Genomic DNA, 53,584 nt, shown 5'->3' with positions numbered 1-53,584 from the left:
ATTATTATTCTATACAAAATTATTTTTAATACATTATTCTAATTTATTATTATTGATTATTTTATTCATATATTCTTCTTACATTAAATCTTTACTATCTCTAATTCTCTAATATAACACTGATTTAAAAGAAAAAATACAATTCTCTTATTTTTTTAGGCATAAAAAAAGCCAAGCTAAAAAACTTGGCTTTTTTCTTTTGGAATTGACAAATATGGGTACAAACCTACAAATGGGTTTTTTTCCCTATGCGATTTAAAAATAGCTTAAATTAAGTTTCATTTAAATCGCATGTCGCATTTTGTACCTTTATGTAAATCTCTTAGATTTTAGACAGTATTTTATCGTTTTGAATAAAGTATCTTAGTGCTGTGAGTGAAATTGGTTTTTCAAGGAAAGAATTAACAATCTTTAGAATATTAGTTTGTGCGAGTTTGAGTTCAAGATATTTTTTAATTTCATCTTTAAATGGGTCCAAAACTCTTGTTTTATTTTTTGCACCTTTTGGTCTTCCTAAACATTGTCCAGATGCTCTTGCTGCTACTAAGCCTTGTTTGGTTCGCTCACTGATAATCTCCCTTTCGGTTTGTGCAAAATATCCATAAATTGCTAAAAGAAGTTTTGATAATGATTCATTCTGGTTTGTTGAAAGTTCTGGTTGATTTGTAAAAATAAGTTTTATACCTGCGGTATTAAACTTTTCAATCAAATTTAAAATCTCAATCATATTTCTACCAAGACGAGAGAGTTCAGTACAAATAAGAGTATCATCTTTTTTCATTTTCATAAACAATTCATCAATCAATCTAGCTTTTTGATCTCTTTTTGATGAAATCTCAATTTCAATAAATTCATCAACTAAAATTTTATGTGATTGTGCAAATTCTAGGATTTTATGTTTTTGATTTGCTGTTGATTGTTGCTCTGTGCTGACTCGAATATATCCGATTATCATGAAAAATCCTTTTTACTATAAATATGTATATTCTTAATTATTATATTAATAAATAAACTAAAATACAATGACTATAATATATTATAATTTAATATATTATATCGTTCATTAAATTAATAAAAAAGAGGTACTTATGTCACTTATTCAGATACTCAACTATTCTCAAAAGAAAGAATTCGAAACTCCACCACTACTTGAGTATGAAATTCGTCAAGAGATTTTTTCAGTATCACCAATAATCAAACAACAAATCGAATCGATTGAGATTGATTCAAATAAAGTACGATTTATTGCTATGTATGGATATTTCAAAGTGACTCAAACATTTTATAATCCAAATTTATTTCATCTTGATGATCTCAATTACATTTGTAAAAGATACCACATAAATTTTGATCCAAATCACATATTCTCAAAAAACACAATGGCACTTTATAAAAAGATAATTCGATATCAACTTGGATATAAACCTGTTGATAGTACCCTTAAAGATTTACTTTTAAAAACAGCAATCAATCTTATTACACAAATACCATCACCAAAAGCACTTTTTTATACATTGATAGAATTAGCAATTGAACATCGCTATGAAGTACCATCATATACACTTTTGTCAAAAATTATTACAGATGCAATGAATAAACAAAGGGGAGATATCTTTGGTAAACTCAAATTATTTTCCCATAATGAGGAATTGCAAGCTTTACAAAGAGTGTTGGAAGTTGATGAAACACTTCCAGGAAGATACATACTTTCAAAATTTAAAAAATTATCTCACTCTTTGAAACCTTCAAAAATAAAAGAGGAGGTAAAACTATTTGAAACTATCAAAAACTATCATAACTCCATCTTAGATATTACACAAAAAATTGGACTTGAAGAGAATACTGCTAAACATTATGCTCAATGGGTTGAAAAAAGTGATATGCATCAAATATTACGAAAAGAGAAACATAAACAACAATTTGATCTCATCTGTTTTATGGTCCATCACACAAAGGTGCGAAATGACCAATTGTGTGATATTTTACTTCAATCAGTTCAAAGTGCAAAACTTTCAGCAATGCGTGAACACCAAAATACATATTTCTTAGAAAGAGCATCTCGATCCAAAGCATCATTAGAGATCACTAGTTTACTCAAAGATAATTTTATCCCCAAACTCTATTCAATTCAAAACACATTAAAATTAAAAATTTCATCAGATAAAAAACTAGAACTTATTAGCAAAGAGATTGAAACAATGCTTGCAGCTAAAGAGGAGAAAAAAACTTTTTTAGATTCACACGAAGAGCTAGAAGATCATATCGGTTACCATGCGATCCTAGAGAAACGCTCAAGAAAACTTCAAAATAGAGTTGCTCAAATTGTAAAAGTATTAGAGTTTGATGAAAATGAATCAGATAAATCACTTTTAAAAGCAATCACTCATTTTAAAAATACAAATGGAGTAGCAACAGCCCAATTACCAATTGAATTTTTAAATGATATAGAGAAAAATGGATTACTTCAAAATAATGTAGATGAGCCATTTCGAATATCTCTTTACAAAGTATTTTTATTTATAGCCATTGCTGATGGGATAAAATCTGGAGCACTTAACCTCAAATATTCATACAGATATCGTGCTTTTAATGCTTATTTACTCGATGCAAAACTATATGAAGCCAACAAAGAAGAGTATCTGAAACACTATAATATAGAGTTTTTACAAGATTCTAATAAATTAATGCAAGATCAACAAGCGGACCTCGGAAATGCTTATAAAACTACCAACGAGAATATTATAAATGGAATCAACATATATTTCCATAGTCGTCCAGATGGCTCATTTGTGGTTCACACACCAAAAGTTGAAAAGCTTGAGGATGAAGATACTATTGGTCCATATTTACCAAAAGAGAAGTTTATACCACTTATTGATGTGCTTCGTCATATAGATCAATTAGTATCATTTAATAAAAAATTCTTGCATCATAGTAAGAATCTTCATCATCGTTTACCAAAACACAATGCTTTATATGCTGCAATTATTGGGTATGGCTGCAATATCAGTATTCCAAAAATGGGAAAAATCTCTAAAGGGATAACTGTTCATGATATTGATCATATTAAAACTTGGTATCTCTCTGCTGATATGTTGCAAGAAGCTAATGATATGGTTTTACTCTTTACTCAAAATTTAGAGGTTCCAAAATTATTTCATGCTAATAGCCAAATAAATCATACTGCAAGCGATGGACAAAAATTCAATCTTAGTGTTGATTCACTCAATTCTGGGTATTCATTTAAATACTTTGGACTTGGAAGAGGAGTAAGTAGATATAGTTTTGTAGATGAAGCTCATAGAATTACATATACAACAGTAATCAATGCAAATGAAAGGGAAGCAGCTTATGTTATAGATGGATTGATGCACAATGATGTTATAAAAAGTGATATCCATTCTACTGATACATTTGGATATAGCGAGATAATTTTTGGATTAACTCATCTATTGGGACTAATGTTTGCACCAAGAATAAAAAATTTTAAAGAGCAACAACTCTATGCATTTGAAGCAAAAAAGACTTATCGTGATAAAGGGTATATCGTTTTACCAGTAAAACAGATCAATATACAAATTATTGAAGAACAATGGGATCAAATTTTACGGCTCGTCATAACAATCAAAGAGCGACGGGTAAGTGCATCGCAACTTTTAAAAAGACTCACATCATACTCTCGTAAACATAAATTGTATCAAGCATTAAGAGAATTTGGGCGAATTATCAAAACAAGATTTCTACTTAATTATATTGATGATGTAGTGTTTCGACAACAAATCGAAAAACAACTCAATAAAATAGAAAATGTCAATAGATTTTCAAAAGCGATCTTCTTTGGTAATAGTGGAGAATATTTTTATGCTAATAAAGAGGAGCAAGATATTGCAAGCAATTCGCTGACTCTAATTCAAAACTCTATTATTTGCTGGAACTATCTTTACTTTTCAAATCTCTTAGTAAAAGAGAAAGATTTAGAGCAACAACAAAAACTCACTAAAGCTCTTAAAAATGGTTCAATAGTACATTGGCAACATATCAATTTTTATGGAGAATATGATTTTACAGATAAACCAATAGAGGATGAATTTGATATGGATGCTATAAAAGCATTATCCTTGCCAATAACAGATTCAGAAAACTAAAAATGGTTTCTAGGGCTACCTATCAATAATTTAAGGAAATTATAAACTACATAGGGAAAAAAACCCATTTGTAGGTTTGTGCCCAAATATGAGATTATTTACCTTCTAAAATCTCAATTGAAACTATTTTATCACCTTGAGTGATACTATCTAAAGTTTTAAAACTATCTTTATCTGTTACTTCAATTCCACCAAAAACAGTATGATGTCTATCTAAGTGTGGACAAGGAACAAAACAAATGAAAAATTGGCTTCCACCTGTATTTCTTCCTGCATGAGCCATAGATAAACTACCTCTATTGTGAACTTGCTTTGGAGCATCGATTTCACATTTTATAGCCCAGTCTGGACCTCCCATACCAGTTCCATCTGGACAACCACCTTGAGCCATAAATCCTGGGATTACTCTATGAAAATTTAAACCATTGTAAAATCCATCATTTGCAAGTGTTGCAAAATTTGCAACTGTATTTGGAGTTTCTTCATTAAAAAGTTTTATCCAAATTATTCCTTTATCAGTTGTTATTTTTGCATAAGCAAATTTTGATAATTCTTCCTTTGTATAGTTATATTCTTTTAGTTCTTTTTTAAATCCAAACATTATTTTCCTTTTTTAATTTTTTTGTATTATATCAACTTTCGGTGATAAGTAGTTTAATTTTATAAGGTTTTGTACAATTTCTTTAAACACGGGTGCTGCTGATTGAGCTGCATAATAGTAATACCAATTTGGTCCAGTTGAAATTGGATTTATTACGGTTACACCAATAGTATAAGAATTTCCTTTTTCATCATTTACAAAACCAAAAAAAGATGAAATATATTTTTTTAAATAACCACTTCCTCCAGCTATTTGTGCAGTACCTGTTTTTCCCCCGATTTCTAATCCAGGAACTTTAGCTGATCGTCCTGTTCCTTCATCAACAGTTTTTATTAACATTCTTTTCATTTCATCAGCTGTTTTTTTAGAAATTACTGGTTCTAATGGTTTATCATAAGGTGAAGCATATTTATTTTGATCACCATCTCGACTCAAATAAGATACAATTTTAGGTGTTACCATTGCACCATCATTATTAAATACAGAATATGCTTTTATAAGTTGTATAAAAGTAGCTGTCATACCTTGTCCAAATGATACAGTCGCTTTATAAATATTATCTCTTTTTTCTTTATCTCCTACAGAAAATTGCCAAAGTTTTGGCATAACACCTTTTTTTTCATAAGGTAAATCAATTCCAGTTTTTCTTGTAAAACCAAATTTTTTCATTCCTTCAAAAAATTCAGGTCCTGTTAATCTTTGTGCAATTTGTAGCGTTCCAATATTTGAAGAAAAAATTACTATATCATCTAAACTCAAAGTATGTTTTGAAAATTTATGGTCATCTTTAATAAAAAATTTTCCAATAGGATAAGCACCTTTTGCTGAGTTAAAATTATATGCAGAAAAAGTTTCATTTGATTTAACTAATCCTTTATCCATAACTAAAGCAATTGATAATGGCTTTACAATTGAACCTGGTTCAAATTGATATTCAACAGCATTTACATTCAAAGAACCTATATCTTCTTGTCTGATTTTTTCAGGATTAAATCTATTAGAAGATGCTAATGATAAAATCTTTCCTGTACGACTTTCCATAATTGTAACCATTATTTCATCAGCACTCAATCGTTTTTTATGATTATCCAATGTTGTTTCATTATTTTTTTGAAGTTTTAATGGTATGTTTAGTTTTAAAGCATATCCATCTTCTCTTTTTGTCATTACAGAAGTTCTATTAAAAGATATATACGATAAAACATCTCTATATCCTTGCAAAATACCATCTTTCCCATCATTTAAATATTTATTGTAAGAGTTTTCTAAACCTTTTATTCCATTAACTTTTGTTTTTCCAGCATCTGATTCAAATTTTGAGATATATCCAACAACTGGAGTTAAAGTATCGTTATATGAAAAAGTTCTTTTTTCACCACTTTCACTAATTGTAAGGCTTCTTACAATTCTAGAACCATTTACTTGTCTTGCAGTAAAAACATCAAGTTGTCTTAATTTGAAATCTAATTCTTTTAAATTCTTTGCAGATCTTGAATCTATACTGTAAGATAAAACCAAATTACCAGGAGTTTTTTCTCCTTCTTCTAATTTAGTTTTTAAAGTTTTATAATCTATTCCACTATATATAGAAAAAAGAGTTAAAAACAATTCCTTTTTATCTGGATCAAGGTGTCTTGTATCTATTGATGCTCTATACAATTTTTTAGAAGATGCAATTTTGAAGTTGTCTTCACTTATGATATCTCCACGAACAGCTAATTCATTTTTTTCACCTTTTAAAGAAGGTAAATGCCGTTTTTCATTCATTGTTCTAAAAATAGAGAACATTAAAATTAATAAAGCTAAAAAAATTAGAGTAAATAGTATGACGATTTTTTTTGTTTTATTCTTTTTTTCGATTTCGTTTGAAGACATATTTATCCATATTATTGTATAATGAGATATGAATTTTATCAAAAAAAAGATTAAACCTATCGAAAATAACCCAAATTTAAAAGATGCAGATTATGTATTGTTTATATTGGTGTCAGTATTAATTATAATTAGTATAATTTTTTCATATTCTTTGACTATTTACACTGTTGAATTTTTTGGTTATGACCAATATCATTTCTTTTTAAGACAATCTTTAGTTGGAATAGTTTCTATATTTATAATGTGGTTTTTAGCAAAAACTGATCCAGATAGAATTATAGGAAAAATATCGTGGATTCTTCTAATAACATTTTCTTTGCTTATGATTGCAATGCCCTTTTTGCCTGGAGCTTTAGTTACTGCTTCTGGTGGTGCAAATAGATGGATTAGGCTTCCTGGAATTTCTTTATCACCTGTTGAATTTTTTAAAATAGGGTTTATTTATTTTTTATCTTGGTCTTTTCATAGAAAAGTTATTCATCAACCTAAAAAAGGTTTATTAGATGAAGCTTTACTTCTATCTCCATATTTTTTAGTATTTTTTGGAGTTGTATTTATTATTGCTTTTTTACAAAAAGATTTAGGTCAAGTTGTACTTTTAGGAGTAATATTAGTTGTACTTTTAATATTTGCAAATAGATCTTTCAAAATATTTTTAGCACTAGGAACTATTGCTTTAGTTGGTTTAGTTGGTTTGATTATTGCTGCTCCTCATAGAATAAAAAGGATTCACTCTTGGTGGGCTATGGTTCAAGATGGTATTTTATCAGTGCTTCCAGCTTGGGCTGAAGTTCTGAGAATAGATGATTTACCTGAACCATATCAAGTTTCTCACTCTTTAAATGCAATTCATAATGGAGGAATTTTTGGGCAAGGTGTTGCTTTAGGAAATTTAAAATTAGGCTTTTTATCAGAAGTTCATACAGACTTTGTTTTAGCAGGAATGATTGAAGAGATAGGATTAATAGGACTTATTTTTGTAGTTGGAATACTTTTTTGTGTTGTATGGAGAATCTTTAAAATAAGTAGAAGAGTAGAAAATCCAATATATCATCTTTTTAGTTTAGGAATTGCTTTGATGATTATAATTGCATTTTTGATTAACTCTTATGGAATTTCTGGAATGATTCCTATTAAAGGAATTGCCGTTCCATTTTTATCTTATGGTGGTTCTTCTATGCTTGCAATGGCACTTGCTGTTGGTTTGGTTCTATCTATAAGTAGACTGGCAAAAGATGAAATAGTAAAAAGAAATCCTCAAAATAAAAATGTAAATAATACTATGAATGTGAATAAGGTAAAGGTTAGATGAAAGAAACAGTTGTTATAACAGGTGGTGGTACAGGTGGACATCTTAAAGTTGCAGATGCTTTTATAGAAGAATTTTATAGAAGAGATATTGATATAATATTTATAGGTTCATCAAATGGACAAGATAAAGCTTGGTTTGAAAATGATGATAGAATAAAAGAAAAATATTTTTTAGATACTAAAGGAGTTGTAAATAAAAGAGGTTTAAATAAAGTTTTTTCTTTATTTAATATTTTATCAAAAACTTTTTTTTGTTTAAAAATCTATAAAAAATATAATGTAAAAAAAGTTATTTCTGTTGGTGGTTTTTCTGCTGCTGCTGCATCTTTTGCTACTATTTTAAAAAAAGATTGCAAGTTTTATATACATGAACAAAATTCAAAAATGGGAAAATTAAATGAAATAACTTCAAAATTTGCAACAGAAGTTTTTTCTTCTTTTGATGAGAACTCTTTAGTAAAAGATTATCCAGTTTCAAATGAATTTTTTAATAATGCAAGAGTTAGAGAGAGTATCAAAACTGTTGCTTTCTTTGGAGGTTCACAAGGAGCAATTTGTATAAATGATTTTGCTTTAAAAGTTGCACCAAGATTAAATGATATGGGAATAAATATTATTCATCAAACAGGGAAAAATGATTTTGAAAGAGTAAAAAAAGAGTATGAAAAATTAGATATAAAAGCTGATGTGTTTGATTTTTCTAAAGAGATACCTTTAAAAATGGCAAAAGCAGATTTTGCAGTTAGTAGAGCAGGTGCTTCAACTTTATGGGAATTATGTGCAAATTGTTTACCAACTTTTTTTATACCTTTTAAATATGCTGCTGGTGATCATCAATATTTTAATGCAAAAGCTTTGAAAGATAAAAATTTATGTTTTTTACAAAGAGAAGAAGAACTTGATGAAAAATATTTTTTTGAGGCAATAAATTCAAATATAAATAAAATGAGCATTGATTTAAAAGATTCTATTAAACCAGATGCTATTTTATTGATTGTAAATAAAATTTTAGAAGATTAAAAGAATTAAAATTCCAAAAATAATTCTATAAATTCCAAAAGCTACGAATGTAAATCTTTCTAAGAATTTTAAGAATAATTTTATAACAATAAGAGCAACAAAAAATGAAACTACAAATCCAATAGCTAAATTTAATAAATTTGCTCCTACTAATAACTCTTCATGATGTTTAAGTAAATCATAACCAGTTGTTGCACACATAACAGGGACTGCTAAAAGAAAAGAAAATTCTGCACTAGCCTTTCTATTTAAGCCAGCTATCATAGCACCAATGATACTAGCTCCTGCTCTTGAAGTTCCAGGAATTAAAGCAAATATTTGCATAACACCTATAAAAACAGCTTGTTTATATGAAACTTTTTCAACATCTAAAGTATGAGTTTTGTTTTCATCATAAAATTTTTCAATTATTAAAAATACAATACCTCCAATAATAAACATCCAAGCAATTATTTCAATTGAAAATAAGTTTTTTATTTGAGATGAAAATAAAAAGCCAACAATACCTATTGGTAAAAAAGCAACTACTATTTTTTTCCATAATTCAATGTGAGAGAAAGTAAATTTTGACGGATATACAAAAACTAAAGCCATAATCGCAGCAAATTGAATGATAATTTCAAAAGCTTTATTTACATTATTTTGTTCAAGCCCTAAAATTTCACTTAAAACTATTAAATGCCCTGTTGAAGAAATAGGCAAAAACTCTGTGAATCCCTCTATAATTCCTAATAATATGGAATCAAATATTGTCATCATAATCCTTTTTTTTGTGCAAGCTTTAAAAATAGTTTTAAAGCCCTTTTTTCTTTTAATCCTAAATCATAATCTATTTTTTTCAAATAATCAAGGATATTTTGTTTTGAAACACCACTTCTTTTTGAATAGTGTTCTAAAATGTATTGAGGAATTTTTATATGAGATTTCTTAAATTTCTTTGTTAAATTTTTTAATTGTGTTTCGTGCTTATTGTAGCATAAAACTGCAAATACAAAAGGTAAATTATATTTTTTTTGCCAAGCTTTTGCTAAATCTATTTTTAATGTATTTGGGTAATCATGATAAAATTTTAGTGCTTTATCTCCAATAATAACTTCTCCTTGCAAATCAAGAATTTTTGCTAAAGCATTTGAAGTTTTTGATTGATAATCTTCTTTATCATCTCCTGGAATTAATAAAACAGATAATACTTCATCACGCGCTATTATTCCTAAATCTAAAAATTTTTCATTTCTTGATTCAATTGAAGAGATAAATGCACTATGTACTTTTCTATTTTTAAATTTATTTGTAATTAGAGATGGATAAGATTTTTTATATTCAATAATTGCTTTTTGTTGATTTGATTTTATATTTTTTTTCACATATATATGAAAAGGTAATAAATTTATAAATTCTATTTTGGCAAATAACATAAAAATAGTCCTTAAGGTCTTAAAATCTTTTTGATATAATAATACAAATATAATAAGAAGGTATTAAAAGACCTAATTAATAAAGATAAAAATGAGGTTTAAATTGAGAGTAGATTTACACAATCATACTCTTTTATGTAATCATGCAACAGGAACAGTTAATGAATATATAGAAAGAGCAATAGAACTTGGTATTGATGAATATGGATTTGCATGTCATGCTCCTATGAATTATGATTTCAAGTATAGAATGAATATAGATCAAAAAGTGATTTATGAAAAATGGATAAACGAAGCTAAAGAATACTATAAAAATAGAATTAAAATTTTATTAGCTTATGAAGTTGATTATCTTGATGGATATATTTTAGATGAAGTTATAAATTCTAAAGTTGATTATTTAATAGGTTCAGTTCATTTTTTAAAAAATAAAAATGATTTGTGGGGATTTGATAATCCTGAATTTATAGGTATTTATCAGTCAAAAGATATTGATTCTATTTGGATTGAATATTTTGATGCAATAAAGGCTATGGCTAAAACATCTTTATTTGATATTGTTGGACATTTTGATTTAATAAAAGTATTTAAGTTTTTACCTAAAAAAGATGTTCGAATTATTGCAAAAGATGCACTAAAAGAAATAAAAAAGTCTAATATGGTTTTAGAAGTTAATACTTCTGGCTTCAGAAAACCAATACAAGAGAGTTATCCTTCTGTACAGCTACTAGAAATGGCTTATGAAATGGGTATTAATATAACATTTAGTTCAGATGCACATAGCGTTGAGTATATTGGATTTAAATATGATGAAGCCATAGAATTGGCAAAAAAAGTTGGGTATACAAAATGTATATCTTTTGAAAATAGAGATAGAAAAATAGTAAAGTTTTAATTTAATATCTAATTGTATAAAAAATATACAGTTGATTTAGTTTATTTTTTCTTTTTCTCTGATAGAATACCTCTATTAATTTCAAGGAGTTTACCTTATGGGAAAATTTGTAAATAACACAGAAGAGTTTTTTAAATATTGTCAAGAAAATGATGTTAAATTTGTAGATTTTAGATTTACAGATATGAAAGGTACATGGCACCATGTAACTTATAAATTTACTGCAGTTAGTGCTTCTACTTTAGATAATGGAATGCCTTTTGATGGTTCTTCAATAGAAGCTTGGCAACCAATTCACAGATCAGATATGGTATTAAAACCAGATGTTGGTACTGCATTTTTAGATCCATTTACTGCTGATTCTACAATCATCGTAATTTGTGATGTTTATGATATTTATAAAGGGCAAATGTATGAAAAATGTCCTAGATCTATTGCTAAAAAAACTTTAACATATTTAGCAGAATCAGGTGCTGGTGATGTTGCATATTTTGGACCAGAAAATGAATTTTTTGTGTTTGAAGATGTAAAAATAAAAGATACAATAAATGAGTCTTATTATAAAGTTGATTCTGAAGATGGTGAATGGAATGATTCAACAAGTTATGAAGGTGGAAACATTGGACATAGACCAAGAGTAAAAGGTGGATATTTCCCAGTAGCTCCTATTGATAATGGAGTTGATTTAAGAGCTGAAATGATGCAAGTTTTAGAACAAGTTGGTTTAGAAGTTGTTTTAGGACATCACGAAGTTGCTCAAGGACAACATGAAATTGGTATTGTATTTGGAGATTTAATTGAAGCTTCTGATAACGTACAAAAATTAAAATATGTTATTAAAATGGTAGCTCACTTAAATGGTAAATCAGCAACATTTATGCCAAAACCACTTTATGGTGATAATGGAAATGGAATGCACGTACACCAATCAATTTGGAAAGATGGAAAAAATCTATTCTATAAACAAGGTGAGTATGGAAATTTAAGTGAAACTGCAAGACATTATGTTGGTGGTATTTTCAAACATGCAAGAGCTGTTGCAGCATTTACAAATCCTTCAACAAACTCTTATAAAAGATTAATTCCAGGATTTGAAGCTCCTTCAATATTAACTTATTCTTCTCAAAATAGAAGTGCTTCTTGTAGAATTCCTTATGGAGCAGGTGAAAAAGCAACAAGAATTGAAATGAGATTCCCAGATTCTACTTCTTGTCCTTATTTAGCATTTGCTGCTATGTTAATGGCTGGATTAGATGGAATTAAAAATAAATATGAGCCTGTTGGACCAATGGATGACGATTTATTTGAATTATCATTAGATGAAATTAGAGAAAGAGATATTCCTCAAATGCCTCATACTTTAAGAGGTTCATTAGAAGCTTTAATTAGAGATAATGATTTCTTAAAACCAGTATTTACACAAGAGATGATTGATACTTATCAACATTATAAATTTGAAACTCAAGTTTGGCCTTACGAAGCAAGACCTACACCATTTGAATTCAAAACAATGTATTCTTGCTAATAAAATAGCAAATATAACTCTTAAAAAGGGAGGGGTTATTTACCTCTCCCTTTTTTATTTGCAAAAGAATAATGAATAAAACTATAAAAAAATATTTTCTTTTATAGTTTTTTAAAATAAAGAAGTTTATTAAAACTCTAAAACTTCTTCATTTGAATTTGATTGATCTATTATAATTTGTGAATCAATATCTGGTAAAGGAGATTTATCTGTGTAAAGTTCATCTTTTCCATTAAAGTTTCCTACATAAACACCATCAGGTTTTGTAAAAGTTCTAGGAATTTCAGGATGAAGTTCTAAATATTTTTTGAAAAAATAAGAGAATGCAGGCGCTGCAATAGTACTACCTGTTTCACTTCTTCTCATTGGAGTATTATCATCTTGTCCAAACCAAACTATTGTTTGAATTGATGGTGAAAATCCACAAAACCAAGCATCAATATTATCATTTGTTGTACCAGTTTTTCCAGCAAGCTCTATACCATCAACTGCTGCTTTTTTACCAGTTCCTTTTTTTACAACGTCTGATAAAATTGAAACCATTAAGTAGTTTTGTTCAGGAGTATTTATCTCTTTAGTTTGTGGTTCAAAAGTTACACTTTGACCATCCTTATTTACAATTTGTTCAACAATATATGGTTTTACTTGAGTTCCATTATTTGCAAAAGTACTATATGCTTCACTAAATTCGACTAAAGATACACTCATTGAACCTAAAGTTATAGATAAGTTATCAACAATATCTTTAAAACCATAATTTTTTAAATCATTTGTTACAATTGGAATTCCTACATCTGTTACCAAATTTAGAGTAGATAAGTTTCTTGACTGAATTAAAGAATCTCTTAATGTTACTATTCCTTGGAAATTCCCTCCATAATTTTTTGGTTGCCATTTTTTCTGAACACCACCAACTGTATAATTGTATGTTCTTGAAATATCAAAAAGTTGACTAGCTGGGTTATAACCTTCATTTAAAGCACTTTGATATAAAAATGGTTTAATAGCACTTCCCGCTTGTCTTTTTGATTGAAATGCTCTATTAAATACTGATTGGCTATAATCAACTCCTCCAACCATTGCTAAAATTTTACCAGTACTACTTTCCATTGTAACCATTGCAGCATTTAGCTCTTTTGTATAAGGATTATTATCTGGGTCTTTAGAATTCTTTCTTATTTCTAAATCTCTTTTTAAAGCTTCTTCATAAGATCTTTTTATAGAATCATCAGCTATTTCTTGTGCATCTAAATCAATAGTTAAATAAACTTTATAACCACCATAAACAATATCTGGAACATCATTTATTAATTGGCTTATTGCATAATCAATAGCATAGGGAGCTACATTTTTTGTCAAAGTTTGATTGTGAATAGTTGGAGTTTCATTTATGGCTTCTTCATATTGTTCTTTTGTAATCCAACCTAAAGTATCCAATCTTGTGATAACTTGATTAGCTCGTGCTAATGAAACTTGAAGATTTCTTGTTGGATCATAAAAGCTTGGAGCCCTTGGAAGTCCTACTAAAATAGCAATTTCTTTTAAAGATAGTTCATATAAATCTTTTTTAAAATACCCTTTTGCAGCAGTTTTTATTCCATAATAACCATGTCCAAAATATGTATGATTTAAATATCTTTCTAAAATTTCTTCTTTTGTTAAAATAGTTTCAAGTCTAATTGCAAGTAGGGCTTCTTTAACTTTTCTCATTAACTTTTTTTCTCTAGTTAAAGTAAGATTTTTTATAAGTTGTTGAGTTAATGTACTAGCACCTTCAACAAAACCACCAGCTTTTAAATTTTTTATCATAGCACGACTAATTGCATCAGGATTTATTCCCCAATGTTCAAAAAATTGTGTATCTTCAATAGCAACTAATCCTTCTATAACACGAGCAGGAATATCATCATATTTCACATATTCTCTATTTTCGTCTTTAAAAGTATTTGCTAAAAGCCTTCCTTCTTTATCAAAAAACTGTGTACTTTGTTTTGGCGAATAGTTTACAACTTTATCAACATCATCTTTTATTTGATCATATAAATCATATAAAAAACCTGCAACTGCAAGTCCTAAAACAACAGCTAAACCAAAAATATATTTCATCATATTTTAAATCCTAAAATCTTTATTTTTAAAAGTCGAATTAATCAAACTTTTTGTATATTCATCTTTCGGTGAAGATAAAACATCTTTTGTCAAACCTTTTTCAACAATCTCTCCATTTTTTAAAATAACAATATTTTCACAAATATCTTTAATAGATTCTATATCATGAGTTACAAAAAGAATCAAAATATTTAGTTGTTTTTTTAAATCATTTACTATATTTATTATATTGTTTTTATTTTCTATATCCAAAGCTGTTGTTGGTTCATCAAGCAAAAGTAATTTTATATTTCTACTTAATGCTATTGCAATAACAACTCTTTGGATTTGACCACCACTTAGTTGTGATGGAAATTTATTTAAGACTGATTTATCTAAATCTAAAAGTTTTAAAACTTCCTCTTTTTTTTCATTTGAACAGAAAAATTGATTTTTGATTTTTGTCATAGAAGATAAAGAAGTAAATGGATTTTGTGGAATAAATCCTATTGAATCATAGTTTAACTCAAAAGGTGAATCTATCTCTTTATTTAATTTCAAATTTGATGGAAGAAGATTTAATAAAGCTTTTAAAGTTAAAGATTTTCCACTTCCACTCTCTCCTATTAATGCACAAGAGTTAGTTATATCAAAAGAGATATTTACTAACATTTTGTTTTGTGAAGAGATTTGTAATTTTTTTATATTTAACATTATATTAAAGGTTTATCCATCTCTTTTGGAATCTCTAAATCCATAAGTTTTAAAACTGTTGGTGCAATATTATTTAAACTTCCAGTTTTTACCTCTTTTACTTTTGGTGAATAAACAAAACAATAAACATCTCCAACTGTATGATTTGTTAAAATATTTCCTTCATCATCTTTCATCATTTCACAATTTCCATGGTCTGATGTTAAAATAATATTGTAGTTTTGTTTTTTTGCTAATTCAAAAATTTGACCTAATTCAAAATCAACTGCTTCAACTGCTTTAACAGCAGCTTCAAAAACTCCTGTATGTCCAACCATATCACCATTTGCAAAATTTACAACTATAAAATCTATGTTGTCATTCATTGCCGTTTTTACTGCATCTCCAACAGCAGGTGCACTCATTTCAGGTTGTAAATCATAAGTTGCAACTTGAGGTGAGGGAATTAAAACTCTTGTTTCATTTAAAACAGGTTCTTCAACTCCCCCATTAAAGAAAAATGTAACGTGAGCATATTTTTCAGTTTCAGCTGTATGAAGTTGAGATAATCCGGCATTTGAAATAACTTCTGCTAAAGTGTTTTTTGGATTATCTTTAGGAAAAAGTACAGGAATAAATACATTTTTATCATATTGTGTCATAGATGCAAAATTTAAAGTATCTTTAAAAGTAGCAAATTCATTAAAATCAGCTTTTGCAAAAACACTAGAAATCTCTCTCATTCTATCACTTCTGAAGTTACAGAAGATTATTCCATCATTTTTTTCTATTCCATTGTATCCTTCAAAAGAAGTTGGTTCGATAAATTCATCAAAAATTTCATTTTTATATGAAGTTTCAATATAAGATAAAATATCATCTTGAGTTTTTGGATTTGCAAAAGTTATTGAATCATAAGCTTTTTTTACTCTATCCCATCTATTATCTCTATCCATGGCATAATATCTTCCAGAAATTGTAGCAATTTTTATATCCTCATCACAAATCTCTAAAATTTGATTTATGTAAGTTTTTGCACAATTTGGTGCAACATCTCTTCCATCAGTGATAATATGAATAAAAACTTTTTTGCCCATATTTTTTGCTATTTTTGCCATGGCAATAATATGATTTATATGAGAGTGAACACCACCATCGCTAGCAAGTCCTAAAAGATGAACATTATTTGATTTTGAAATTGTATTTTTTAAAATTTCATTATCTTTTAATGTATCATTTTTTATAGCAAGATGTATTTTTACTAAATCTTGATATAAAACTCTTCCACTTCCTATTGTCATGTGTCCTACTTCACTATTACCCATTTGCATATCAGGTAAGCCAACATATTCTCCATAAGTATGAATTAGTGAATATGGTACATTTTCAAATAAATAATCATAAGTTGGTTTTTTTGCTGTATAAAAGGCATTATTCTTATTTGAAGAGTTATGTCCTATTCCATCTGTTATTATAAGTAGTGTTTTGTTACTCATTTATTTAAACCTTTTAAAAAGTATAATATATTATAATCGCGCCTATTATATCAAAATCAAGGTTTAATTTTGTTTTACTGGCTTTATAGACACTTAGAAATCAATATCTTACAGTATATCTCTGTTAGAGCAGGAATCAGTTTTTTTATCGCATTCGTTTTAACTATATATTTAATGCCTAAATTTATTAGGTGGGCAAGAGCTAAAAAAGCTTCTCAACCAATTTATGAATTAGCTCCAGAAAGCCATAAAATAAAAGCAGGAACGCCTACTATGGGAGGAGTTGTTTTTATTTTCGCTACAATTGTTGCTACTATTTTAACTGCAAAGCTTAATAATTTTTATATAGTTGGTGGACTATTAACTTTAGCTCTTTTTTCATTTATTGGAATTCAAGATGATTATTCAAAAATATCAAAAGAGAAAAATAGTGCAGGTTTAACTCCCCGAATGAAATTGTTATTTCAGTTTTTATGTGCTGGATTAGTGGCATCAATTCTTTTTTTCTATGGACATTCAAATGAACTTTTTACTCCTTTTTATAAATTTCCTTTATTTGAAATGGGAGTTTTTGCAATTGTGTTTTGGATGTTTGTTATTGTAGCTTCTTCAAATGCTGTTAATTTAACAGATGGATTAGATGGATTAGCTACAGTTCCATCTATTTTAGCATTCTCTACTTTATCTATTTTGGTTTACGTTGTTGGGCATACCATTTTTGCAAATTATTTGTTGTTCCCAAATATTCAAATTGCAGGTGAGTTAGCTATTATGGGAAGTGCTATTTGTGGTGCTTTAATTGCTTTTTTATGGTTTAATGCTCATCCTGCTGAAGTTTTTATGGGAGATTCGGGTTCTTTACCTTTAGGAGCATTTATGGGATATATGGCAATAGTTGCAAAATCAGAAATTTTATTACTTGCTATTGGATTTATTTTTGTATGGGAGACAGTTTCTGTTATTTTACAAGTTGGATCATATAAATTAAGACAAAAAAGAGTTTTTTTAATGGCACCAATTCACCATCATTTTGAACAAAAAGGTTGGAAAGAAAATAAAATAATTGTAAGATTTTGGATTATTGCATTTATGTCAAATTTAATTGCACTGTTAAGTTTAAAAATTAGATAAAGAAGAATTATGAAAAAAGATTATAGAGAAATTAGAGTTTTAGGAAAAGGTGTTACTTCTCTTGCATTAAAAGATAAATTTCCAAATGCAACACTTTATGATGATAGCGATTTTAATTTATATGATAAAAATTCAGATGAACTAACAGTTGTAAGCCCTGGAATTCCTCCTTTCAATCAAATGATTTCAAATTCTAAGAATCTTATTAGTGATTATGATCTATTTGAGAATATTATGCCTTTTTCTATTTGGATATCAGGAACAAATGGAAAAACTACAACAACACAAATGTGTCAACATTTATTAGAAAAATATGATTCAATTTATGGTGGGAATATTGGTGTTCCTTTAAGTCACTTAGATGAAAATAAAAAAATTTGGATTTTAGAAACTTCATCATTTACTTTGCATTATACACATAAAGCAAAACCAAATATTTATATATTACTTCCGATTACAGAAGACCATATAACTTGGCATGGAAGTTTTGAAGAATATAAAAAAGCAAAATTAAAACCTTTAGAATTAATGAATGAAAATGATATAGCAATAATTCCAAATGAATTTAAAGATGTAAAAACAAAGGCTTTTGTAATCACATATAATGATAGTGATGATTTATGTAGATTTTTTAATATTGATAAATCAAAAATTAAATTTAAAGAACCATTTTTATTAGATTCGATTTTATCATTATGTACAAGTAAAATAATTTTTGATGAAATTAACTATGATTTGATAAATGAATTTATTATTGATAAACATAAAGTTGAAGAATTTTATGATAAAAAAAATAGATTATGGATTGATGATAGTAAAGCTACAAATGTTGATGCAACAATAAAAGCATTAATTCCATATCAAAAAAGTAATATTCATATTATATTAGGTGGAGATGATAAAGGTGCAAATTTAGTTCCATTATTTGAAAATATAAAAAATTTAGATATTACAGTTTATGCTATTGGAACAAATGCAAATAGAATTTTGCAATATTGTAAAGAATTTTCTATAAATGTGTTTAAATGTGATTTTTTAAATATAGCAGTTGAAAAAATCAGTGCAAATATGAATCAAGATAGTATAGCAATTTTATCTCCTGCAGCTGCTTCTTTAGACCAATTTAAGTCTTATGCTCATAGAGGAGATGAATTCAAAAATAAAGTGCACAATTTAAGTTTAGATTAATATATTAAGATGTATAATCTCACTCCAATTTGGCATTGGTTCGATAGCTCAGTCGGTAGAGCAAAGGATTGAAAATCCTTGTGTCGACAGTTCGATTCTGTCTCGAACCACCATTTTATTTGGCGCTGGTGTAGCTCAGTTGGCTAGAGCAGCTGATTTGTAATCAGCAGGTCGGGGGTTCGACTCCCTTCACCAGCTCCATTTTTTGTCGTGCGTAATCCAAAAGACAGCGCTAGACCAGAACAATAATTTTTTCAACGGTGAGGTTGGAGAGTGGTCAAATCCTGCGGACTGTAAATCCGCCGCCTACGGCTTCGAAGGTTCGAATCCTTCTCTCACCACCACGCAATGTTGCGGGAGTAGCTCAGTTGGCTAGAGCTTCTGCCTTCCAAGCAGACTGTCGCGAGTTCGAGTCTCGTCTCCCGCTCCATTTTATTGATTACTGGGAGCTGAGTTATAAGCACAACTTTTTATAACTCTTATATTAATTTACTCCCATTAAAGTTATTTTTAGTATTTTTATTATATAATACGCAACACAATTTTGTGTATAAAACACAATCCCCTCTGAATAGAGAAGCCTTTGGGCTTATCTACTCAGAGGGCAATTAAGCAAAAAATTTTAGAAGGAGATTTCCTATGGCAAAAGAAAAGTTTTCAAGAAATAAGCCACACGTTAATATTGGTACAATCGGTCACGTTGACCACGGTAAAACTACTTTAACAGCTGCTATTTCTGCGGTTCTTGCAGTTAAATATGGTGGAGAGATGAAAGATTATGATCAAATCGATAACGCTCCAGAAGAAAGAGAAAGAGGTATTACAATTGCTACTTCTCACATTGAGTACGAAACTGCAAAAAGACACTATGCTCACGTAGATTGTCCAGGTCACGCGGATTATGTTAAAAACATGATTACTGGTGCTGCTCAAATGGATGGAGCTATCTTAGTTATCGCTTCAACAGATGGACCAATGGCTCAAACAAGAGAGCACATCTTATTATCAAAACAAGTTGGTGTTCCATACATCGTTGTATTTATGAATAAAGAAGATCAATTAGATCCTCAAGATAAAGAAGAGATGTTAGAACTTGTTGAAATGGAAATTAGAGAATTATTATCTACTTATGATTTCCCAGGTGATGATACTCCAATTATTGCTGGTTCAGCATTCCAAGCATTAGAAGAAGCTAAAGCTGGTTCAGTTGGTCCATGGGCAGAAAAAATTGTTGCTTTAATGGATGCTGTTGATGAGTATATCCCAACTCCAGAAAGAGATATTGACCAAGCATTCTTAATGCCAGTGGAAGATGTATTCTCTATTTCAGGAAGAGGAACAGTTGTTACTGGAAGAATTGAAAAAGGTACAATTAAAGTTGGAGAAGAGATCGAAATCGTTGGATTTGGAGATACTAAAAAAACAACAGTTACTGGTGTTGAGATGTTTAGAAAAGAAATGGATCAAGGTCAAGCTGGAGACAACTGCGGTATTCTTTTAAGAGGTATCAAAAAAGAGGAAGTTGAAAGAGGACAAGTATTAGTTAAACCAGGTACAATTACTCCTCATACAAAATTCAGATGTGAAGTGTATATCCTTTCTAAAGAGGAAGGTGGTAGACATACTCCATTCTTCTCAGGATATAGACCACAATTTTATGTAAGAACGACAGACGTAACAGGTTCTTGTACTTTACCAGAAGGTACTGAAATGGTTATGCCAGGTGATAACGTAGAAATGACAGTTGAATTAGTTGCTCCAATTGCTCTAGACAAAGGTACTAAATTTGCTATTAGAGAAGGTGGTAGAACTGTAGGTGCTGGAGTTATTGCTGAAATTATCGAATAAGGATTATTATGGCAAATGCAGTAAGAATTAAAATAGGATTAAAATGCCAAGAGAGTGGAGATATTAACTACACTACTTGGAAAAATCCAAAGACTCACACTGAAAAGTTTGAAGTTAGAAAATATTGTCCAAGATTAAAAAAACATACTACTCATAAAGAAGTTAAGTTAAAATCTTAAGACATAAATTTTGGACTTGTTTTACAAGTCCAAATAGGTCAGTAGCTCCAATGGTAGAGCATCGGATTCCAAATCCGAGTGATGGGGGTTCGAGTCCCTCCTGGCCTGCCACTAAATTTTTTTTAAAGAAGTTAACATTTTTTAAAAAGAATTTAAAGTCTATATAGTAATTAAAATCGGAGTTAACTGTGAATAAATTAAAAACTTATTATTCTAGTGTAAAGTCAGAATTATCTAAAGTAATTTTTCCCATAAAAGAACAAATTAGAACAGCTTATATATCTGTTTTTATTGTAGTTACAGTAATAACTCTATTTTTAGCTTTAATTGATGGTATTATGTCAATAAGCTTATCTTCTATTATAAATTAAGGGTATAAATATGGCACATAAATGGTATGCAATACAAACTTATTCAGGTAGTGAATTGTCTGTAAAAAAAGCTTTACTTAAGTTAGCTGAGGAAATGGCTGATGATAGAATTCAGGAAGTTTTAGTGCCAACAGAAGACTTAATTGAAATAAAAAAAGGTAAAAAAACTATTGTTGAGAGACCTTTATATCCTGCGTATGCATTTGCTAAAATTGATTTAGATACTGGTTTATGGCATAGAATTCAGTCAATGCCAAAAGTTGGAAGATTTATTGGTGAGTCTAAAAAACCAACTGCTTTATCAGATAAAGACATTAATTTAATTCTAGAAAAAGTTAAGAATAGAGCAGCTGCAAAACCTAAAGTATCTTTTGATACTGGTGAAATGGTTAGAATAAATGAAGGTGCATTTGCAAACTTCAATGGATTAGTGGAAGATTTTGATATGGTATCTGGAATACTTAAATTAAATGTATCTATTTTTGGAAGAAACACTCCAGTTGAGATTTCTTATACTCAAGTTGAAAGAATAGTATAAAAAATTATATAGGCATTAGGCAAAAAAACTAGCTTCTTTATAGTTTTCTTGCCTAATGTCTAATCATTAAAATATTTTTTAAAGGAATAGCCATGGCTAAGAAAATACAAGGGTTTTTAAAATTACAAATACCTGCTGGAGCAGCGAACCCATCACCTCCAGTTGGACCTGCTTTAGGTCAAAGAGGTGTTAATATTATGGAGTTTTGTAAAGCATTTAATGAAAAAACAAAAGACAAAGCAGGATATAGAATTCCTGTAGTTCTTACAATTTATACAGATAAAAGCTTTACTTTTGAATTAAAACAACCACCAATGACAGAACTAATTAAAAAAGTTTCAGGTGTAAAAAAAGGTAGTGATAATCCACTTAAAAATAAAGTTGGAAAATTATCAAAAGCACAAATTATGGAAATCGTTGATATGAAAATCAAAGATTTAAATACAGATGATAGAGAAGTTGCAGCAAAAATTGTTGCTGGTTCAGCTAGATCAATTGGTATTGAAACAGAATTATAAAATTCTGTTTTAAGAAAGTCTTACCACCGGACTTTATAATGGCGGTAGCAAAATAAAAATATTGCGGAGAAAATAATGGCAAAAGTTTCAAAAAGATATAAAGCGTTAGCTGAAAAAGTTGAAGAAAGAAAATACTCTTTAGCTGAAGCTTGTACAGCTGTAAGAGATTTAAAATCAGCTAAATTTGATGAGAGTGTTGAAATTGCTCTTAACTTAAACGTAGATCCAAGACATGCTGATCAAATGATTAGAGGTGCAGTTGTTCTTCCAAATGGTACGGGGAAAACTGTTAGAGTTGCAGTATTTGCAAAAGGTGTTAAATTAGATGAAGCAAAAGCAGCTGGTGCTGATGTTGTTGGAAATGACGATTTAGCAGAGCAAATTCAAGCTGGAAATATTAATTTTGATGTTTTAATTGCAACTCCTGATTGTATGGGAATTGTTGGTAAAGTTGGAAGAATCCTTGGACCAAAAGGTTTAATGCCAAATCCTAAAACTGGAACAGTTACTATGGATGTTACAAAAGCAGTTAATGATGCTAAAGGTGGTCAAGTAACTTATAGAGTTGACAAAAAAGGTAATATGCAAGCAGCTGTTGGAAAAGTTTCTTTTTCTGCTGAAGCTATTAAAGAGAATGTTGAAGCATTTGTTGCTGCGATTAATAAAGCTAAACCTTCAACTGCAAAAGGAAGATATATCACTAATGCAGCAATTTCATTAACAATGAGTCCATCTATTATTTTAGATAATATGGAATTAATGGAAGTAAGATAAGGATTTTTCCTTATCTTTTTTAACGTTCAAATGTGTTGATATTTATCAATATTTTTGAGTGTTATTCAAAGCACTGAAATAAAACTAAAGACAGCTGGTAAGAAACTTTCCTCGTTTCTTGTAAGTCCCGCCTAAGTCGATGTTTTGAAAGGAGGAAAATATGACAAGAGAAGAAAAATCGGAAGTTATTGATTTTTTAACAGCAGAATTTAAAAATTCATTAGCAGTTGTTGTTTGTGATTATAAAGGACTTACTCATAAAGAGTTAGAATTTTTAAGAAAAGAAGCAAAAGCTAATAACACTAAAGTTCAAGTTGCTAAAAATACTTTAGTTACTGTTGCTGTTAAAAATGCAGAACTTGGTGATGTTGAATTAAGTGGTACAAATATTTTCTTATGGTCAGAAGATCAAATCTCAGCTTGTAAAGTAGCTGATAAATTTGCATCATCTAACAAAGAAAAATTTGCTATTAAATCAGGGATTATCGAAGGTAAGATTGCTGATTTCGCTACTGTTAATGCGTTTGCTAAATTACCATCAAGAGAAGAACTTCTTGGTATGCTTGCATCTGTATGGATGGGGCCTGTTAGAAACTTTACTATTGGTCTTGATGCACTTAGAAGAAAAAAAGAAGAAGAGGCAGCTTAATTATTTAAGCTATTAATATAAAATAAAAAAAATATAATAAGGAAAATGAAATGGCAATTTCTAAAGAAGACGTTTTAGAATTTATCTCTGGTTTATCTGTATTAGAATTATCAGAATTAGTAAAAGAATTTGAAGAAAAATTTGGTGTATCTGCTCAACCTGTAGCAGTTGCTGGTGGTGCTGTAGCTGCTGTTGAAGCTGCTGAAGAAAAAACTGAATTTGACGTTGTTATCGTTGATTCAGGAGACAAAAAAATTAACGTAATTAAAGAAATCAGAGCAATTACTGGTTTAGGATTAAAAGAAGCTAAAGATGCTGCTGAGCAAACTCCTTCAACAATTAAAGAAGGTATCTCTAAAGCTGACGCTGAAGCAATTAAAGCTCAATTAGAAGCTGCTGGTGCGAAAGTAGAAGTTAAATAATTCAACTGTTATACAGGGATTATCCCTGTATATAGTTTAGCATCTTTGAGGGTTAAGATTAAAATTTAAAGGAATTTTAATCTTATCCTTTATGGATGCTTTTGTGCTTTATACTAAAAAAGCAAACTTAACCAAATTTTATAACAAGGCCTAAAATGTTAAACTCTTTAAAATCTGGTAATAGACTTAGAGTTGATTTTGCAAAAAATCCACAAAAAATTGAAATTCCAAACTTACTACAGTTACAACAAACTTCATATGACTCATTTTTAATGATTGGTCAAGAAGATAGAACTACTGCTGGTATAGAAAAAGTATTCAAATCTATTTTTCCAATTCATGATGTTCAAAATAGACTTACACTTGATTATTTAGGTAGCGAAGTTGGTAAACCTAAATATGATGTTAGAGAGTCAATGGTTAGAGGATTAACTTATTCAATTCCTCTTAAAATTAATATTAGATTAACTTTATGGGATTTAGACGAAAAAACTGGTGAAAAAATCGGTGTTAAAGATATGAAAGAACAATCTTTATTCATCAGAGAAATTCCTTTAATGACTGATAGAACATCTTTTATTGTTAATGGTGTTGAAAGAGTTGTTGTTAATCAATTACATAGATCTCCTGGTGTTATCTTCAAAGAAGAAGAATCAAACACGGCAGATAATAAACTTATTTATACAGGACAAATTATACCAGACAGAGGTTCTTGGTTATATTTTGAATACGATTCAAAAGATGTATTATATGTAAGAATTAATAAAAGAAGAAAAGTTCCTGTTACTATTTTATTTAGAGCATTAGGTTATTCTAAAGAAGATATTATCAAATTATTCTATCCAATAGTTAATATTAAAGTTAAAAATAATAAATTTTTAACTGAATTTAACCCTGATGATTTTATGGGAAGAATTGAATTTGATGTTAAAGATGATAAAGGTAATTTAGTTATCGGTGCTGGAAAAAGATTAACTGCTAGAAAAGCTAAAGCTTTAATTGAAGGTGGATTAAAATTAATTGAATATCCATTAGAATTATTAATGGACAGAAGTACAGCAAATACAATTTATGATCCAGAATCTGGAGAAGTTTTATTTGATGCTTTAACAAATCTTGATGAATTAAAATTAAAAAAACTTTTAGATTTAGGATTTGAGTCATTTGATATTGCAAATGATTTAGCTGTTGGAATTGATGCTTCTATTATAAATGCATTTAAAGCTGATGCTGAATCTTTAAAATTATTAAAACAAACAGAACAAATTGATGATGAAAATGATTTAGCAGCAATTAGAATTTATAAAGTTATGAGACCAGGTGAGCCTGTAACTAAAGAAGCTGCAAAAGATTTTGTTAAAAAACTTTTCTTTGATCCAGAAAGATATGATTTAACTAAAGTTGGAAGAATGAAAATGAATCATAAATTAGGTGTAAATGTACCTGAGTACGTTACAACTTTAACTTATGAAGATGTTATCAAGACTGTTCAATATTTAGTAAAAGTTAAATCTGGTCACGGTCATATCGATGATAGAGATCACTTAGGAAATAGAAGAATTAGAGCAATTGGTGAATTACTTGCAAATGAATTACATGCTGGTTTAATCAAAATGCAAAAAGCTATTAGAGATAAAATGACTACTTTAAGTGGAACATTAGAAGACTTAATGCCACATGATTTAGTTAACTCTAAAATGATTACTTCAACAATTACTGAATTCTTTACAAGTGGTCAATTGTCTCAATTTATGGACCAAACAAATCCATTATCAGAAGTTACTCATAAAAGAAGACTTTCTGCATTAGGTGAGGGTGGTTTAGTAAAAGAGAGAGCTGGATTTGAAGTAAGGGACGTTCACCCAACTCACTATGGAAGAATCTGTCCAGTTGAAACTCCAGAGGGACAAAACATTGGTCTTATCAATACTTTATCAACTTTCTCAAAAGTTAATGATTTAGGATTTATTGAAGCTCCATATAAAAAAGTTGTAGATGGTGTTGTTACAAATGAAATTTCATACTATACAGCTACTCAAGAAGAGGGACTTGTAATTGCTCCTGGTTCAACAAAAGTTGATGAGAATGGAAAAATTATTGAACCATTGATTGAAGTTAGAAAAAATGGTGAAATTTTATTAATGGAAAGAAATAGTGTTGATTTAATTGATATTTCTTCTCAAATGGTTATGGGAGTTGCTGCTTCTTTAATTCCATTCTTAGAACATGATGATGCAAACAGAGCACTTATGGGATCAAATATGATGAGACAAGCTGTTCCTTTATTAAGACCAAGTGCTCCTGTTGTAGGAACTGGTCTAGAAAAAACTGTAGCACGTGATGCATGGGAAGCAATTAAAGCTAATAGAGCTGGACTTGTAGAAAAAGCAGATGCAAAAAACATTTATATTAGAGGTGAAGATGAAAATGGTGCTTTCATTGATCACTATACTGTAAATAAAAATGTTAGAACAAATAATAATACATCATTTGGACAAAGAATTGCAGTAAAAGAAGGTGATTTTGTTCAAAAAGGACAAGTAATTGCTGATGGTCCATCTATGGATAAAGGTGAGTTAGCTGTTGGTATCAATGCAATGGTTGCATTTATGCCATGGAATGGATATAACTACGAAGATGCGATTATTTTAAGTGAAAGATTAATTGAAGAAGATGCATTTACATCTGTTCATATTTATGAAAAAGAGATTGAATGTAGAGAATTAAAACATGGTAATGAAGAGATAACAAGAGATTTACCAGGTGTAAAAGAAGAGTCAATTTCTCATTTAGATAATTCAGGAATCGTAAAAGTAGGAACTTATGTTACTCCTGGAATGATTTTAGTTGGAAAAGTAACTCCTAAAGGGGAAATAAAACCAACTCCAGAAGAAAGATTACTTAGAGCAATTTTTGGTGAAAAAGCAGGACATGTTATAAATAAATCTTTAGTATGCCCAACATCAATGGAAGGTACTGTTGTAGATGTTAAAGTATTTACTAAAAAAGGCTATGAAAAAGATGATAGAGCAGTAGCAGAAATTGAAGCAGAAAAAGCTGAACTTGATTTAAAACATCATGATAAACTTTTAATGTTAGATAGAGAAGAAATTTTAAAAATCAATGATTTATTATTAAAAGCTACTTTAACTAAAGATGTGGAATTAGATGATATTGTTTATAAAAAAGGTCAAACGATTCCTGTTGATGTTTTAAACAATGTTAATAGATTTGCTATGAAAAAAGTTGTTTCTTCATATTCAAAAGAGATAGAAAAAGCATATAATGATATTAAAGAATACTTTATTAAACAAAAAGCTCATTTAAGAGAAGAACATGAAGAAAAACTTCAAATTTTAGAGCATGATGATATATTACCAAGTGGTGTTATTAAACAAGTAAAAGTTTATGTTGCAACTAAGAGAAAAATTAAAGTTGGGGATAAAATGGCTGGAAGACACGGAAACAAAGGTATTGTTTCTAATATTGTTCCAAAAGTTGATATGCCATATTTAGAAGATGGAACAACAGTTGATGTTATTTTAAATCCACTTGGGGTTCCTTCAAGGATGAATATTGGGCAAATTCTTGAAGTTCACTTAGGATTAGCTGGTAAAAAACTTGGTAACCAAATTCAAGATATTTTTGAAGCAAAAAGAGCTGATTTTATTGCAGAACTAAGAGCAAAAATGACTGAAATTGCAAGTGTTGCAAAACTTATGAATGGTAAAGCATTTATGGATTCTTTAAATGATGAAGAATTAGTTCAATACGCACAAGATTGGGCAAAAGGTGTAAGATTTGCTACTCAAATCTTTGATGGAGTAAAAGCAGAAGAATTTGCAAAATTATTTGAATTAGCAAAAATTGATAGCGATGGAAAATGTGTTCTTTTTGATGGAAAAACTGGTGAAAAAATGAAAGAAAGAGTAAACGTAGGTTATATGTATATGCTTAAACTTCACCACTTAGTCGACGAAAAAGTTCACGCTAGAAGTACAGGACCATACTCTCTTGTAACACAACAACCAGTTGGAGGAAAAGCTCTATTTGGTGGACAAAGATTTGGAGAGATGGAAGTTTGGGCATTAGAAGCTTATGGTGCAACAAATGTACTTAAAGAGATGCTTACAACAAAATCTGATGATGTTGAAGGTAGAACAAAAGCTTATAGAGCAATTGCAAATGGTGAAAATGTTCCTAATTCTGGAGTTCCAGAGACATTCTTCGTATTAACAAAAGAGTTAAAAGCTCTAGCACTAGATGTAGAGATTTTTGGAGAGGTAGAAAACAATGAGCAATAATGAAAAAGTATTGTCACCAATTGAGATAAAAGAGTTAGAAAGACCACAAGATTTTTCAGCTTTTCAACTAAAATTAGCAAGTCCAGAAAAAATACTTTCTTGGTCTTGTGGTGAAGTTAAAAAACCTGAAACAATTAATTATAGAACATTAAAACCAGAAAGAGATGGATTATTTTGTGCTAAAATTTTTGGACCAGTAAAAGATTATGAGTGTCTTTGTGGTAAATACAAAAAAATGAGATACAAAGGTGTTGTTTGTGAAAAATGTGGAGTTGAAGTAACTTCATCAAAAGTTAGACGACATAGAATGGGACATATTGAATTAGTATCTCCTGTTGCTCATATTTGGATGGTTAGTTCTCTTCCTACAAGAATAGGAACACTTTTAGGTGTAAAATTAAAAGATTTAGAAAGAGTATTATATTATGAAGCATACATTGTAAGTAATCCTGGTGAAGCTTACTATGATAATGAAAAAACTAAAAAAGTTGAAAAATATGATATTTTAAATGAAGAACAATATAGAACTATCTCTGATTTATTTGAACACACTGGTTTTGAAGCTAATATGGGTGGAGAAATTGTAAGAGATTTATTAGCAGGACTTGATTTATTTGAATTACTAACTCTATTAAAAGAAGAGATGGAAACAACTAAATCTGAAGCTAAAAGAAAAACAATTATCAAAAGATTAAAAGTTGTTGAAAACTTCTTAAATTCAGGAAATAGACCTGAATGGATGATGCTTACACAACTTCCAGTTCTTCCACCAGATTTAAGACCGCTTGTTTCACTTGATGGTGGAAAATTTGCTGTTTCAGACGTAAATGACTTATATAGAAGAGTTATTAATAGAAATAACAGATTAAAAAGATTAACTGAACTTGATGCTCCAGAAATCATTATTAGAAATGAAAAAAGAATGCTTCAAGAAGCAGTTGACGCTTTATTTGATAATGGAAAAACTGCAAATGCAGTTAAAGGTGCAAATAAAAGACCTTTAAAATCTTTATCAGAAATTATTAAAGGTAAACAAGGACGATTCAGACAAAACTTACTTGGTAAAAGGGTTGACTTCTCGGGAAGATCTGTTATCGTTGTTGGACCATCTTTAAATATGGATCAATGTGGTATTCCTAAAAAAATGGCTTTAGAGTTGTTTAAACCACATTTAATGGCTAAATTAGAAGAAAAAGGTTATGCAACAACTTTAAAAGCTGCAAAAAGATTGATTGAAAATGAATCAAATGAAGTTTGGGAATGTTTAAATGAAATCGTTGATGAATATCCAATTTTATTAAACAGAGCTCCAACTCTTCACAAATTATCAATTCAAGCTTTCCACCCTGTTTTAATTGATGGAAAAGCTATTAGATTACACCCACTTGTTTGTGCTGCATTTAATGCGGACTTCGATGGTGACCAAATGGCAGTTCACGTGCCTTTATCACAAGAAGCGGTTGCAGAAGCAAAAATTTTGATGATGTCTTCTATGAATATTCTTTTACCAGCTAGTGGTAGAGCGATTGCTGTTCCTTCTCAAGATATGATTTTGGGAATCTATTATCTATCTTTAGTAAAAGAGGGTGTAAAAGGTGAACATAAATTATTTACAGATGTAAATGAAGTAAAAATTGCATTAGATATGGGACAAATTGATCTTCATGCTAAAATCAGAACAAAAATTGCTGATAGAATAATTCAAACAACTGTTGGAAGATTAATTATTCATGAAATTTTACCAAGTTTTGTACCTGCAAATTTATGGAATAAAGTTTTAAAGAAAAAAGATATTGGTGTATTAGTTGATTATATCTATAAAGAAGCTGGATATGAAGTAACGCCTAGATTCTTAGATGATCTTAAAAACTTAGGTTTTAAATATGCAACGGTTGCTGGAATTTCTATCTCTATAGATGATATTAGAGTTCCTGAAAATAAAATAACACATATTAGCAAATCTAAAAAAGATGTTATTGAAGTTCAAAAACAGTTCTCTCAAGGACTTTTAACTGAGCAAGAAAGATATAATAAAATTATTGATATTTGGACAGAAGTAAATAACAAACTTGCATCTGAAATGATGGAGCTTGTTAAAGGTGATAAAAATGGATTCAACTCTATTTATATGATGGCTGATTCAGGAGCTAGAGGATCTGCAGCTCAAATTAGACAGTTATCAGGTATGAGAGGACTTATGGCAAAACCAGATGGTTCTATTATTGAAACACCAATTATTTCAAACTTTAGAGAAGGTCTAAACGTACTTGAGTACTTTATTTCTACTCACGGAGCTAGAAAAGGACTTGCCGATACAGCGTTAAAAACAGCAAATGCTGGATATTTAACAAGAAAACTGATTGACGTTTCTCAAAATGTAAGAATTACAATTGAAGATTGTGGAACACATGAAGGTATTGAAATTACTGATATTACTTCAGGTAATGAATTAATTGAAAGTTTAGAAGAGAGAATCACAGGTAGAGTTATTGCTGAAGATATTATTGATCCAATTTCAAATGAAATTTTATTTGCTGAAGGAACTTTAATAACTGAAGAAGATGCAAAAGTTGTAACTGAAGCAGAAGTAAAATCAGTAGTTATTAGAACACCTTTAACTTGTAAAGTTGAAAATGGATTATGTTCAAAATGTTATGGACTAAATCTTGGTGAGCAAAGAAAAGCTAAACCAGGTGAAGCAGTTGGAGTTGTTGCAGCTCAATCTATTGGAGAACCAGGAACTCAGCTGACACTTAGAACTTTCCACGTTGGGGGAACTGCAAGTGCAACTCAAACAGAAAGAGAGTTAAAAGCAGATAAAGAAGGATTCATTAGATATTACAATATTAAAAAATATGTAACAACTGATGGAAAAATCATTGTAGCAAATAGAAGAAATGCTGGTTTATTATTAGTTGAACCAAAAATAAATGCACCATTTAAAGGTAAAGTTACAGTAGATACTGTTCATGAAGAAATTATTTTAACTATTGCAAATTCAAAAGAAGAGAAAAAATACTTCTTAAGAAAAAATGATGTTGCAAAAGCAAATGAATTAGCTGGAATTTCTGGAAAAATTGAAGGGAAACTTTATTTACCATATAAAGATGGTGAAGAAGTGAATCTAAATGAATCTATTGTTGAAATTATTAAAGATGGATGGAATGTTCCAAATAGAATTCCATTTGCTTCTGAGTTAAAAGTTGAAGATGGAGCACCTGTTACATCAAAAATTGTTTCGGGAGCAAAAGGTATTGTTAAATACTATAAATTGACTGGTGATTATTTAGAAAGAAGACATGATATTAAAGCTGGTGATACAATAACAGAAAAAGGGCTTTTTGCAGTTATTGCTGATAATGAAGACAGAGAAGCTTTAAGACACTATATTTCAAGAGGTTCTTCTATTCAATTAAATGATAATACTGAAGTTGAAAAAGATACAGTTATTTCTGCTCCAACAAAAAATGAACAAGTTGTGATTGCAGAATGGGATCCATATGCAAATCCAACAATTGCTGAAAAAGCTGGGGTTATCTCATTTGAGGATGTTATTCCTGGAGTTACTGTTTCTGAGCAATTTGATGAATTAACAGGAACATCTAAATTAGTTATTAATGAATATATTCCAAGTGGATATAAACCAACAGTTATTTTAACAACTGATGATAATGAGATTATTAGATATCCTTTAGATCCAAAAATTTCATTAAATGTTAGTGAAGGAAAAAGAGTAGAAGTTGCAGACATTATTGGTAAAACACCAAAAGCAACTCAAAAATCAAAAGATATTACTGGAGGTCTTCCAAGAGTATCTGAATTATTTGAAGCTAGACGACCAAAAAATATTGCAATATTAGCATCTTTTGATGGAGTTGTATCTTTTGGAAAAGGATTAAGAAATAAACAAAAAATCCTTATTACAGATTCAACAGGAAATAGTGTAGAGTATTTAGTAGAAAAATCTAAACAAGTTTTAGTTCATGAAGGTGAATTCGTTCATGCGGGTGAAGCTTTAACTGATGGACAAATTTCTCCTCATGATATTTTGAGAATTCTTGGAGAAAAAGCATTACATTACTTTATTGTTTCTGAAGTACAACAAGTATATAGATCTCAAGGGGTAAATATTGCGGATAAACATATTGAGGTAATTACATCTCAAATGTTAAGACAAGTTTCTATTTTAGATGGTGGAGATACTAAATTCATTGTTGGTGATATGGTTTCTAAAAAGAAATTCAAACTTGAAAATGAAAAAATTATAAAATTAGGTGGAAATCCTGCAATTGCTGAACCTTTATTATTAGGTATTACAAGAGCTGCTGTTACATCTGATTCTATTATCTCAGCTGCTTCATTCCAAGAAACTACAAAAGTTTTAACTGAAGCTGCAATTAGTGCTAAAATGGATATGTTAGAAGATTTAAAAGAAAATGTTGTTATTGGTAGAACAATTCCAGTAGGAACAGGGTTATATAAAGACCAAAAAGTTAAATTTTCTGAACAAGAAATCTCAAAATAATAAGGCTTTCTAGCCTTATTAGCTTTTTAAATATAAAATGGAATATTTATACTTATTTCTTATCTTTATTGCTGTTGAATTATTTGAAACAAATTGGCAAAAATCTGATTCCTTATATGGATTATTAGATAATAATTTTGAAATATTCAAAAAAAATATTTTTTTATATTTGATCCTTCATCCTTCATTCTTTTATACAATTTTTTTGTCTTTTTATTTAAATAATTTTGGCTTTTTTATGAGTTCTATACTAATATTAAAATTTTTTGATATTAGTATGAAACTTTCTTTAATGAAAGGATTATCAAAAAACAAAGAATTGGAAGATATTGTTCCTTATAATATTAAAATGTTCCCTATAATTAGATATTTTAATGCAATTGCATATCCTTTGTTTTTTTTACTTGCAACCACTTTATAAACTTTGTGATAAAATAACACAATCAAATAAAAAAGGATATTTATGCAATATTTAGTAATAGCTTATGATAATGATGGTGCACTAGAAAGAAGACTTGAATCAAGAGAAGCACATATAGAAGGTGCTAGAAAATTAATGAGCGAAGGTAAAATAATAGATGCTGGTGCTTTAATAGAAGATGATATAATGGTTGGATCAACTTTATTTGTTGATTTTGAAAATGATGAAGAGATTGATGAATGGCTTTTAAATGAACCTTATGTAAAAAATAATGTTTGGAATATGGATGAGTTCCAGATGGTTCCTGTGAAGCTACTTCCTAAACAATAACATTAAATCTCAAAATATCTTATAATAACAGATAAACTGGACTTTGATAAGTTTCAGTTTGTCTCGCTAAAAATCTAATAATTTACTTAAAACTCAGTTCTTATACAGTACAATTAACAGTACTTAAAAATTTCAAAAATTGGTGTACTGTCATTATGAAAAGAACAACTAAAAAACTTACAGAATTAGAATTAAAAAAAGCAGAAATAAAAGATAAAGATTACAATTTAAGTGATGGTGATGGGTTATATTTTGTGATAAGAAAAAATGGTTCAAAATTTTTTCGACTTGATTTTAGATATGGTGGAAAGAGATTATCTATGAGTTTAGGTGTCTATCCAAAAACTTCTTTAAAAGAAGCTAGGGATAAAACTTTAGAAGCAAGAAAATTACTTAATAATAATATTAATCCTATTTCAGAAAAAAAACTTAATAAAATATCAGAAGAGATTAGTCTAAATTTTGTAATAAATAAATGGTTAGAAATTAGAAAATTAAATAGTAGTCAGAATACATATATTACAAATAAAAGAATACTGAAAAATATCACTGATAGAATTGGTAATATTGCAATAAAAGATATTCAAAGACAAGACTTTATTGAACTTATTTTAAATATCCAGAAAAAAGGAAGAATAGAAACTGGATTAAGAATTTTATCTCTTTTGTTTAATATATATCAATTTGCAGTAACAAATGGCTATATTGAACATAATATAATAGTTGATATTGATAAAAAAACAACGTTGCTAAAAAGTAAGGAAACACATCTTCCTGCATTAACTGAAAAAGAAGATATAAAGCAACTATTAAAAGATATTTATAGCCTCGAGGATAGATTTAGAAGTCATATTAGTACAATTTATATTTTTAAATTAATTCCTTATGTATTTGTTAGAAGTGAGAATATAAGATTGATGTGTTGGGATGATTTAGATTTAGAAAAAGGTTATTGGGCAATACCAAAAGAAAAAATGAAAATGAATGTTGATTTTGTTTGTCCCTTACCAAAACAAGCAATTAAACTTATTAAAGAAATCGAACCTTTTACAAGACAAAGAAGCAAATATGTATTCCCATCTCCACAAAAGAGTGACAGAGGTGTTGCAGGTGCAACTTTAGCTGATACTTTAAATAAATTAGGTTATCAAAATAGACATTGCTTTCATGGATTTAGAAGTATGTTTTCAACAATAGCTCATGAACTATATAAAGAACATGGTTTTCAGTCTGATATTATTGAAGCTTGTTTAGCACATAAAGAGAAAAATAGGGTAAAAGCATCTTACAATAGAGAATCAAAGTTTAAATATTTTGATGAAAAAAAAGAATTAATTCAATGGTATGCTGATTGGTTGGATATGTTGAAAGATTAGGGAATAATCCTAACCTTTTTATCATAATTCAAGATTTTGTTTTTTAAGGTTTTCAAAATATATATTAATATTATTTTGACTCCAAAAACTAGAACCACCAATTTTTATAGGTTTTAGTAAATTAACTTTTTTTGCAAGCCTATATAAAGAAGCTTTACTTATAGGAATAATTATTAAAACATCATCAATCTTTAAAAATTTATCATTCAAATATTCATTGTTATTCATAATTTATCCTCGATATCAATATATGGCAATTTCTCAATATCTTCTAAATCATAAAGTTTATTGCTTTTTCCAATTTGTTTTGTTAGTACATCTTTGAAATATAATCTATATTTGTTTTCTTCTTCCTTATAATGATGAATTTGATAAATGAATTCTTCTAATTTTTTAGTTACTTTACTTTCGATTTCAATTTTTATAAATTTCCCCAAAATTTTTTGAATAGAATCATCTTTAATTACTCCAATAACCTCTTGATTTTCATATAAAATCTGCCATAATTTTTTGGCTTTTTCTGGATTTATATCTATTTTTTTACTCTCAAAATAACTTTCTAAGAAACCATTCTCGTTTATTTTTAATTGATTTCCAACTAACAAAGTAGGACAACAATTAGTGATAACTTTGCTTTTATATTTTTTAATACAGAAATTTTTAAATTGCATTAAACTTTTAAACTTATCTTTTTTATTTTCTGGCTTTAGCTCTTTTTCTAATTTTAGCTCTTTCTTTAGCTCTGGTGGATTTTTGTCTGGACATTCATTAGACAAATGTCCTAATTGTTTTTTATCTTCATTTATTCTGTGTCTATAAATTCTTTTTCGGTCAGCTTCAGTTGAAGATTTACCTATGAAATTTTGAATATCATTAATGTAAATAGCTCCATTATCAAGTATCTCAATTAGATTTAAACTTTCAAATATTTGAACAGCTTTTTCAATTTCTCCAACTGAATGTCTTGTAACTTGCGAAAGCATAATTGAGTTAAAGGGGATTTTATCATTAAACATTAGTTTCCCTTCATTTCTCAAACTTCGTAGCATAAATTTCAATAAAATATTCGCATATTTATGTCCATCTGGCATACTCTCAAGGACTATCATTTCATCTGTATCAAAATAATCTGACTTTAGTTTAATATAATAATATTGTTTATTATCACTCATTTTTGCCTTTTTCTTATATAAAAAGGATAAATCTTGTATAATGTTATTTATCCTGAGATGGATATTTGGGCTTGAGTCTGTTTGGTGACGTCTCAAGCCTTATTATCAACTAATATTAAAAACTACTAATTTATTAAATCCTCCTATCTTAAAATTATATGTAATTATCTCACTAAAATAATTAAATTAAACTTATAAAAAGTTATATGATATTACATGGTAATTCATAAAATTTAATATTAATGTTATATATATTGACATTAGTAATAATTTGATATATAATTACTGAAAAATCAAGGAGTATTGAATGATATCAAAGTTAAGACATGAATTAGGAGGAGTTAATTCTATTGAAGCTTTAGTATATTTGTGTATTTATATATTTGTAATGGGAACAGTATTTTATTGTTTTACAATACATTTTCTTGCACCATTTGGATTAATTTTATTATTAGGATGTATATACTTATTAGCAACTATTTTTAAATTAATTATGGATGCTGTAAATAAAATGAATCAGATGATTTTTAAATATATAGCATCTAAGGTTAGTGATGAAAAAAATAAAATTAGATAATCTTGCAAAGTTTTTTGATACTACCAGACAAACAGTAGCTAGATGGAAAAAAGAAGATAATAAGTTAGCTTTAAATTTTGTACATAAATATTTAGATGATGAATTATTAGAAGAGTTTTTTAAAAAAGGAGAAGTTTCAAAGTTTGAAGCAAGTAAATTTGATGAATTTACTGAAGTTCAAGGGATTTTACTTCAAACAATTTCAAGAAGAGTTCTTGATTATTATAGAAATATAGATAGTTTAAGTGTAAAAGTGATTTTTAATGTTTTTTTAGAAGAAACTAAATATAGAATGCCATTACCTGAATTTAATAAATATTTCTCAAATGTAGAATCAGTAAAAGATCATTTTTATGAAGAATTTACACTTTTTCTTCACAAAAATAAAGACAAATATACTATTAAAGAAAGAAGAGAAGCTCAAGATTTTATGAATATAATTTTAAGACAAGATGAAATTCATATGTATTATTGTTTATCTTATATTGAATTAATCAGAGTTAATGAAATAGAAAAATTTGATAGGGAGGTAGACCAAGTCGGATTATTGAAAGCTGTAATAAATAAATTTTTTAAAAAACAAAAATAGTCTTGTTGCTCAACTGTTTGTCTGTCGCCAAACATAATCAAACAGCTGAACATATTTCGTTGAGTTGCCTCAATGGGAATTATATCTTAGTTTTTATTTCCTTTTGATGTGACTTTAATCTTTTAATGTCATAAAAAGGAATAATTATGTCAAATCAGACTCAAAATAATTGGGAAAATCAAAACCTAGCAAGTCAACAAAAAAGACTTCAGAATCTAAAAATCAAACAAGATTATAAATCAAGAGCAGAAGATGCTCTTGATAATATAATTTCAGAGTACAATCAAGCTAAAACCAATCAAATAACAGATTGGAATCCATCTTCAAAAGATAAAGCACAAATTACAAGATATTTTAAAAGATACTGGGATAACAATTTTTTTATGTATGCTTTTTTAATTGGACTGATTACTTTTATAGCATCATTCTATACAACTTATGCAATTATTGGGATAGTTGCTGTATTCATTTTAAAAGCTAGTCTTACTCAAAATGTTTTTATGAAATATTTTCTAAATGACCATCAAATAGAAAAAGAAGATATTGAATATCTAAAAAATAAAATATTTGGTAAACAATTAAATATTTTAACAACTTTCATAATTACAATCGGTTTAACAATGATAAGTTTTACAATGAGTTTTTACACTATTGAAATATATTTAGATGTTGAAAGAACTCCATTTTTATCAAATCTACTATCAAGATGGTATTCATTTATTTCAGATAATGAATTATTTGCATATACAAATATATTTTCAATATTTATCTTAATTTTTCTAAAAGTTATTGAGAAATGGAGATAATATGCTATTCAAAAAACAAGAAAAAGAGACTTCAGTATCTCAAGACCAAAATGCACAATCTAGTGCATTAGGTCGAGGAATTACATCAATATCATCTGCAAAAAATGAACTATTTCATCAACCTATTAGCTTTAACCCACTTGATTTTATAAAACCTGATAAATACTTTTTAGGGATAGAGCATCAAACACAACAAGCACTTTATAATGATGAATCAATCCATACTCAAATAGTTGCACCAACAAGAAGTGGGAAAGGTATTTTTATAGGTGTAAAAGTTGTAGAAGCTCTACGAAAAAACAAAGGTGTGATTATAATTGACCCAAAAGAAGATGATTTTTTAGCTCAAGTGATTTTAGAAGAATTACAAAGACAAAACAGAACTCAAGATTTACAGATTATAAATTGGAGAAATGATTTTGGATATACAGTTTTTTGTGAACTTGATACAGTTGAAGAAGCCACAAAAAAGATGACTGTAATGCTAAATTTGATTGAAAATGATGCAGAATTGGGAGCAAGTTTCTATAAAAAGAGCGAAAGAATATTACTAGCAAAAGTAATGTATCTTTTTTTTAACTCTAAAATTTTATTAGAAATAGAATTTGATTTAACTTTACAAAACTTATCAATATTTCTAAAATATATAATCTGCGATTTAATTTCAAACAATGAGTTTCAAAAAGAGCTAGAAAAAAACAAACCAAACTTTGATAAATTAGCTTCATTATCAAAGAGATATTTTAACCCTGATTTGTTTTCAAGTATTGAAATAAACTATTCAAATTTATCAATACTAGAATCATTACAATTTTCAATCTCTGAGTTTGAAAATGTAAGTATTTATAATAATTATCATATTTTAGACTCTCTTACAAAAGGTAAAGTTTTATATATAAAATCTGATATGTTAGATGAAACAGCTTTAAAGTTTTTAAAGCTTGTTATTACTGATATTATTCAATATTCAAAAAAATATAAAAAAGATACAAACTGTTTGGCAATACTAGATGAGCTTAGTTTTTATCCGACTCAAATTCTATCAGCAGGTCTTTCAACTGTTGCAGGATTTGGAGTTAATTTTATATTAGCTTATCAAAGTGAAGCTCAAATGAAAGATGAAAACTTGAGAGTATCAATAAAAGATAATTGTCAAACAAAAATCTATTATAAATCTAGCGATGATAAAACTCTAAAATATATTGAGCTTTTAAGCGGATTAGAACTTGTTACTCAAAAGAGTAAAAAGGGTAATGAAACTACAATTAGACAACAGCAAGAAGCTCACATGAATATTACAAGACTTAGAGCATTACCCAGAGCAAAAGTTGCAGTTTTAATCGAAGAGAATCTAAATGAGATAAAAATATTTCAGACTTCACCAATACCAGTAAAACAAAAATTTAATTGGGATAATCTAAATAGTAAAGAAGTAGATATTAAAAAACTTTCTCTTTCCAAAGCATTTAAAGTTGAATTAAAACAAGAAATTTCACTTGATACACAAAATCAAGATGAAAAAGAACTTGTTCTTTAAAAGGCTTAAATATGATTACAAATAGAGATATAGAAATATTCAAATTTATAAATAGCTATGGAAAAACTTATATAGAAGTATTAGCAAAAACCTTTTTTACAAATGAACAAGTAGCACGTAATAGAATTAATTCCCTTGCAAAACAAAACCTTATTTCATATTGGAATACAAATCTTATGAAACCAAGACGAGCAATAGTTTTAACAGCTGATACAAAAGCAATGCTAGAAGATGAATTTGAAATAAAAGTAAAAAATGTTAAGTTAAATAGAACTACTATTCAACATAACATCATAGAGCAAATAACACAATTTCATCTCTCAAAAATAGGTTCAGTTGAAAGAACAACAGTATCAACACACCAAGATAAATTAAATCATATACCCGATTTTATTTTTACCAATAGTAATGGAAATAAAATAAATATAGAAATAGAGCTTAGTAAAAAATCTGCTCCTAGATATACTAAGCTTATGCAAGATGTAGCAAAAGACAATCCCGATGCAATAATTTATATTTTAGATAGTAAAACTAAAATAAAATCATTTGCATCTATTATGCCCAAATGGCAAAAGTTGTATTTTATAAGTATAGATGAACTTATAAAAAATATAAATGAGCTAGGACAAATCAAACCACTTGCACAAGAGGCAAGTTTATTTGAAAGTCCTATTTAATACCTTATTTAAAAGTATGTTAAACCAGTAAACATACTTTTAAATATATGATAGCGGTAATAAAAGCTCTATTCATCGCCTTTCTTACCTTAGGGCGCGTCAGGAGTGGAACTCCCGACCCCAATAATTCCCTGCGTGTTTATTTAAACTAAAAAATTAACACATCAAAGTGTTAACATTTTATTTTAAACAAAACTCAGACATTATCAAGTTTATCTACGACTTGCCTCCCCAGGCAACTAGCTATCTAAACTGAATAATTTAAATTATTGGGGTCGGTAGACACTAAAAATTTACGCTTAGATTTTTCAAATCTTACGCTATTTTTAGGCACCAGACGCGCCCCTCCGTTGCATAAATCTAAAAAAACTTGACATTTAGTCAACTTTCTTTTATATTTACTCCACTCCGCAGACTCACCACGCGAACAAGTCGCCAATGGAATTGTGGTGAATCTTTGGTATCCTGACGGAAGAATTAATTTTCCTGATTAAAACCTATTTTAACCTTGATTGTATCTATTGAACATAAATTTATTTTTTCTTTTAATTCAAAATATTCACAAATTACTTCATATAATGAGAAATCATATATTTCACCATCTTTAACAACTTTCACCAAATAATTCTCAATATGCTCATAAGCAAATTCTAATTCAGATTTTGAAAAATATATTTCATTCCCTATGGTGCTTTTAACTTCAATATATACTAACTCTTGACCTTGAGTAGAAATTAAATCAAAAGGAGCATATTTATCAAAGTTCTTTGAGTAATGAATTAATCGTTCTAATTTATCGCTAATTTCTTCAATTTTATTAAAACTTATTAATTTAATTAATTGATTAAGCAAAACTTTTTTATCAACTTCTTTAATTATGTCATTATAAACTAGTAATTCAGCATTTAATCCATTTTCAATTTGTCTCTTATACTTATCTACTAAATCATCTTCTTTATAATTCTTAGAAGATAAAGAAACTTTGAAATCATCTTTTTTCTGTTTAAAATCTAAGTTAACTACATAAGCTGTTTTACTCATTCCAGATTTTTTACAAATATCAAACAAACTTACTTCAAAACCTGTTTTATTTTTCCTTATAGATAATATATCTTCATCAATAGTATTTTTATTTACTTTTCCTAAATAATATTTAACTATATTTTCTTTACATGATGTATTAACAATAGGTTCATAAACATCTGGATTAAATAGATAATTTAGCATATGTCTAGAAGGTAATAAATTTCTGTTATCAATTTTTTCATTTGTTAAAGGAGACATTAATTCATAAAGGTTAAGCGTATTTATCAGCTCATTAGGATTAATTAAAAGATTATCTTTATATTTTTTTGTGAAAAAATATAAAAAATTAATATCATAATACTTTGAACGCTTTAAACCCCCATAACTTGCTATACCATCCTCTATAAATAATTTATTTATTGAACTTTTATCAATTGAATAGTCTAAATAAGTCAATATTTCATTTATTTTTGTTTCTTTATATGTTTCATGAATCGGTAAATTATAAAGATATATTAAATTTGAAAAAAAATGTCTAAATTTCTTACTTGAATTTTTTAATTGTAATGTATATTTTTCAACACTATTTTTCTTTGAACTATCATAATTCTTTATTATCCTTTTTTCAAACTCTTCAAATACTTCATTGTTGTCAAAAAGTTTAATACTTGAATCAAAAATAGATTTTCCATCTCTAAAAAAAATATCTTTAAATTTTAGAAATCTATCATATATACTAATATTAATATCTAATTCTTCTTTAGTATATATAATAGAATTTGTAAACATATATCTAGCCATTTTAAAACCTACTTATTAAATATTATCTTCCATAATATCCCAAAAATCACTATCTAATTTTTTGATTTCTATTATTTGTTCTGTTTGCATACCAAGAGAATAATCATAAATGTATTTAGCTAATTCTTCACCATCAATTAAAATAATAGTTGCTCCATTTAATCTATTTACATATTCCTTAGCATTTTTTTGAAAACTTGATGTAGTAATAAATACACCTTTTTTTGAATTAGTTGCGCCCAATGCACCATAAAAATCTCTTAATGCTGGTTCACCAATTTTATTATCTCTTTGATATCTTTTAGCTTGAATATAAATTCTTCCAAATCCCAATACATCTTCTTTTATAATACCATCTATTCCATTATCATTTGAATATTGTGTAACTTCCCCAGAATTATGAATTTCACCACCATATCCCATTTTTTGTAATAATGCTACAACAAGCTTTTCAAATTCTCTTGGTGTTTTACTATTTATAGTATCAATTATCTCATTATAGATTTTTGATTTTATTTTTTGGAACGATATTTCAATAGTTTCTGATGGAGTAAGTTCATTTATAACATCACTTGTAAAAAGTGTTTGTTCAAGTGTATTATTTTGAGTACTTTCAATTTTCTCACGGTTTCTATTTTGAATTTTTTGGGCTATATATTCATTAACTTGTTCAGGTGAAGAAAGCATCTTAATACCTTCTTCTGTAACTTGATAATGTCCTCTTCTTGGTTTATTCACTAACCCACTCATATTTAAATAACTTAATGCCCAAGATACTCTATCATAAAATACTGGACCATTTCCACTTGCATACATTTCTATTAATTCTTCATTTGTCAAATTAAACTCTTTTGCAAGTGGTGCTTCAAACTCTTTTAACTTTAATATTCCTTTTTCTTTTAAAAGTTTAAGTGCTGGTACTCTAATTTCATCATGTGTTGGTATTGACATTAATTTTCTCCACTATAATTTCCTCTCAAAATATCCAAAAATAATTGGTTTCTACTCATTGCATCTTCAATCATTGTTTCTAAAGTCAAAATATGAGTTATTGCATTTAAATTTTCATTATATAAATAATACATTTGACCTTTTGTAGTATATGTTTTTTTCATACCTGGGAAATCTTCTATCTCTTGTTTTGTTTCTAGATTCAGAGATGTTATTAAGTATGACCAAATTAAAACTTCTTCTCCATTTTTTTCAAAATAGTTTTTTATTTTTCTTGTATATTTATTAAGTTCATTTAGTCCACCAGCATTTTTTTCACCTGTTGCATCACTACCTTTTAACTCTATTAAAATTATCTCTTTTGTGTCATTTTTACTTTTTGTAAAAATACAAATATCTGGTCTTACCTTTTTGTCAGTATCTTTTAAATCTAAAATTTCATTAATTGTTTTATCACTATAAGCATAGTTATATATCATAAATCTTTCATCAAATAACCAAAGGTTATTATCTTTATATGAAGTATAGTTTTCATTTGATGTTTTTGTTTTCATAATTTTATTATGAATGATAGTTTCATTCGTTTTATTATTAACATCCTCTAAATCTTTTTTTATATCAAGTATGATTTTTTCTCTATCAAAAATATATTCTGCTAATTCTGCCTGATTACTTGTATATAATCTTTCTTCATAATCAGGATTTCTTTTATTTCTTAGATTTCTTATATACTCTTTATCTGCATTAAATAGCTCTTTTGCTTCTTTGATTATCTCTGCACTAGTTGCCATATTTTGACTCTTTTGAATATATGGAGCCAAATATGGAGCTGAATTTAAACTCTCTTTTTTATTCTTATTATTTATCTCTTCAATATCAATACCTAATGTTTTACAAATGCTATTAATTTTTGAAAATAATTTTCTATTGAGAGTATCCCAATCCAATGAAAATAAGTTTTTATCATTATCTTTTATATTAAAATCTGTTCTTTCATCATTTACTGTTCTATCAAAAAAAGTTGAAGTAACAAAAAATAGTAATCCTTTATCTTTTGATGTTCTAAAATTTACATCCAGTCCATCTTGTTTTACACTTCTTTTATCAGCACAATAAAAACCTTTTATTGAAGAACCTTTTTGTTTATAAGATACTTTAAAAGTTTCTTCTATATCTCTTACTTTTATTGTAAATTCTTCATCAATGAAATTTGAACCATGTTCTTTTGCTTCAATACTTTCTTTTAAAACATCATCAATATACAATTTAATCAAAACATTTTTATTTTCATCAACCATAAATTTAAATATTGATAAAAAATGATTAATTATCTCTTTTGCTTCAACACTTAATTCTGATGATACTTCTCTATTTTCAATGTTTATATATTTTAATTTTGTTTTTTTAACTAATGTTTCATTTTCAATTACAGTTGGTTTTATCTCTTCTGTTTCTAAATTAAAATTAAATTTGATATTTTTATTGTTGTTATAGCTTTCAAATTCTACTTTTTCACAAATAGTTAAATATGTAAATCTTCCTATACCTTTGCATCCTAAAGCTTGTTTATATTCACTCATATAATGATTGAATGAATCTATATTTTTATCTGTAAATCCATCTCCATTATCAATTATTGATATACTTTTAACTTTTCTAGTATTTCCAAATAAGTCAATAGGTAAAGTATAAAAATAAATTTCAATTTCTGTTGCATTTGCTTGAATACTATTTGTTATTGCTTCATTTAAAATACTCAATAACTTTAAATTTGTCGGTAACTTTTTAACTATTTGTTTGGTTGTTACTATCATTCTTTACTTCTTTTATTAATTTAAAAAGTTCTTTAAAATGTGCAAAATCAACATCTTCAAAACTTTTGCAATTATCTGCTAATAAATTTTTTGCATCTTCTTTTATTTGTTTTGATATATCATCAACAAAATCATTAAAAAAACTATCATCAGTACGATTTTCAAAAGCTTTTTTGAGAGCATCTTTATATTTTCCACCATCATACATATTTTCAATAGTAAAATCATAGTTACACGAAATTTTTTTAGGTAAAAGAAAACCAAAAAATATACTAGATAGATTTCCATCATTGTCTATTAACTTTTTATAAGTTTTACCTTCTATTTTTTTGAAATTTTCTCCAAATGATTTTATACCTGCTTTATCATTATCAAAAATTGCAATAATCTTTTTTGTTTCAAAATCAACACCGTTATTTGCTAGTCCTAAAATCATATGTTTTATATTTGCTTCACCGTTCATTTGAAAAATATCAAATTCTAAATCTTGATAATCATTTTTTAATCTTTTGAATGCTTCTTCAATATGTACTTTATCATGTTTCCCTTCAACAAGTAAAATAATATTTTTTGTCGAAGACAAAAATACTGATTGTTCTTGATAATTCCAAATTCCATCAGTAATATGTGAGAATATCTCTTGTTTTTGTTTATCTTCAATTTGCCCATTATTGAGCATCATTATATGCTTATCTTCAAATGAATGTGTAAGTGTTGGTGAATGAGTTGTTAAAATACTTTCTCTATTTGTATATTGTTTAAGTAAATTTTTTAATTGTAACTTATTTGAAACATGGATAAATGCATCTGCTTCATCCAATAATATCAAGGAATCTTCATCCGCTAGTATTTCCAATGCAACTCTTATTAATATCTGTTTTTTTTCTCCCTCGCTCAAATGAATAGTATCTATACCATTATTGTTTATTTTTAGTTTCTTAATTAGTTTTCTTTGCCCAACCATACCAGCAAAATGAACAAATAAATCTTTTTCATGAGGTAAATAATCTAGCTCTTTAAATGATTCAAGTGTATAATGCAATTCATCTTTTTCTTGTGATAATATATTTAAAAAAGAAAGCTGTTTTTTTACCAATGATTGATCAAATTCAAAAAAAATTTGGATGTTTTGTAATAAGTCATTTTTGAGAATTTTTTTACAAAACTCTTTATTATCATTTAATTCAGATTTTAAAAGAGATAATAAAGCAATAGTCCAGAAAAATTTATCAACATATAACATTTTTGGTAAAGTTGGTATTTCTTGACCATCTTTTACAATTTTTTTAAATTTTGTAGTAAATGGTTTATAATATTGCTCAAATAATTTGACATCATCTCCACTATAAACCATTAAAACATTTGATGGTAAATATTGTTCTAAATTTGCAATAGAAATTTCTTCCTCCACTCCTGCAGAATTATATTTGAGGAATTTATATTGTTCTTCAGCTGAGAAGCTAAATTGGACATGATGATTGTTGATTTCATATTCTATTGTAAAATCAAAATCAATTTTTTTTCTATTATTACTTAAATTATATAAATCAGAAAATATTGCACTTATTACTTCTAAGACATTACTTTTCCCACTTCCATTATTACCTATCAAAACTGTAATTCTATCTTTATTCGTGAAATCCAAATTAAATAAACTATCGTTCCCTGTTAAATTTTTAAACCCTTTAACTTTTAAATATCTAAGCTTCATGAAACACCTCTTTTTCAAAATCTTTTAATGCTTGAGTTAATTTTATATTTTCTATTTCTTGTTTTTCTAAATTATCTAATAATGGTTGTACTAAATCATTTTGTTCATCTATTGATGGAAGAGGAATTTCAACATTTAAAAACAACTCTTCATTTAATCTTTGTCTATTTGTTGTTCCAGTACTTGAATTTTTTGCAAAATTTAAAAATTCATCTGTTGTAGTAATTAAACTTAAGAAATATGGATTAATAATTGTTTCATCAATATCATAAGCAAAAAAATCAGCTGTGATAATTGCTCCATCAATTTCTTTTGTAGCAATTCCAAAAGCTCCATTTCTAGCATCAATTTTTGATAAAAGGAATTGTCCTTCTTTAATGATAAATTGTTTTTTTGTTCCTATATCTTTTCCAAAAACTTTATCTCTTATAGAAACACCCTTATTATATAATTTAATTTTGACTCTTTTATATTCTGTGTTATCATCTACTAAAGTTTGAATTTTACTTCGTTTAATAAATTTTTTAATTTTTACTAAAGAATAGGACTTATTATAATTAAAATTATTTTCTAAAAGATTTTGAACACTCCAATTATTTAATTTTGAATAATCTAAAAATTCTAAAAAATTTTTTTCATTTGTTACATCTCTATTAAAAATTGTATTGTTAAAATGTAATATATATTTTTGATACTCTAATTTTAAATTGTCTAAAATATTCTGAGAATTAGAAATCTTTTCAACAATTTGTTTTTGAATATCAAGTTTAGGAAGAGGAATTTTTATTTCATTTAATAAATCGTTAAATTTAATATACTTTCTATTTGTTGTACCTACAACTTGTCCATCCATATAGGCATTAAATCTTTTTGATTTAAAGAATAATTGTAAATAATTTACATCTATTTTTTCAATATCTAATTCTGCAAAAGCCATATTTGAAGAACCTAACCCATCTTCTAATTCTTCAGGAATAATCCCAAAAGCTCCATTTTTTGTATCAACTTTACACCAAAAAAGATGATTTTTTTTTGCTTTTTGGTATTTTCTCATTGTTAATGTTGAACCAAGAATTTCTCTATTTAAATAAACTCCTTGACCATAAGAACGAACACCAAGTATTTTATATGTTTCATCATTTTTAATATGTACGGTTTCTATATTTGCTTTTTTGGTAAATTCTTTAAAATATACTAATGGATACTTATTTGAAAATAATAAAGTATTTTCCAAAAGTAGATGTACACTCCAAGTATTACAATAACTATATTTTACAAAATCAAGTAATGCACTCATTTTACAACTTCCCAAAGATTGTTAGTAGTTCTATATTCTGCAAAAGCTTTTAGAAGTTCTGGTAGCTGATTTTCTTCCTTTCCACCAGTTGAATTTATACCTGCTTTTTTAATATCTGCAATAGGTATTTGATAATCAAATTTTTGTTTAATTTGCTCTTTTACTTCTATGCTAATTAAATTATTTAACTCTGTTTGTCTTTGCTGTAACTCTTTTTTTCCATCTTTTTTTAGAGCTTCTTTCCCTTTAAGTGAGAGTTTTTCTTCTATGTCATCTAACTCTTTTTGATATTTATCCGTAATTTCTTTTATTGCTTGTTCTTTGATACTTTCATATTGTGCTTTTTCATCAGCTGTAAATTTTTTTAAAAATACTAAACTTGTTTTTACTGTTGCACCTGAACTTATAAATATTTCTTGAGGGAGCGAAACGATAAGAAGTATTTTAGCTCTACTCTCAAAATACTCTCTTGCATTTTGAAGATTTGAACTATTTAATACACCTTCTGGAAGAACAATTCCCATTCTTCCACCATCTCTTAATAAATCTAAACATCTTTCTATAAATAAAACTTCTGTTAACCCCGAACTACCTTTATCTTTATCTTCTTCTTTATTATTACCAACTCTAAAAAGTTCTCTTATTGGTTTTCCGAAATTATCTGTAACTTGATTCATTTTTTCAAGATAAAGTTCTTTAGCTTTCAATCTATGCTCAATATTTGAATAATTGAAAGTTTCAGTAAACCCAGCTTTATAATAAAGCTCTTCACCATATTTTTTAATATATGTTTCAATTAATTGGTCATTTCTGTATTTACTATCTTCTTCTACAATAGGAGAATTTTGAGAAAGAGTTGTTCCAAATGGCGGATTAGTCAAAATAACATCAAATCTATCATGAAAAATTCCGTTTACATTTAGTAAACCATCATTATGATGTATTCCATTGTGTCCATCTCCGTGCATTATCATATTCATTTTAGATACCCTTGCCATTCTAGGATTTGCATCTGTTCCAAAAATAGCTCTTTTTGATAGTTGTTCAATCTCTTTTTCTTGCTCTTTGTTTATTTCAGCTAAATAACTATCATAAAGTTTAGTTTTTTTATCTTGTTCATTTTCTGTTAGCTCTATATCTTTTGGAAATAGTTCATTATATTTTTTCTTTTTGATTTCTATATATTTATTATCAATAGTCTCTTTTACACTTTCAAAAGCTTTTATCAAAAATCCACCACTTCCTGCACATGGGTCACATATAAGTTCATTTGCTTGAGGATTTAATAAATCAACCATAAAGTTCACAATTACTCTTGGAGTAAAAAACTGTCCTAATTCTCCTCTGAATGTTCTACCTAAAAAAGTTTCAAATGCGATACCTTTTACATCTTCACTTGTTGCAGTTAGATTATAAATTTCTAATTCTTGTACAATTTCTAAAAAACTATTTTCTTTTATTTTAATTTTTTCATTTTCTTCAAATATACCATCATCTTTAAAAGCATTTTTTACACCATCAAATTTTTCTTCAAGATATGTTTTTGAAGTCTCTTTTCTTTGAACTCTTTTTTCATGAACTTCCATTTCTTTTTTAACTTTTTGTTTAGAAAAAATCAAAGTATCATCATCTGGACTTTTTTCATACATTATTTTTAAAAATAAAATTTTACTGATTTCATCAAATGAAGCTTCTGGAGAAAGTTTGTCATTATTTCTAATAATATTGTGGCATTTATGAAGTAGCTTTGCGAATTCGTCACCTGTAAACTCTTTTGTTTTAGATAATATATCTTCTAATTTTTCATTATCAATTATATCTTTTGCTTGAGGAATTTCACCAACAGGTTGTAGACTTAAAGGAAGTTCTTCTTCTATTGTTTTATAAATTTTTACTATTTTCCCATTACTTATTACAAAAAGTTTTGCTCTGCTCCAAGTTGCATAATTATAACCTTGATAAAAATCTTCTGGTTTTAAAGTTATTGCTTCTGCTTTTAATTCAACAACTAAAAAAGCTGTTTTATTTTGTTCTTTTTCTTCTTTTGTTCTCCATACAACTATATCTGCACTTGCTCGTCCAGTTCCTCTACTTGAAGATGTTAATTGTACTTCTTGAGCCATTTGCTCTAATGTATATCCATAATCATTTATAAGCCTACATATAAATTCTTGTCTAACCTTTTCTTCTGGTTTTGCTTCAAGATATTTATTTTGAAGTGGTGCAAATATTTTGCCTTTTTCGTATTTAGGTTTATAAATAGTTACTGGTTTTTCTTTACCTGTTTTTCTATCTTCTACTATTATTTCTTCAATATCAAACTTATCTTTATATTCCATGGATTCAATCTTTTCTGTTTATTTTAAGGTTTTTATTATAACTAAAACAAAATAAAGAATGTTATTTAAAATAACATTTCAATAACTCTTCTTTACTTTTTAATTTTTTGCTAGGCACCAGAAGAAAAACTTATTTATTCCCTTTCCTTTAAAAATTTAAAAACACTTTGTTAGTTGTGCTTTTTCTCTCATTTCACTCTACTAGATTATTTACTGATACTAAAATTAAATTCTCAAAAATTCCAATTTGAATTTTATTCTAAGTAAAAATCTAATCCTTACAATCTATAAAAAGCCCGACAACTAACGAAAGTGAAAATTTTTGATTAAAGAAAAGAGATAAGTTTTTTTAATCTTCTTAAAAATTAAAAAAAGAAGAGAAAAAAGACAAACCCTCGAATCTTCAAAAATGAAAACTATTTTTTAAAAGGAAAAAAACAATGACAAGAGAACAGATTATAAATGAGTTTAAAGGTGTAGAGGGAATCAATGAAGCTAAAAAGATTTATAAAACATTAGCTAAAAAATTACATCCTGATGTTGGTGGAAGTGAAATTCTAAATTCTGTATATACTGATTTAATTGAACATAAAATCTATTTTTCAAATGATATTAAAATAGATATAGAACTAGAAAAAATCATTAGTTTAATTCTACATTTTGAAAATATAACTATTGAACTTGTTGGCTCATGGGTTTGGGTTTCAGGAGATACAAGAGAAATTAAAGAAAAACTTAAAGAAATTGGTTTTAAATGGGCATCTAAAAAGAAAATGTGGTATTTTGGAGAAATGAAATCTAAAAATCCAACTCCAAAATCAATAGATGAAATTAAGGCTAAATATGGGAGTGAAACTTTGAAAACTAAGGAGAAAAAAGAGATAGCAAGTTAGAAACTTGCTATCATAATTTGATTTTTTTTCTAAATTTCCATTATAATGAATTTAGATATAATGGAAAAAAATATAATGGCAAGACAATGGATAAAAGCAAAAATTTAGGATACTTAAGTTACTATTACAGTAATAACACTCCTCAAGCCTCTTTACAATGCTCACCCAGAGGAGTTACTTTTTGAATACTGCAAAAAATAAACAATCATTTGTAAAACCTTTTTTAACAATAGAACAACAAATAAATCAATTAAAATCTCGTGGTATGAATTTTCATGATGAAGAAAAAGCTAAATATTATTTAGAAAATCTAAATTACTATAGGCTTGGTGGTTATTGGTTGATATTTGAAAAAAATCATGAATTACATGAATTTAAAGATAATACTTATTTTGAAGATGTATTAAATTTATATATATTTGATAGAGAACTTAGACTTTTACTTCTTGATGCAATTGAAAGAATTGAAGTATCAATCAGAAGTAAACTTGCTTATCATTTAGCAGAAGGTTTTGGTTCTCATGCTCACTTAAAACCTGAAATATTTTCTTCATCTTTAAAATATGAAAAAACTTTTTCTAAGTTAAAAGCCGAAATAGATAGAAATAAAAGTGAAATATTTATTAAACACCATTTAGATAAATATAATGAGGAGTTACCACCAATTTGGGTAAGTGTTGAAGTTATGACAATGGGACAAATTTCAAGTTGGTATAGCAATATCAAAGATAGAAAATATAGACAAGTAATTGCAAAATATTATGGCTTAGATGAAAAAATATTAAGTTCATTTTTACATCATCTAACAATAGTGAGAAATACATCTGCACATCATTCAAGAGTTTGGAATAGAAAATTTACAATAGACTTTGTATTGCCAAATTTACCAAAAGAATTAAACAAAAAGTTCAATACATTTAGTAGAAAATATCTTTATAATACTTTGGTTATGTGCGAATATTTATTAAATATAATTAGTGAAGATAGTAGTTGGAAAAAAAGATTAGATGATTTGATTTTAAAACATAATATTGATGTTAAGAGAATGGGATTTCTTTAATTTAGATTTGAAATAACAAAAGAGGAACTCAATTCTATAATTTTGTATTTTAAAACAGTACAGATGACAGTACAAAAGAAATAATTTTTTATAAATATCCCTTATTATTTGGATTTATATAAAAAAAATAAATTCCAGATGGTTCCTGTTAAGTTACTTCCAAAAAACTAAGTTAATAAATTTTAATATTAAAATTTAGAAGAGTTATTTCTTCTAAATTTTTTATAATAGGCTGTTTAATTTTTCTTCAAGTTTAGCTTTAGATGTTGCTCCAATTAGTTGATCAACAATTTCTCCATTTTTAAAGAAAAGAATAGTAGGAATTGATCTTACTTGATATTCATTTGTTAAATCTGGTTCTTCTTCTGTATTAACTTTACAAATTTTTGCTTTATTTTCAAATTCTTCTGCTAATTGATCAATTGCAGGAGCAATCATTCTACAAGGACCGCACCAAGGTGCCCAGAAATCTACTAAAGCAACACCTTCTTCAATATTTTCTTTTATATTATTTTTATTTAGTTCTATATATTTCCCCATTTTTTAACCTTATTATAACTTACCTTCGTTTTTAGCTAAGTAATCAGCAACACCATCTTTGTTTGCTTTCATACCTTCATCACCTTTTTGCCAACCAGCTGGACAAACTTCACCATATTCATTAGTAAATAACATAGCATCAACCATTCTAATCAT

Annotated in this window: 44 protein-coding genes, 5 tRNA genes and 1 pseudogene; 32 read left to right on the top strand and 18 right to left on the bottom strand. The window is 27.7% G+C overall.

The genetic code is table 11. From position 1 onward, the window contains the following. Positions 1-322: 322 nt before the first annotated feature. The gene (locus B0175_RS11200; RefSeq protein WP_052942996.1) at positions 323-955 is read right to left on the bottom strand and encodes a recombinase family protein; all 633 of its coding nucleotides are present in this window, start codon (positions 953-955) and stop codon (positions 323-325) included. Between the two features lie 133 nt (positions 956-1,088). Here B0175_RS11200 and B0175_RS11195 point away from each other — a divergent pair, with 133 nt between their 5' ends. Further along, positions 1,089-4,145 (top strand): Tn3 family transposase, encoded by a 3,057-nt coding sequence (locus tag B0175_RS11195; RefSeq protein WP_108528631.1) that lies wholly within the window; start codon positions 1,089-1,091, stop codon positions 4,143-4,145. Between the two features lie 94 nt (positions 4,146-4,239). On the opposite strand, the gene B0175_RS11190 is transcribed toward B0175_RS11195, so the two are convergent. Then, positions 4,240-4,746: a peptidylprolyl isomerase gene (locus B0175_RS11190; RefSeq protein ID WP_108528630.1), complete on the bottom strand. Its 507-nt coding sequence runs from the start codon at positions 4,744-4,746 to the stop codon at positions 4,240-4,242. 12 nt (positions 4,747-4,758) lie between these two features. After that, positions 4,759-6,621: a peptidoglycan D,D-transpeptidase FtsI family protein gene (locus B0175_RS11185; protein ID WP_108528629.1), complete on the bottom strand. Its 1,863-nt coding sequence runs from the start codon at positions 6,619-6,621 to the stop codon at positions 4,759-4,761. 28 nt (positions 6,622-6,649) lie between these two features. On the opposite strand from B0175_RS11185, the gene B0175_RS11180 reads away from it, so the two are divergent. Together B0175_RS11180 and B0175_RS11175 are read left to right on the top strand one after the other, a co-directional pair. Beyond that, positions 6,650-7,933: an FtsW/RodA/SpoVE family cell cycle protein gene (locus tag B0175_RS11180; protein ID WP_108528628.1), complete on the top strand. Its 1,284-nt coding sequence runs from the start codon at positions 6,650-6,652 to the stop codon at positions 7,931-7,933. Next, the gene (locus tag B0175_RS11175) at positions 7,930-8,952 is read left to right on the top strand and encodes a UDP-N-acetylglucosamine--N-acetylmuramyl-(pentapeptide) pyrophosphoryl-undecaprenol N-acetylglucosamine transferase (RefSeq protein WP_108528627.1); all 1,023 of its coding nucleotides are present in this window, start codon (positions 7,930-7,932) and stop codon (positions 8,950-8,952) included. The genes B0175_RS11180 and B0175_RS11175 overlap by 4 nt, the downstream gene beginning before the upstream one ends. On the opposite strand, the gene B0175_RS11170 is transcribed toward B0175_RS11175, so the two are convergent. Beyond that, entirely contained in the window at positions 8,941-9,708 is a 768-nt protein-coding gene (locus tag B0175_RS11170) for an undecaprenyl-diphosphate phosphatase (RefSeq protein ID WP_210004375.1), read from the bottom strand. The genes B0175_RS11175 and B0175_RS11170 overlap by 12 nt on opposite strands. Continuing rightward, on the bottom strand, positions 9,708-10,367 hold the full coding sequence (locus B0175_RS11165; RefSeq protein ID WP_108528625.1) for an MqnA/MqnD/SBP family protein: 660 nt from the start codon (positions 10,365-10,367) through the stop codon (positions 9,708-9,710). The genes B0175_RS11170 and B0175_RS11165 overlap by 1 nt, the downstream gene beginning before the upstream one ends. Before the next feature lie 103 nt (positions 10,368-10,470). On the opposite strand from B0175_RS11165, the gene B0175_RS11160 reads away from it, so the two are divergent. After that, positions 10,471-11,262 carry a histidinol-phosphatase HisJ gene (locus tag B0175_RS11160; RefSeq protein WP_108528624.1) on the top strand — a complete coding sequence of 264 codons (792 nt, stop codon included), beginning with the start codon at positions 10,471-10,473 and terminating at the stop codon, positions 11,260-11,262. Between the two features lie 97 nt (positions 11,263-11,359). Then, a complete protein-coding gene (gene glnA, locus B0175_RS11155) occupies positions 11,360-12,787 on the top strand; it encodes a type I glutamate--ammonia ligase (protein ID WP_108528623.1) in 1,428 nt (475 codons plus the stop codon). Positions 12,788-12,916: 129 nt separating this feature from the next. Here the strand turns inward: glnA and B0175_RS11150 are convergent, their stop codons facing one another. Genes B0175_RS11150 through gpmI form a run of 3 tightly spaced genes read right to left on the bottom strand, consistent with a single transcriptional unit; the run spans position 12,917 to position 17,064 of the window. Next, positions 12,917-14,896 (bottom strand): transglycosylase domain-containing protein, encoded by a 1,980-nt coding sequence (locus B0175_RS11150; protein WP_108528622.1) that lies wholly within the window; start codon positions 14,894-14,896, stop codon positions 12,917-12,919. Between the two features lie 3 nt (positions 14,897-14,899). Next, complete coding sequence (locus B0175_RS11145; protein WP_108528621.1) at positions 14,900-15,589, bottom strand: ATP-binding cassette domain-containing protein; 690 nt, start codon at positions 15,587-15,589, stop codon at positions 14,900-14,902. Next, the gene (gene gpmI, locus B0175_RS11140; protein WP_108528620.1) at positions 15,589-17,064 is read right to left on the bottom strand and encodes a 2,3-bisphosphoglycerate-independent phosphoglycerate mutase; all 1,476 of its coding nucleotides are present in this window, start codon (positions 17,062-17,064) and stop codon (positions 15,589-15,591) included. Before gpmI ends, B0175_RS11145 begins: the two co-directional genes overlap by 1 nt. Positions 17,065-17,133: 69 nt before the next feature. Between gpmI and mraY the strand changes: the two genes are divergently transcribed. The 20 genes from mraY to B0175_RS11040 all read left to right on the top strand — a co-directional run bounded on the left by mraY (position 17,134) and on the right by B0175_RS11040 (position 35,638). Beyond that, positions 17,134-18,195 (top strand): phospho-N-acetylmuramoyl-pentapeptide-transferase, encoded by a 1,062-nt coding sequence (gene mraY, locus B0175_RS11135; protein ID WP_108528619.1) that lies wholly within the window; start codon positions 17,134-17,136, stop codon positions 18,193-18,195. A 9-nt stretch (positions 18,196-18,204) separates the two neighbouring features. Next, complete coding sequence (gene murD, locus B0175_RS11130; RefSeq protein WP_108528618.1) at positions 18,205-19,383, top strand: UDP-N-acetylmuramoyl-L-alanine--D-glutamate ligase; 1,179 nt, start codon at positions 18,205-18,207, stop codon at positions 19,381-19,383. A 37-nt stretch (positions 19,384-19,420) separates the two neighbouring features. Beyond that, positions 19,421-19,496: transfer RNA gene (locus tag B0175_RS11125), tRNA-Phe, on the top strand. Between the two features lie 11 nt (positions 19,497-19,507). Beyond that, positions 19,508-19,584 (top strand) — tRNA-Thr (locus B0175_RS11120). 58 nt (positions 19,585-19,642) lie between these two features. After that, positions 19,643-19,727, top strand: a tRNA-Tyr gene (locus tag B0175_RS11115). A 9-nt stretch (positions 19,728-19,736) separates the two neighbouring features. Further along, a tRNA-Gly gene (locus B0175_RS11110) sits at positions 19,737-19,813 on the top strand. 209 nt (positions 19,814-20,022) lie between these two features. Continuing rightward, positions 20,023-21,231, top strand: coding sequence for an elongation factor Tu (gene tuf, locus B0175_RS11105; RefSeq protein WP_108528617.1), 1,209 nt, complete (start codon positions 20,023-20,025; stop codon positions 21,229-21,231). Between the two features lie 8 nt (positions 21,232-21,239). Beyond that, positions 21,240-21,410 carry a 50S ribosomal protein L33 gene (rpmG, locus tag B0175_RS11100; RefSeq protein ID WP_024775591.1) on the top strand — a complete coding sequence of 57 codons (171 nt, stop codon included), beginning with the start codon at positions 21,240-21,242 and terminating at the stop codon, positions 21,408-21,410. 35 nt (positions 21,411-21,445) lie between these two features. After that, a tRNA-Trp gene (locus B0175_RS11095) sits at positions 21,446-21,521 on the top strand. A gap of 77 nt (positions 21,522-21,598) precedes the next feature. Further along, on the top strand, positions 21,599-21,781 hold the full coding sequence (secE, locus tag B0175_RS11090; protein ID WP_108528616.1) for a preprotein translocase subunit SecE: 183 nt from the start codon (positions 21,599-21,601) through the stop codon (positions 21,779-21,781). 10 nt (positions 21,782-21,791) lie between these two features. Next, positions 21,792-22,319, top strand: a complete 528-nt coding sequence (nusG, locus tag B0175_RS11085; RefSeq protein ID WP_108528615.1) for a transcription termination/antitermination protein NusG — start codon at positions 21,792-21,794, stop codon at positions 22,317-22,319. 92 nt (positions 22,320-22,411) lie between these two features. After that, positions 22,412-22,837 carry a 50S ribosomal protein L11 gene (gene rplK, locus B0175_RS11080; protein ID WP_108528614.1) on the top strand — a complete coding sequence of 142 codons (426 nt, stop codon included), beginning with the start codon at positions 22,412-22,414 and terminating at the stop codon, positions 22,835-22,837. Between the two features lie 75 nt (positions 22,838-22,912). Further along, positions 22,913-23,611 (top strand): 50S ribosomal protein L1, encoded by a 699-nt coding sequence (rplA, locus tag B0175_RS11075; RefSeq protein ID WP_108528613.1) that lies wholly within the window; start codon positions 22,913-22,915, stop codon positions 23,609-23,611. A 160-nt stretch (positions 23,612-23,771) separates the two neighbouring features. Further along, entirely contained in the window at positions 23,772-24,260 is a 489-nt protein-coding gene (gene rplJ, locus B0175_RS11070) for a 50S ribosomal protein L10 (RefSeq protein WP_108528612.1), read from the top strand. Positions 24,261-24,310: 50 nt separating this feature from the next. After that, positions 24,311-24,682 carry a 50S ribosomal protein L7/L12 gene (gene rplL, locus B0175_RS11065; RefSeq protein WP_108528611.1) on the top strand — a complete coding sequence of 124 codons (372 nt, stop codon included), beginning with the start codon at positions 24,311-24,313 and terminating at the stop codon, positions 24,680-24,682. A 155-nt stretch (positions 24,683-24,837) separates the two neighbouring features. After that, the gene (rpoB, locus tag B0175_RS11060; RefSeq protein ID WP_108528610.1) at positions 24,838-28,986 is read left to right on the top strand and encodes a DNA-directed RNA polymerase subunit beta; all 4,149 of its coding nucleotides are present in this window, start codon (positions 24,838-24,840) and stop codon (positions 28,984-28,986) included. Continuing rightward, on the top strand, positions 28,976-33,511 hold the full coding sequence (gene rpoC / locus B0175_RS11055; RefSeq protein ID WP_108528609.1) for a DNA-directed RNA polymerase subunit beta': 4,536 nt from the start codon (positions 28,976-28,978) through the stop codon (positions 33,509-33,511). Before rpoB ends, rpoC begins: the two co-directional genes overlap by 11 nt. A 238-nt stretch (positions 33,512-33,749) precedes the next feature. After that, complete coding sequence (locus B0175_RS11340) at positions 33,750-33,932, top strand: hypothetical protein (protein ID WP_228156107.1); 183 nt, start codon at positions 33,750-33,752, stop codon at positions 33,930-33,932. 42 nt (positions 33,933-33,974) lie between these two features. After that, the gene (locus B0175_RS11045; RefSeq protein ID WP_108528607.1) at positions 33,975-34,262 is read left to right on the top strand and encodes a YciI family protein; all 288 of its coding nucleotides are present in this window, start codon (positions 33,975-33,977) and stop codon (positions 34,260-34,262) included. 155 nt (positions 34,263-34,417) lie between these two features. Continuing rightward, the gene (locus B0175_RS11040; RefSeq protein WP_108528606.1) at positions 34,418-35,638 is read left to right on the top strand and encodes a tyrosine-type recombinase/integrase; all 1,221 of its coding nucleotides are present in this window, start codon (positions 34,418-34,420) and stop codon (positions 35,636-35,638) included. A 21-nt stretch (positions 35,639-35,659) separates the two neighbouring features. Here B0175_RS11040 and B0175_RS11035 read toward each other — a convergent pair whose 3' ends face one another. Then, the gene (locus B0175_RS11035) at positions 35,660-35,866 is read right to left on the bottom strand and encodes a helix-turn-helix transcriptional regulator (protein WP_108528605.1); all 207 of its coding nucleotides are present in this window, start codon (positions 35,864-35,866) and stop codon (positions 35,660-35,662) included. After that, a complete protein-coding gene (locus B0175_RS11030) occupies positions 35,863-36,810 on the bottom strand; it encodes a phage replisome organizer N-terminal domain-containing protein (RefSeq protein WP_108528604.1) in 948 nt (315 codons plus the stop codon). Before B0175_RS11030 ends, B0175_RS11035 begins: the two co-directional genes overlap by 4 nt. 307 nt (positions 36,811-37,117) lie before the next feature. Here B0175_RS11030 and B0175_RS11025 point away from each other — a divergent pair, with 307 nt between their 5' ends. From B0175_RS11025 to B0175_RS11005, 5 genes are all read left to right on the top strand, one after another. Beyond that, positions 37,118-37,387, top strand: coding sequence for a hypothetical protein (locus B0175_RS11025; protein WP_108528603.1), 270 nt, complete (start codon positions 37,118-37,120; stop codon positions 37,385-37,387). After that, complete coding sequence (locus B0175_RS11020) at positions 37,365-37,976, top strand: hypothetical protein (protein ID WP_108528602.1); 612 nt, start codon at positions 37,365-37,367, stop codon at positions 37,974-37,976. Before B0175_RS11025 ends, B0175_RS11020 begins: the two co-directional genes overlap by 23 nt. A gap of 146 nt (positions 37,977-38,122) precedes the next feature. Further along, a complete protein-coding gene (locus tag B0175_RS11015; RefSeq protein WP_108528601.1) occupies positions 38,123-38,782 on the top strand; it encodes a hypothetical protein in 660 nt (219 codons plus the stop codon). Position 38,783: 1 nt separating this feature from the next. After that, positions 38,784-40,319, top strand: coding sequence for a type IV secretory system conjugative DNA transfer family protein (locus B0175_RS11010; RefSeq protein WP_108528600.1), 1,536 nt, complete (start codon positions 38,784-38,786; stop codon positions 40,317-40,319). An 11-nt stretch (positions 40,320-40,330) separates the two neighbouring features. Beyond that, positions 40,331-40,996 (top strand): hypothetical protein, encoded by a 666-nt coding sequence (locus B0175_RS11005; RefSeq protein WP_108528599.1) that lies wholly within the window; start codon positions 40,331-40,333, stop codon positions 40,994-40,996. Positions 40,997-41,473: 477 nt separating this feature from the next. On the opposite strand, the gene B0175_RS11000 is transcribed toward B0175_RS11005, so the two are convergent. The 6 genes from B0175_RS11000 to B0175_RS10975 are packed head-to-tail and all read right to left on the bottom strand — an operon-like array spanning position 41,474 to position 50,935. Beyond that, the gene (locus B0175_RS11000; RefSeq protein ID WP_108528598.1) at positions 41,474-42,823 is read right to left on the bottom strand and encodes a protein NO VEIN domain-containing protein; all 1,350 of its coding nucleotides are present in this window, start codon (positions 42,821-42,823) and stop codon (positions 41,474-41,476) included. A 15-nt stretch (positions 42,824-42,838) separates the two neighbouring features. Then, positions 42,839-43,774 carry a restriction endonuclease gene (locus B0175_RS10995; protein WP_108528597.1) on the bottom strand — a complete coding sequence of 312 codons (936 nt, stop codon included), beginning with the start codon at positions 43,772-43,774 and terminating at the stop codon, positions 42,839-42,841. Further along, positions 43,774-45,588 (bottom strand): ATP-binding protein, encoded by a 1,815-nt coding sequence (locus B0175_RS10990; protein WP_108528596.1) that lies wholly within the window; start codon positions 45,586-45,588, stop codon positions 43,774-43,776. The genes B0175_RS10995 and B0175_RS10990 overlap by 1 nt, the downstream gene beginning before the upstream one ends. Further along, positions 45,560-47,299, bottom strand: a complete 1,740-nt coding sequence (locus B0175_RS10985; RefSeq protein WP_108528595.1) for an ATP-dependent nuclease — start codon at positions 47,297-47,299, stop codon at positions 45,560-45,562. The genes B0175_RS10990 and B0175_RS10985 overlap by 29 nt, the downstream gene beginning before the upstream one ends. Further along, a complete protein-coding gene (locus B0175_RS10980; protein ID WP_108528594.1) occupies positions 47,289-48,596 on the bottom strand; it encodes a restriction endonuclease subunit S in 1,308 nt (435 codons plus the stop codon). The genes B0175_RS10985 and B0175_RS10980 overlap by 11 nt, the downstream gene beginning before the upstream one ends. Continuing rightward, entirely contained in the window at positions 48,593-50,935 is a 2,343-nt protein-coding gene (locus B0175_RS10975) for an N-6 DNA methylase (RefSeq protein ID WP_108528593.1), read from the bottom strand. Before B0175_RS10975 ends, B0175_RS10980 begins: the two co-directional genes overlap by 4 nt. A 440-nt stretch (positions 50,936-51,375) precedes the next feature. Between B0175_RS10975 and B0175_RS10970 the strand changes: the two genes are divergently transcribed. Together B0175_RS10970 and B0175_RS10965 are read left to right on the top strand one after the other, a co-directional pair. Beyond that, entirely contained in the window at positions 51,376-51,828 is a 453-nt protein-coding gene (locus B0175_RS10970) for a hypothetical protein (protein WP_108528592.1), read from the top strand. A gap of 181 nt (positions 51,829-52,009) precedes the next feature. Beyond that, positions 52,010-52,888 (top strand): Abi family protein, encoded by an 879-nt coding sequence (locus tag B0175_RS10965; protein ID WP_210004372.1) that lies wholly within the window; start codon positions 52,010-52,012, stop codon positions 52,886-52,888. A 222-nt stretch (positions 52,889-53,110) separates the two neighbouring features. Here the strand turns inward: B0175_RS10965 and trxA are convergent, their stop codons facing one another. Both trxA and B0175_RS10955 read right to left on the bottom strand, forming a co-directional pair. Then, a complete protein-coding gene (trxA, locus tag B0175_RS10960) occupies positions 53,111-53,428 on the bottom strand; it encodes a thioredoxin (RefSeq protein ID WP_108528590.1) in 318 nt (105 codons plus the stop codon). 12 nt (positions 53,429-53,440) lie between these two features. Further along, positions 53,441-53,584: pseudogene (locus tag B0175_RS10955) on the bottom strand (peroxiredoxin); the annotation flags it as partial.

The sequence above is a fragment of the Arcobacter lacus genome (genome assembly GCF_003063295.1).
In the GTDB taxonomy this organism is placed as follows: Bacteria; Campylobacterota; Campylobacteria; order Campylobacterales; family Arcobacteraceae; genus Aliarcobacter; species Aliarcobacter lacus.
This window is presented reverse-complemented; position numbering and strand designations above follow the sequence as displayed.

Coding starts and splice junctions, on each gene's coding strand:
- B0175_RS11200 (WP_052942996.1), bottom strand. CDS start 955: ATGATAATCGGATATATTCGAGTCAGCACAGAGCAACAATCAACAGCA.
- B0175_RS11195 (WP_108528631.1), top strand. CDS start 1,089: ATGTCACTTATTCAGATACTCAACTATTCTCAAAAGAAAGAATTCGAA.
- B0175_RS11190 (WP_108528630.1), bottom strand. CDS start 4,746: ATGTTTGGATTTAAAAAAGAACTAAAAGAATATAACTATACAAAGGAA.
- B0175_RS11185 (WP_108528629.1), bottom strand. CDS start 6,621: ATGTCTTCAAACGAAATCGAAAAAAAGAATAAAACAAAAAAAATCGTC.
- B0175_RS11180 (WP_108528628.1), top strand. CDS start 6,650: ATGAATTTTATCAAAAAAAAGATTAAACCTATCGAAAATAACCCAAAT.
- B0175_RS11175 (WP_108528627.1), top strand. CDS start 7,930: ATGAAAGAAACAGTTGTTATAACAGGTGGTGGTACAGGTGGACATCTT.
- B0175_RS11170 (WP_210004375.1), bottom strand. CDS start 9,708: ATGACAATATTTGATTCCATATTATTAGGAATTATAGAGGGATTCACA.
- B0175_RS11165 (WP_108528625.1), bottom strand. CDS start 10,367: ATGTTATTTGCCAAAATAGAATTTATAAATTTATTACCTTTTCATATA.
- glnA (WP_108528623.1), top strand. CDS start 11,360: ATGGGAAAATTTGTAAATAACACAGAAGAGTTTTTTAAATATTGTCAA.
- B0175_RS11150 (WP_108528622.1), bottom strand. CDS start 14,896: ATGATGAAATATATTTTTGGTTTAGCTGTTGTTTTAGGACTTGCAGTT.
- B0175_RS11145 (WP_108528621.1), bottom strand. CDS start 15,589: ATGTTAAATATAAAAAAATTACAAATCTCTTCACAAAACAAAATGTTA.
- gpmI (WP_108528620.1), bottom strand. CDS start 17,064: ATGAGTAACAAAACACTACTTATAATAACAGATGGAATAGGACATAAC.
- murD (WP_108528618.1), top strand. CDS start 18,205: ATGAAAAAAGATTATAGAGAAATTAGAGTTTTAGGAAAAGGTGTTACT.
- tuf (WP_108528617.1), top strand. CDS start 20,023: ATGGCAAAAGAAAAGTTTTCAAGAAATAAGCCACACGTTAATATTGGT.
- rpmG (WP_024775591.1), top strand. CDS start 21,240: ATGGCAAATGCAGTAAGAATTAAAATAGGATTAAAATGCCAAGAGAGT.
- nusG (WP_108528615.1), top strand. CDS start 21,792: ATGGCACATAAATGGTATGCAATACAAACTTATTCAGGTAGTGAATTG.
- rplK (WP_108528614.1), top strand. CDS start 22,412: ATGGCTAAGAAAATACAAGGGTTTTTAAAATTACAAATACCTGCTGGA.
- rplA (WP_108528613.1), top strand. CDS start 22,913: ATGGCAAAAGTTTCAAAAAGATATAAAGCGTTAGCTGAAAAAGTTGAA.
- rplJ (WP_108528612.1), top strand. CDS start 23,772: ATGACAAGAGAAGAAAAATCGGAAGTTATTGATTTTTTAACAGCAGAA.
- rplL (WP_108528611.1), top strand. CDS start 24,311: ATGGCAATTTCTAAAGAAGACGTTTTAGAATTTATCTCTGGTTTATCT.
- rpoB (WP_108528610.1), top strand. CDS start 24,838: ATGTTAAACTCTTTAAAATCTGGTAATAGACTTAGAGTTGATTTTGCA.
- rpoC (WP_108528609.1), top strand. CDS start 28,976: ATGAGCAATAATGAAAAAGTATTGTCACCAATTGAGATAAAAGAGTTA.
- B0175_RS11340 (WP_228156107.1), top strand. CDS start 33,750: ATGAGTTCTATACTAATATTAAAATTTTTTGATATTAGTATGAAACTT.
- B0175_RS11045 (WP_108528607.1), top strand. CDS start 33,975: ATGCAATATTTAGTAATAGCTTATGATAATGATGGTGCACTAGAAAGA.
- B0175_RS11040 (WP_108528606.1), top strand. CDS start 34,418: ATGAAAAGAACAACTAAAAAACTTACAGAATTAGAATTAAAAAAAGCA.
- B0175_RS11035 (WP_108528605.1), bottom strand. CDS start 35,866: ATGAATAACAATGAATATTTGAATGATAAATTTTTAAAGATTGATGAT.
- B0175_RS11030 (WP_108528604.1), bottom strand. CDS start 36,810: ATGAGTGATAATAAACAATATTATTATATTAAACTAAAGTCAGATTAT.
- B0175_RS11025 (WP_108528603.1), top strand. CDS start 37,118: ATGATATCAAAGTTAAGACATGAATTAGGAGGAGTTAATTCTATTGAA.
- B0175_RS11020 (WP_108528602.1), top strand. CDS start 37,365: ATGAAAAAAATAAAATTAGATAATCTTGCAAAGTTTTTTGATACTACC.
- B0175_RS11015 (WP_108528601.1), top strand. CDS start 38,123: ATGTCAAATCAGACTCAAAATAATTGGGAAAATCAAAACCTAGCAAGT.
- B0175_RS11010 (WP_108528600.1), top strand. CDS start 38,784: ATGCTATTCAAAAAACAAGAAAAAGAGACTTCAGTATCTCAAGACCAA.
- B0175_RS11005 (WP_108528599.1), top strand. CDS start 40,331: ATGATTACAAATAGAGATATAGAAATATTCAAATTTATAAATAGCTAT.
- B0175_RS11000 (WP_108528598.1), bottom strand. CDS start 42,823: ATGGCTAGATATATGTTTACAAATTCTATTATATATACTAAAGAAGAA.
- B0175_RS10995 (WP_108528597.1), bottom strand. CDS start 43,774: ATGTCAATACCAACACATGATGAAATTAGAGTACCAGCACTTAAACTT.
- B0175_RS10990 (WP_108528596.1), bottom strand. CDS start 45,588: ATGATAGTAACAACCAAACAAATAGTTAAAAAGTTACCGACAAATTTA.
- B0175_RS10985 (WP_108528595.1), bottom strand. CDS start 47,299: ATGAAGCTTAGATATTTAAAAGTTAAAGGGTTTAAAAATTTAACAGGG.
- B0175_RS10980 (WP_108528594.1), bottom strand. CDS start 48,596: ATGAGTGCATTACTTGATTTTGTAAAATATAGTTATTGTAATACTTGG.
- B0175_RS10975 (WP_108528593.1), bottom strand. CDS start 50,935: ATGGAATATAAAGATAAGTTTGATATTGAAGAAATAATAGTAGAAGAT.
- B0175_RS10970 (WP_108528592.1), top strand. CDS start 51,376: ATGACAAGAGAACAGATTATAAATGAGTTTAAAGGTGTAGAGGGAATC.
- trxA (WP_108528590.1), bottom strand. CDS start 53,428: ATGGGGAAATATATAGAACTAAATAAAAATAATATAAAAGAAAATATT.